The sequence below is a fragment of the Achromobacter sp. 1011791174 genome (genome assembly GCF_059760925.1).
Map to the genome: position 1 here is coordinate 1 of NZ_JCBANH010000028.1, position 57,671 is coordinate 57,671.

Sequence of the window (57,671 nt, forward strand, 5' to 3'; positions counted from 1 at the left end):
CCCCCCGCGGCCGGGACTGTCATTTGCATAGATTCCTTTCGTGTTCCAGGATGTGGGGAGGATGGCCCGCGGCCGCTCAGGCCTGCATCAGGCGCATCGGCGCCATGTCCATGCATTCATCGTTCTCCGATTCGGGCATGACGGGCACGCACAGGCTCAGGAACTTGGCCAGCATCGCGTCCAGCGAGAACAGGTGCTGCGCCCGCGTGCGGCTTTGCGCCTTCAGGGCCGGGTCGTCGCGCACGCGGTCCACGATTGAGGCCACCTTGTCGCAGGCCTCGTGCAGGTCCGGATGCTCGACATCGCCCAGCAGGTGGCCGGTCTGGTCCTCGACGAAGCACTCGCCCGCGCCGCCGGCGGGCGTGGAGACCACCGGCACGCCCAGCAGCTGGGCCTCGATCAGCACATTGGGCAGGCCTTCGTAGCGCGACAGCAGCACCTTGGCGTCCATCTGTGAATACCAGTAGCCCACATGGTTGGACAGGCCGACGAGCAGCAATCGCTCCGTCACCTGCAGCTCTTCCGCCAGCGCCACGATGTTCTCGTGCAGCCGGCCGTCGCCGACGATGACGAAGCGCGCCCGCGGGCGCTGCTTCAGGTAGAGCGCCGCGAGCTTGATCCACAGCTGCGGCCGTTTGTCCGGTTCCAGACGGAACACGCCGCCGATGGTTTCCGTGGCATCGGCCGTGTTTTCCTGGAATGCCCGCCATTTGTCCTGGTCCGTGGCGGCGGCGTCGGTGGCAAGATCCGGCACGCCGTTGTACAGCACATGGAAGCGCACGATGGGAATGCCGAGCCATTCCGAATAGGCCTCGGCCGCCTTGCGGCTGTTGCTGACGAAGTGCACGCCGGGCACCTGGGCCAGGGCCTGGTACAGCTCGGGATACTCTTCGCGGAAGCGGTCCTTGCGGATGTTCGGCGGCAGCCCTCGGAACACCAGGTGGATGGTGGGCGCGCCCGCCAGCAGCGCCGCCAGCGCGCCGAACAGGCAGGTGCCGTCCTGCCACAGGCTGACCACGTCGAACGGGTTCGTCCGCAGCACCGGCGCCAGCCGCGTCACGCCGTAGTGCACCGGCGGCGGCAGCTGTTCCAGCAGCCGGCCCAGGCGGCCCTCCGGCACGGATTGATGGGACACCGAGACCGGCGGCAGCTTGTTGATCTCCGTGACCGGGATCTGCGCCTTGACCAGCACGGGCAGGAAGAAGTCCAGGCCTTGCTTCTTGGCCGAGCCCGACGGCTCGGTGTGCTGCTTGACCAGCACTTCGACTTTTTCCGGCTTCGGCAGCAGGTCCAGGGGCACCTGCCCCGGCTGTTCCGCCAGGCGGGTCAGTTCGCCAGCCAGTCGCGTCAGCTGGCGCTCGGCGCCGCCGGGGCCAAGGCTGCCGGTCACCAGCGCGACCGAGACCGGTTTTTCCGGCCCCTGTTCGGGCAGGTGCCGGTCGCGGAAGTGCAGGATCGCGTGCTTCATCGACACGATCCGGATGTCCTTGCCGACCAGCGCCGATTCGGGCTCCAGGCGCTGATAGAAGGCGTAGTCGCTTGCCAGCGCGTCGGCCAGCTCGGCAGCCTTGCTGCCGGGCGCCAGGTGCCGCGCGACGGGCGCGATGACGTCGAACGCATCCGCCAGCAGCCCCCGCTTGCGCAGGCGCTTGGCGAATTCCACGCGCATGTTGCGGTCGGTGTGCTGCGAGATCAGCCGGCGGAACAGCGCGTCGGATTGCTCATGCGCGCGAATGTCGCTCAGCAGTTTGGCGCGGGCGAACAGCCGGGCGGGATTGTCGCTGGACTCGGGCAGATGGCGCTCGACCAGGGCCAGCGCGTCCTCGACATGCCGTTCCTTGACCAGGCGCGTCGCGCAGTAGCGCACGATCTCCAGGTCATCGGGGCATTCCCGCAACAGCGTGGTCCACTGTTCGGACAGGCCTTCGTTCAGGCCCGCGGCTTCCTGCAGCCGCAGCAGCAGGAAGCGGACCTTGGAATCGGCCATGTGATCACGCGCCAGCGCCTGCGCGCGCGCCAGGTTGTCCTGCGCGACCTGGACCCTGCCGGATGCCGCGACGATTTCCTCCAGCCGCGCCTGGACCTCGGGAAGGTCGGACTCGGCGTGCTTGCGATCGGTGGTCAGGGGCGGATTCATGCTGCCTTCCTTCGATTGGCCTTTTCGATCCACACCTGGCAGCGCTGGATGTAGTGGTCGTACTGAGCCGGATTGTCGGAACGTTCCTGGAGCGCGCGCCAGTAGGGCAGCGCTTGTTCGAAGCGGTGCAGGCGCATGGCGCCGACAGCGGCCAGGCGCAGGCCGATGGGATCATCAGGCACCAGTTGCAGAATGCGTTCGCCCAGCGCCAGGCGTTCGGTGGTGCTGGACGATTCCAGACCACGCGCCTCGGCGTACAGCACGGCCAGGATGCGCCGCTTTTCGTGATCGACTTCCGTCATCTGCGGCCAGGATTGCGCAACGCGATCCAGCAGCTTCCAGGCGGCCTTGGGATCGCCCGCCGACAGGATTTCCCGGGCGCCGCGGATCGCGCGCGGTCCCAGCCGGCCGAGCTGGCGCTCGGCCTCGTCGCGGGCGCTCTGGTCGGCGCTGGCATGGGCCAGCACCATCTGGTAGGCGTCGATGGCCTCGCCGAACCAGCCGCCGTTGAACGCCACCCGCGCGAAATGCAGCTGCGTGCTGAACGGCGCGGACTCGTTGGCGGCCGCCTGTTCCAGATGACGCATGGCGGTCTGCTTGTCGCCCAGCGCGTCGGCCGCGCGGCCGCGCATGGCGTGCAGCTCGGGGAATTCGACCTCGGTGTCGAGCGCGATGTCGGTCAGGTCGATCACCTCCTTGTGGTTGCCCGCCACCAGCGCGGCCCGCGCGCCGAGGCGCATCGCGCGCTCGAAGGCGCGTTGCGCGCGCACGCTGGACAATGCGTCCGGATTGAGCAGGCGGTGCGCGCAGATGCGCTCGGCGGCGTCGCGCAGGCGGCCTTCATCCAGGGCCCGCGCGCCTTCCTCGGCCCAGGTCGAAGACTGCGCCCGCAGCCAGGCTGGGATGTCCTCCTGCGCGCTCTCGGCCAGTTTGCAGGACACGGCCAGGGCGGCCCCGGCCATGATGCAGCCGCGCCAGGACGCTTCCTTGACCAGCTCCAGCGCCTCGGCATCCGTCAGCGCGGGCGACTCGGACGCCAGGGCGCGCAGCCCCGCGCGGTCGCCGGCGATCAGGCGGTCGCGCCACAGCATCGCGAAGCCGCGCGCATGGCGGGGGATGGCCGCGCGCACTTCATGGACCCATCGGATCGCCGCGTCCATGTCGCCGCTGGCCTGCAGCAGCGAGAGCACCGTGTCGGCGGCGACCGTGGCCACCGGATCGTCGGGCGATGCGATGCGGAACAGCTGCTTCCAGTTGCCCAGCGCCTCGTCGGCGTGGCCCAGATGGCTGGCGCAGATCGCGGCGATGCGCAGGATTTCCGGGGTTTCGATCTCGTCGCCCAACAGGCCGGCCGCCAGCGAGTAGGCCACGTCATGGCGGCCCAGCTTGAAATGGTTGCGCATCAGGATCTGCTCGGCCTTGCTGCCGGCCGCCAGCGCGCCGTCGGCGCCGTCCAGCAGCGCCAGCGAGCCTTCGTAGTCGCCCAGCTCTTCCTGGATGCGCGCGAACAGCAGCGTATGGTCGGGCAGGCCGGGATGGCGGCGCAGTACGTCGCGCAGGCGGCGCGAGGCCTCGCGCAGCTCGCCGGCGTCCCAGAGCTTCTCGATGCGCTCGGCGCTGTCGTCGGCGCCCAGCTTGGACGCGGCGGGCTGCGGCGCGGATGCGCTCATGCGCGGACGCATGAAGGTCTTGTACCAATCGGTATACAGCCGCTCGGCGAACAGCGGAGTGTAGTGCGTCAGGTCCAGGCCGCCGTCTTCCATCGCCTCGGCCTGGCCGAGCTTGTTCATCAGCGGCGTCGGGTCGTAGCAGGGCACGCCGATGCGCTGGCTGCTCGCGACCACCGCGGCGATCAGCTGTTCGCGTTGTTCGATCGGCACATTGTCGGGCGTCATGGCGTTGACGTGCGTGACGAACACCACCTTGTCCCGGCCCAGCAGCTCGACCAGCTGGCGCATTTCCTGTTCGATCTCGTCGTCCGTCAGATCGCGCTTGACGATGCGGGCCAGCAGCTCGCGGTTTTCCGGCGTCAGGCTCTTGTAGACCGCATCCTGTTCCAGCGCCGCGCGCCGCTCGGCCAGGCGGTCTGCGCTGGCCATGGACCAGAACAGCCGGGTGCGCGCGCGATCGGCGAAGAACTCGCTGAAATAGCGCGCCAGGTAGTTGGACTGTATCGGATGGCCGTCGATGGTCAGCAGCTTGCGCGAGGACAGTTCGACCATGTACAGGTCGGCCGGCTTGTGCGTGGCGCGGCGCGCCTGCTCGCCGTTGGACGGGCGGAAGATCAGGCGCTGCACGTCGGCGGGAATCTCGCCCTGGCCGAACATGTAGCGGGCCTGCTGCAATGCCTCGGTGCTGGTGTGCACGAAGCCGTAGTTTCGCCCGAGTTGCAGCTTGATCGGGTAACGACCCACGGCGTCGCGCAGTGGGGTGTGGATGCGGCAGGTGCCGATGGGAGCGATGGTGAAGGCGGTCATTCCGGCCTCTCCTGTGATGATGGGTGGCGGGCCTGGATTCAGAGCGTCCAGTACAAGAGGTCGGACTGAAGCCGGCGGCTGTCCAGCACGGATTTCAGGTCGCACACCATGCCGCCCGTCTTCACCAGGCCTGGCAGGTCTTCCCAGATGGTGTCCATGGTTTCTCGGTGCGGCACTGCCAGGATCAGCACGTCCATGTCGCGGAACTGATCGCGCGGCACGAGGCTGATGCCGTACTCGTGCTGCATCTGCTCCGCGTCGACCATCGGGTCGCACGCCACGGGCGTGATGCCGTAGTCGCCCAGCGCGCGATACAGGTCGACCACCTTGGAGTTGCGGATGTCGGGCACGTTCTCCTTGAACGTCATGCCCAGGATGCCGACCCGGGTCGACGCGTTCAGGCGGCCGTTGCGGGCCAGCGTCTGCACCACGCGCGCGGCCACATGGCTGGCCATGCCGTCGTTGATGCGGCGGCCCGACAGGATGACTTCCGGGTGATAGCCCAGTTCCTGCGCCTTGGAGGTCAGGTAGTAGGGATCGACGCCGATGCAGTGGCCGCCCACCAGGCCGGGCGTGAACTTCAGGAAGTTCCACTTGGTGCCGGCCGCGTTCAGCACGTCGGCGGTGCGGATGCCGATCAGGTCACAGATCTTGGACATCTCGTTCATCAGCGCGATGTTGATGTCGCGCTGCGTGTTTTCCAGCACCTTGGCCGCTTCGGCCACTTTGATGGAGGAGGCGCGGTGCACGCCGGCGTCGATGATCTGCTCGTAGACGCCCGCGATGTGATCCAGCGAATCCTGGTCCTGGCCGGACACGATCTTGACGATCTTCTCCAGCGGGTGCTCGCGGTCGCCCGGGTTGATGCGCTCCGGGCTGTAGCCCAGCTTGAAGTCCACGCCGCAGCGCAGGCCGGAGGCCTTTTCCAGTTCGGGGCCGCAGATGTCCTCGGTGGCGCCGGGGTGGACGGTGGATTCGAAGACCACGATGCAGCCCGGGCGCAGCACGGGGCCGATCGAACGGCAGGCTTTCACCAGCAGGGAGAAATCGGGATTGTTCTTCTCGTCGACCGGCGTCGGCACGGCCACCACGAAGAAATCGCAACCCTGCAGTTCCGTCACCTGGTCGGTGAATTGCATCGGGGAAGCCAGCAAGGCTTCGCGTTCGATCTCGCCTGTCCAGTCGTTTCCGGCTTTCAGACTGGCGATCCGCCGCTTGTCCACGTCAAAACCGATGACGTCAAAGCGCTTGGAAAATGCCACGGCCACGGGCAGGCCGACATAACCAAGGCCACACACTGCGATTCTCTTTGCCACGGGGGGACCTCTCTGTTTTCGTCGTGTCGTAGACACTAGAAACCGACGCTCAAATACCAGTCATCAATATGAAATCGATGCGCGCTGGATTTACTTTGAGGTGGATGCGATGCTGAAGATTGATTACAACTCGATACCCCGTCATACGAACGAGGCGGCGAACAGACGAATCGTAGAGGTCGCGGACAGCAATTTTCTTTCTAAATATTCTGATTGCTGTGGAAATAAATCGGAGATATCGCAATAAACCCGGGGTATCCCCAATATTGATTACATCGATTACATAGATTGCTACATTTTCCATTGGGGGAAATGTTTTCAAATATTAAAAGTCGTTTTTCTTGGTCTTTTTAATGAAGTTGAAAAGACGCGATATTCGGTCTGTGGGTATTTATTAATAAGCGGGGGAAATGTCACCGCAACAATATCGGGTTACGGATGGGCCATGGTTCATCTGTCCGCCCATGCCTGCCGTCCCGCCGCATCAGCGCGGGAACACAATCGCCACGGGCGGCTCGGCCTGTCGGCCGGGGATAGAGCATTGCACGATGCGGGTCAGGCGTTCGATCAGTTGATGGCTGACGATGGCGCTCAGCGAAGCCGGTGCGATCCCATAGCGCCGATTCGGTTGCGCCCGTTCCGGAATGCCGCGCTGCCGCAGGTGAAAAAGGCGTAGGGCGAGGACGTGTTTTTCAGGTAAATCCTCCGCGATACCTTGGTATGGGTGTCGAAGTCCCTGACCAGATCGATCAGGTGGCCGTGCCCCTGGGCGCAGATGTGCGGGATATCGGCGGCCCGCAGGGCCATGGATTGGCTCACCGGAGTCCCTGCTGCCGTGCCGATTTCGTCGGAGGATGTCCAGAGCACGTCGTATTCAGCACAGAAGAAGCCGATACGCGCCGTCGGCGCCGGGGATTTTCACCAGCTCCACGCCGTCGCCATGGCGGTTGCGGTGATCTGGGTCTTGGTATATGAAGCCGATCTGGTGCATGAGATTCTGGTTTCGGGAAGATTCGGGTGGCGGGCTGCCCCAACGCCACGGCGTCGGCGGCCTGGTCCGCGCGAATCGACCCTAGGAGCGAAATTTGCATTACCAATACCACGACGGCTTGCTGGAGCAGGCCAGCCTCGACGCGTCTGATCGCAGCGCCGTGCTGACTTTCCTGCTCTATGCGGTGTTCGACAGGCCGCGCGCCAGGGTGTCGCTGCGTTTTGAAGGCATCCACAACTTTGCCGCAGTTCAAGCGTACTTTGCAAAAGTCCTGAGCGACGCGGATCCTGAGGCGGACGATTGCCTGGACCGGTGCGACGCGCTCCACTGGGACACGAAGCGGCCCGCGTCGGCGCGGTCGCGTTATGTATTCCTGCGCCTGGCGCACTATGGCAGCTTGCGTATCCACTGCGAGGCGGTGGTGGAGGCGGCGGTGTAGCCCATGCGGGTCTGGGCGGGATCTATTCAGAAGGGATTTGAGACGTGTCTTATGGATCGTCGCTGGCGGCTGATCGTTGCTTGCGGCAAGCTGCGGGCACTTGCCCAAGAGTGCCCGTTTGGGCGTCAGTTGATGACGCGTAAATTTTTTTTCGGCTGACCTCTAAACTGATTTCCGGCAGGGGGGATAACTTGATTTATGTAGCGGCGCGAAAGGCGCGCCGCGCTTTTCAAGTCTATCCATGCTCCGCGAAATTCAATGGTTGTGGCCCGCTCCCATCTTGCATCGCAGCCTGCGCCTGAGCGGCTGGGTGGATGGACGGGCACAACGCACGTGGCCGGAATGTCCTGAGCGGCGGGCCGACAGGCCGGTGCATGGCATGCCACGGCGGACCGGACGACGGCTGAAACTTCTCGCCGGCACGACGGGCATCGCCTACGGCAAGCACGAAAGACCCTCGTGAGACGCACGCAAGCCCCGCCCTGTAGGCAGGGCGGGGCATTCGTGCGGCCAGTGTTTGCAACATTTAGATTTTCCTGTGCATCTCTTGATACGTCAGTTCTCCCATCCAGAACTTTGAAGTAGCGCGAATCCCCCTGCTTTCCGTTGCCGGTTTCGAGTCCACACATGTCTTTCCCGTCACGTCCCGTCAAGCGCTGGCATCCTGTCCAGGGATGGGCCAGCGCTCATGGCGTCGTCGGTGCCGCAAGGCGCGCGGAGGCGGCGCATGCGGCCTGATCTGGCAATCCAATTGATGAGCGACCTGTTCTGGACGGGCCTGCTGATTTGCGCGCCGGTATTGTTGTTGACCCTGACGGTGGGCGTGGTGATCAGCATCCTGCAGGTGGTGACCCAGGTGCAGGAGATGTCGCTGACGTTCATCCCGAAGATCGTCGCCGCGGTCATCGCCATGGCGCTGTTCGGGCCGTGGATGCTGCGCACCTTGATGCATTACGCGACGGCCTTGCTGCGCGACATGCCAGGGATACGGTGAGGATCTGATGCCAGACCTCCAGATCCCCCTCATCGCGACGATCGCATTGCTGTCTTTGCGCGTGGGCGCGATGCTGGCGTTCACGCCGGTGTTCTCCTTGTTTCCCATTCCGGCGACGGCGCGTGTCCTGCTGGTCGTCGCTTTGTCCGTGGCGATAGCGGGAGCGCTGCGGGCGCCCACAATGCTGGCGCCCGATACCGGCACGTTCCTCGCCCTGGCGGCGACGGAATTCTCTTTCGGCCTGCTGCTGGCCTGCGGCATCTTCTGCGCATTCGCCGCCGTGGCGTTCGCCGGCCGGGTCCTGGACATCCAGATCGGCTTCGGCATCGGCCAGATCTTCGATCCCGTCAGCCGCGCGCAAGTGCCCGTGGTGACCTCGGTCTTCATGTACTCGGGCGCGCTGATCTTCTTTCTCGTGGACGGCCATCACGCCCTGCTCAGAGGGCTGGCCCACACCCTGGACATGGTGCCGGTGGGCAGATTCTCGTTCGACGCCATGAACCTGCCGGCGATGCTGGCGGCCTGGGGCAAGCTTTATGGGCTGGGCTTCATGCTGATCGCGCCCGTGGCCGTGGCGATCCTGCTGATCGAACTCGGGCTGGGAATGTTGGCTCGCGGGCTGCCGCAGATGAACGTCTTCGTCATCGCGTTGCCCGTGAAGATCCTGGCCGGGCTCACCGCGTTGACGTTTTGGTCGCGCCACATGCCTGCCGGCTTGTCCAGGATCTTCGACCTCGTGTCGGACGTGTGGAACGGGGCGGTGCGCTGATGCAGGAATTCGACAAGAGCGAGGCCGCGACCCCCTACAAGCTGCAGCAGGCGCGTCGGCGCGGAACGGTGGCGCGCAGCCCCGATTTGACTGGCGCCGTGGCCCTGTTGACCGCGGCCTGCGCCCTGTATGCCTGGGGCTGGGAGGCGGCGCGGGCCTTGGCGATGCTGGCGCGCGCCGCGCTGGTCCAGGGCCTGTCCATGCCGTTCAGCCTGGCTTCCGTGGCGGCGCTGATCGGCCGCGTCGGCGCCGACGCGCTGCTGATCATCGCACCTTTCGCGATCGCGGTCGGCCTGGCCGCGATCGCGGCCAATGTGGCGCAGACCGGCCTGATCTGGAGCGGATTTCCCCTCAAGCCCGACCTGGCGCGCATCAATCCCGTGACCGGATTGAAGCGGCTGTTTTCCCTGCGCACGACCTACGACGCGGCCAAGAGCGTCTGCAAGGTCGCGCTGCTGGCCGGCGTGCTGTACATGACGCTCAAGGCCTTGCTGGGCTCCCTGTCCGCGCTCGGCGAGCGCACGCCGTTCGAGGCGCTGAGGCAGTTGCTCGCCATGCTCGCCACGCTGGCCCTGAAAATGGCCTTCGCGGCCTTGCTGCTCGCCTTGCTGGACATGGCTTACACGCGCTACGAGTTCAAGCGCAAGATGCGCATGAGCAAGCGCGACGTGAAGGACGAGGTCAAGAACCGGGAAGGCGATCCGCGCGTCCGTTCGCGGCTGCGGTCGCTGCGCATCGAAATGCTGCGCAAGGCGGCGTCGGTGCGGCAGATCGGCCAGGCAGACGTGCTGATCGTCAATCCCACGCACATCGCCGTGGCGCTGCAATACAAGCGCGGCGAGATGGCCGCACCCGTCATGCTGGCCAAGGGCGCGGGCCTGCTGGCGGCGCGCATGCGCGCCGAGGCCGCGCGCCGTGGCGTGACCGTGGTGCGCAATCCCGCGCTGGCGCGCGCCCTGTATTTTCAAGGGGAAATGGGGCAGGCGATTCCGCTGGACCTGTATCCGGCGGTGGCGCGAGTGATGGTGTGGCTGATCGCCCGGCGCGAGGCCCGCCATGTCGTGGGAGCCGCGCAATGAACCGCCTGGCGCAATGGCTGGCGGGCAACCGGGACATCGTCATGGTCCTGGTGGTCATGGGCGTGCTGGTCGTCCTGTTCATGCCGATTCCCCCAGGCATGCTGGATTTCCTGATCCTGGCCAATTTCAGCTTCGCCTTTCTCATCCTGCTGCTGACGTTCTACATGGCCAGGCCGGTGGAGTTTTCCACCTTTCCGTCGCTGCTGCTGATCGCGACCTTGTTCCGCCTGTCCCTGAACGTCGCCGCCACGCGGTTGATCCTGTCGGACGCCAATGCCGGCAGGGTGATCTCGGCCATCGGCGGCTACGTGGTCGGCGGCAATTATGTGATCGGCCTGATCGTGTTCCTGATCCTGATCGTGGTGCAGTTCGTGGTGGTGACCAGCGGCGCGCAGCGCGTCTCCGAGGTGGCGGCCCGTTTCACGCTGGACAGCATGCCGGGTCAGCAGATGAGCATCGACGCCGATCTGAACATGGGCTTCATCACCCAGGAACAGGCGCAGCAGCGGCGCAAGACTCTGGAAAAGGAAGCGGCCTTCTATGGCGCCATGGACGGCGCGTCGAAGTTCGTCAAGGGCGACGCCATCGCCGGCATCCTGATCATGGCCATCAATATCATCGGCGGCCTGGTGATTGGCGTGATGCAGCTGGGCATCCCGTGGGGGGAGGCCGTCAGGACATACACGCTGTTGACCATCGGCGACGGCATCGTCACGCAGGTGCCGGCGCTGGTCATCGCCGTGGCCACCGGCATCATCGTCACGCGTTCGGCGTCCGACGGCAACTTCAGCGGCGAGGTCGCGCGCCAGATCACGCTGTTTCCCAAGACGCTGTTCCTGGTGTGCGCGGGCTTGTTCGCGATGGTGGCGCTGCCGGGGATTCCGGCGCTGCCCGCGCTGGCGCTGGGAATCACGGTGTTCGGACTGGCCTGGCTGGCCAGGCGGGCCGGTCGCGATGCCGCCCCGCCGCAAGATGAACCGGAGGCCGGGCTGCCGCAGGCCGCGCAGGCGGGCGATCCCTACGAGGCGCTGACGGTGGAGCCGGTCGAGATTCAGGCCGGCGCTCAGTTGCTGCCGCATGTGATCGAGCACAGCGGCTTCCCGGATCGCATCGCCGTGTTCCGCAATCAGTATGTGCTGGAAATGGGCATGGTCATTCCCACCGTCAAGATCCGGGGCAGCGCCCGGCTGGGACCGGACGAATACGAGATCCTGATTCACGGGGTGCCGGCGGGCAAGGGCATGGCCATGGCCGGCCGCTGGCTCGCGATCCACCCCGCCGGCGTGACCAAGACCGTGCGCGGCATCGAGACGCGCGATCCTACCTATGGACTGCCGGCCGTATGGATCGAGGAGTCGGAGAAGGCCAATGCCCAGCAGGGCCGCTACACGCTGATCGACGGCATGACCGTGCTGATGACGCACCTGACCGAAGTGCTTCGGCGCGAATCCGCCACGCTGCTGACGCGCGCCGAAACCGACCGGCTGCTGGAGCGCGTGCGCAAGTCGCAGCCCGGCTTGGTGGAAGAGATCACGCCCGGCGTCCTGTCCGTGACGGAAGTGCAGAAGGTGTTGCAGGCGCTGCTGCGCGAGAAGGTGAGCATACGCAATCTGGAAGCCATTCTGGAGGTGTTGGCCGATGCGGGTCGCCATCAACGCGACGCCCCGCAGCTGGCCGAGCTGGCCCGTCAGCGGCTGGGACAGGCGATCTGCCGTTCTCTGTCCGGCGATGCCGGAACCTTGCATGTGATCACGCTGGATCCGCTGGTGGAGGCCCATATCGGCCAGTCATTGCGGGCGGCGGCCGAGTCGGGCGGCCGGCTGGCGATCGAGCCGCGCGTGGCCGATCAACTGGTCGGCGGCCTGGTGCAGCAGGCCGAGGGAATGATGAAGGCGAATCTGCTGCCGGTGCTGCTCTGTTCACCGGATCTGCGGCGGCACATGCGGATGCTCACCGAGCGCGTGCTGCCGCATCTGCGGGTGCTGTCGATGTCGGAGATACCCGGCAGCATCGATCTGAAGGCGTTCTCGGCGGTCTCGGTGCCATTGTTGCAGGACGCGACCGGGGCTTGAGCCCACGGACCGCACCACAGGAAAGAGGAAGGAGTCCAACTTGGAAATCATGAACGTGATTGCGCAGGGCATGGGAGTGGACCAGGACCGGCTGACGGCCATCGCCACGAACCTGGCCAATGTCCGCACGCCGGCCTACAAGCGCGAAATGATCAACGGCACCGGTTTCGAGGCGCAGCTCGACGCACTCGAACAGGGCGAAACGGCCCGGGCGGGCGGGCGCGCCGTCAGCCGCGCCGATATGCGTCCCGGCGCGGTGCAGTACACAGGGCGACCGTTAGATATGGCGCTGAGCGGCGAGAACGCGTTCCTGGAGCTGTCGCGCGACGGCGCCACGTTATACGGGCGGCAGGGCGCCATGCGGGTGGATAGCCAGGGCAGGTTGGTGAATGCGGGTGGCGATCTGGTCATGGGTATGGGCGGAGAGATCCGGCTCGCCTCGAACGCGCCGCGCATCGACGCGCAGGGCAATGTCTACGACCAGGGCAAATTCATCGACAGGCTCAGTCTGGCCAGTTTCGACGCGCCACAAAACCTGACGCGGCTGGGCGCCGGAGTCTACCGCGCCGGGCAGGAACGGGCGCAGCCCATGCGCGAAGGCGGCTCGTCGGTGCTGCAGGGCTATCTGGAGGGGTCCAACGTCGACCCCGCGCATGAGATGGCCGGCCTGATAGAAGTCATGCGCCATTTCGAAAGCCTGCAAAAAACCGCGCAGTTCGTCGACGACATGACGGGGCGGGCTGTGCAGAAATTGGGCGAGATCTGAGGAGCGCGGGAATGATCGATTCGTTGTACGTGGGCGCGACGGGCATGCATGCCCAGCAGACGGGCGTGGACGCCGTGGCGCAGAACCTGGCCAACATGAATACCGCTGGCTACAAGAAATCGTACGTGGTGTTCGGCGATCTGATGACGCGCGCCGCGACGGGCGGCCAGCCTGCTGGCGTGGCCGGCGCCGATGCGGCGCGGAACCTGGGGCTGGGCGTGGCGATCTCGCGCCATGCCAAGTCCTTCGTGTCTGGCGAAATCAAGCAGACCGGCAAGCCGCTGGACCTGGCGATACGCGGCGAGGGCCTGCTGGAAGTGGCGATGCCGGATGGCGGCGTCGCCTATACGCGGGGCGGCCCGTTGAAAGTGGACCAGGACGGCATGCTGACGACGCTGGCGGGCCTGCCGCTCAAGGCCATGATTTCCGTACCGGCCGACACCGAGAAGCTGACCATCGCGCCGGACGGGAAGATCACTGCGTGGCGCAATGGCGGCCGCGACGCCGACGAACTCGGCAAGCTGGACCTGGTCCGTTTCAATGCCGCCGAGGATTTGGCCGCGCTGGGCGATGGCCTTTATCAGGCCACCGAGCGTTCCGGCGAGCCGGTGCTGGGGCGGCCGGGCGAGGATGGCATGGGCCTGTACGCGCAGGGCTACTTGGAATCGTCCAACGTGCAGCTCAACGAAGAAATCATCAACCTGATGGTCGCGCAGCGCGCCTATGAGGCGAACGCGAAGATCGTCCAGGCATCCGACGACATGCTGGGTCTGGTCAACAACCTGCGACGCTAGGCGATCCCGTGAGAAAGCTCATGCTCGTAGCGGCGTTGTGTGGTGGTGGCGCTGGCGCCGCGCCCCAGGAGGACGCCGCCGAACTGTTCCTGCGCGCCTCCGTCCAGGTCCGCGCGCCCGCGTTGACGCTGGGCGACGTGGCGCGCATCGACGCGCCGGCCGATCGCCGCGACCGCCTGGCCCGCTTGCGCATAGGCGCCGTGCCCGCTTCCGGCGAGGCGCGCGAGATCACGCGCGATGAACTGGAGCGCTGGATCGCCACGGCGGACGAGGATCTGGGCGTGGTGGCCTGGAAGGGCAATGCGTCCGTGCGCGTGGCGCGCAAGACCGTTGCGCTGGATCGCGACGCGGTGCTTCGATGCGCGACCGAGGCCGCGCGTGCGGCATTGCGGCCGAGGTTCCGGGATCTGGTCATCGAAGCGGCCGGCAGTCCCTTGCCCGACCTGGTAGCGGCAGGCGCCGTCGAACTGCGCGCCCGCCCGCTAGACCCGCAGGTCGAGGTGACGCAGCGCCTGGTGGTGTGGGTCGAACTGTGGCAGGGCGGTCGCCTGTACCGGGCGATTCCGGTGGCCTTGCGGATCCAGGCGATGGCGCCGGTGCTGCGCCTGAACGCCAGCATTCCGGCCGGCGCGTCGGTATCGATGACGGATATGAGCGTGGAAGAGCGCGATGTGGCGGCGCTGTCGGGCGCTTACTGGCCGGCGCACGAACCGCTGGGCGCCGTGCGCGCGCGCCAGCCGCTGGCGGCCGGCGCGGTGTTGATGCGCTCGCAGTTGCAGGCGCTGCCGGACGTGGAGCGTGGCGATCAGGTGGCGCTGCGGGTGCGCGCCGGCTCGGTGACCATCGAAACCTCGGCCAGGGCATTGCAGGATGGCTGGACCGATCGCACCTTGCGCGTCATGCCGGCCAACGCTTCCGAGGCCGTGGTCGCGCGCGTGGTGCGTGGCGGACTGGTGGAGGTGAGCCAATGATGCCTGGCTTCGGATTCAGATTTGGCGTTGCGCCGCGTGTCGCGGCCTGCCTGGCGTTGGCGTGGATGCTGATGATCGTTGGCGGACCCGCGCGCGCGGAAAGCCTGTTCGATCCCGACCTCTATCGTTCGCTGGGCACGGACCGCAAGGCCGCGCGCATCGGCGACGTGCTCACGATCCAGGTGGTCGAGACCTCGTCGGCGAGCAGCTCGGCCGATACCTCCACCGGCCGGAAGTCCAGTTTCGACGCGGAGTTTCGCCTGTCGCGGCGGCCCACCACCTCGGGGGGCATCGACGTGGACAGCGATTTTGATGGCGGGGGCAAGACCCAGCGCTCCGGCAAGCTGTTGGCGCAGATGTCGGTCGGGGTGGTCGGCGTGGCTCCCAATGGCGACCTGTACGTCAAGGGCGACCAGCTGCTGACCGTGAACGACGAGCAGCAGAAGATCCAGGTGAAAGGCCGGGTGCGGCCGCAGGACATTTCGCCGGGCAATGTCGTGCTGTCCACCCGCCTGGCCGAGGCCGAGATCGTCTACATCGGGGAAGGCGAACTGGCGGGCCGGCAACGCCCATCCTGGTGGGCCCGCTTCCTCAACTGGCTGGGTTTCTGATGCGCGCGCTGATTCTGTCTTTCTTCATGGCCGCGATGCTTGTCGCGCCGTCGGCGACCGTCGCGGCCCGCTCCAGCGCGACCGAGGTAGTGCGCATCAAGGACCTGGGAAAGCTCAAGGGCTGGCGCGAGAACTCGTTGATCGGCTACGGCATCGTGGCGGGCCTGGCGGGCACGGGGGATTCGCCGTCCAACAAGACGACGCGGCAGGCCATGGCCAATGTCTATTCCCAGTTCGACCTGACGGTCGCGCCGGAGCAGGTCCAGAGCCGCAACGTGGCCGTGGTGATGGTCAGCGCCATGCTGCCGCCGTTCGCGCGGCCGGGCGATGCGGTCGACGTGGTGGTGACTTCGGCGGGCGACGCCCGCAGCCTGGTGGGCGGCAACCTGCTGGCCACCGCGCTCAAGGCGCCGAACGGCAAGATCTATGCCTTGGCCCAAGGTCCGCTGTCGGTGGGCGGCTATCGCTATGACATGAACGGCAACGTGGTGCAGAAGAACCATCCCACCGCCGGTTCGATTCCTGGCGGGGCCCTGGTCGAGGTCGGCGTGAATGCGCAGGTGGTGACCGCGGACGGCGCGATGACTTTCGTCCTGTCCAATCCGGACTACACCACGGCGGGCAGGGTGGCCAACGAGATCAACCGCGCGCTGGGGCGCCCGCTGGCCAAGGCGCGCGACGCCGCCGGCGTGGACATCCAGGTGCCCGAGTTCGAGCGCGACAACCTGGTCGCCTTCGTTTCGCGCATCGAGGCGCTGTCGATCACGCCGGACCAGCGCGCCAAGGTGATCCTGGACGAGCGCACGGGCACGGTGGTGTCGGGCGGCAATGTGCGCCTGTCCAAGGTCGCCATTTCGCATGGCGACCTGCGCATCTCCATCGTCACCGACAACCAGGTATCCCAGCCCATCTTCGTGCGCCAGGGCGGCGACGGCGGCATCCGCACCGAAGTCGTCTCGAATTCCAGCATCGACGTGCGCGACGGCGAGGGCAGCGCTTTCGTCATGTCGGAAGGCAGCACCGTCGCCGAGCTGGTGCAGGCCCTGACGAAGATACGGACCAGTACCCGCGACATCATTTCCATTCTGCGCGCCATCAAGACCGCCGGCGCGCTGCATGCCGACCTGATCATCCAGTAACCCTCACCGAGGCCCAGCATACCCATGATAGATCCCGTCACCCTGAGCGCCCTGGGCGCCGCGCTCGACGCCGCCAGCCTGCGGCATCGGGCGGGCGCGGCCAATATCGCCAATGCGCATACCGCGGGCTACGTCCCGCAGCGGGTCGAGTTCGAGAGCATGATGCCGGGCGCGCAGGCCGCGCTGGCGCGTGGCGGCAGGCTGGCGGCGCACGATCTCGCGTCGCCCAGGCTGGTCAGCGCGTCGCCGCGCAGCGCCGCTCCATATGGCGCCAACGCCGTGGCCATCGATCAGGAAGTGGCCGGCGTGGCCCGCAATGCGCTGCACTACCAGGCGCTGGTGAAGGCGTTGAGCGGCCAGCTCGCGCTGGTGGAAGCGGCCTTGAACGACGGACGGCGCTGACCATGGACTATCAAAACGCATTCGCCATCAGCGCCGCCGGCATGAGCGCGGAAAAGCTGCGCGTCGACGTGGCGGCCCTGAACCTGGCCAACGCCAATTCGCCGCTGTCGCCGCAAGGCGCCGGGTATCAGCCGCTGCGAGTGATGTCCAGTACGCGAGCGGTCTACGGCGTGCGCAGCTTCGGCGATCTGGTCGAGCAGGGCATGGCCGTCAATCAGGGCTTGAGCGTCGCGCCCTATCGGGCGCCTGCCCGGCGCGTGCATGAGCCGGGCCATCCGCAGGCGGACCGGGACGGCTATGTCTCCTATCCGGGCGTGGACACCCTGACCGAGATGATGACCATGATGGTGGCGAGCCGCGCCTACGAGGCCGATGTGGCCGCGTTCAACGCCGCCAAGACCATGGCGATGAAGGCGCTGGAGATCGGAGGGCGGACATGATCGCGCAAGCCGCCCAGGCGCTGCAGGCCGCCGCCGCGCAAGCGCCCGTCGCGCCGGCCATCGCGCCGCGCGACGCGTCCTTCGACGCCATGGTCGGCGCGGGATTGCGCAACGTCAACCGGGCGCTGTTGCGCACGGAGGAAGACGCGCAGCGGCTCGCGGTGGGCGAGGTGCAGGATCTGCACCACGTGATGATCCGGCTGGAAGAGGCCAAGGCTTCCTTCCAGCTTTTCTTGCAAGTACGCAACCGGCTGTTGGACGCATATCAGGAAGTCATGCGCATGCAGATCTGAACGGGATTGATCGGAAATGTTCATTACGGAGTTTTGGGCTCGCCTGGACCGGCGCAGTCGCTATCCCCTGCTCCTGGGGGCCTTGGTGATCGTCATCGCAGTCGCGGCGGCGGGCTACCTGCTCACGCGCGGCAGCTATCAGGTCCTGTTCTCGGGCGTCAAGCCGCAGGACGCCTCGACCATGCTGGCGGAACTGGACAAGCAGAAGATCCCGTATCGCCTGGATGCGGACGGCTCGACCATCCTGGTGCCGCAGGAGCTGGTCCATAAGACCCGCCTGCGCCTGTTGGGCCAGGATCTGCCGCTGCACGGCACGGTGGGATTCGAGCTGTTCAACAACGCCGATTTCGGCATGACCGAGTTTGCGCAGCGGATCAACTACCAGCGCGCCCTGCAAGGCGAGATCACCCGCACCATCCTGTCCCTGTCCAACGTCGAATCGGCGCGGGTGCTGATCGCCTTGCCCGAGCAAGGCCTGTTCCGTCGCGGCGCGGGCGTGCCGACCGCATCGATCGCGGTGACGCTGCGCGATGGGCGCAACCTCACGCCGGAGCAGGTGCTGGGCATGCAGCGGCTGGTGTCGGCGTCCATCCCGGACATCGAGTCGCGCAACGTCACCATCGTCAATCAGCATGGCGTGGCCTTGACCGCCTCGGCCGATGGCGAAGACGGCGCGGCCTCGGCCGACGCGCGACTGGCGCTCAAGCGGTCGACCGAGGAATACCTGACGCGCAAGATCGCCGGCATGCTGGACCAGACTTTCGGACCCGGCGCCGTGGTCGCCAGCGTGGACGTGCTGCTCAACATGGACAGGATCCGCATCACCACGGAAGACGTGCTGCCCTATTCACAGGCCGGCAAGGGCCAGCCCACCGGCGTGGTCGTGCGCGAGCGTCGCTCAAACCGTGAAGGGGAACCGGGCGCGGGCGTGAACAACGGGCGCCGCGCCGGCGGCGGCGCGGACAGCGAAATCGACTATCAGGCGGGCAGGAAAGTCGAGGAAATCGTATCGACGCCGGGCGTCATCATGAAGATGGGCGTCACCGCCGTGGTGCGCGGTCCGATGGATGGCGTCGCGCTGGATCGCCTGCGCACGCTGGTCGGCAACGCCGCCGGCGCCCAGGTGGAGAGAGGCGACACGGTCATTGTGTACAGCACGGAGCAGGTGGCCGCGCGCAGCGGCGTGGTGGCGCAGGACGCGGGCATGACCGTGGCGCAGGCCGCGCCGCCGGCCGCCCCGCGCACCGAGTTCGAATGGACGCCCCGCCTGGCCATCGCCCTGCTGCTGGCGATCGGCGGCGTGTTGGTCGCGCTGGCCTTGCTGGCCAGCCGGCGGCGGCCGCAGTCCGCGCGGCTGTCGGCCGAGCAGCGTGATGCGTTGTTGCAGCAGCTGCGTGGCTGGCTGGAGCCGGCGCGTCAGCCGGCCGACGCGGAGAAGTCCTGATGGACGGTTTGCGTTTGAGCGCATTGGCCCTGCATGCCGTCGCGGATCGTGATCGCGCCTGGCTGCTGTCCCGCCTGCCCGATGCGCAGCGAGGCCCGCTTGCCGAGCTGTTGACCGAGCTGCGGCGCACAGGCATTCCTGCGGATCCCGGCCTGATCACGCAATTGGTGCGTGAGCGCGAGGCCATGAATGAGGGCGCGCGGGGTGGACAGCCCAGCCCGGGCTTGTTGCAGGCTGCGGCGGAGGACGTCTGGAAGCAATTGCGGGGCGAGCCCGACGCGGTGGCGGCCCGTATCCTCCGGCGAAACCGCTGGCCGTGGCTCGATGACCTGATGGCGCTGTGCGGGCCGGGTCGGGCCAGGAACATCGAGGCGTTGATCCGCACCCTGGATCCCGCCCCGGCGCTGGAACAGGCGCTGGTGCAAGAGCTGGAGGCGCGCCTGCAGGCGCGGCAGGCGTCGCCGGGCCGCAGGTCGACCGTCAAATGGCAGTTCTTCCGTCGCGGCGGGAGCGCGCGATGAGAACGGCGCCCATCCTGCGTCAAGCGCCGATCGCGCCGGCATCCCGCTTGGTCGGCTCGACGCGAGCAGTGCCGCGCCAGGCGGCGTCCATGCAGGAAGCGGCTCCTGCGCGCCCGGATGAAGCGCGGACGGATGAGATGCCCGCCAGCCCGGCGCCGGTGGCTGCCCTGAGCGAAGCCGAGATCCAGCAGCGTGGCCTGGCCTTGGCGCAGCGCATGGTGCAGGCCGAAGCGGAGCAAGCCCGCAAGGCGGCGCGGGAAGAAGGCTTGCGGGCCGGCCGGGAAGAAGGCCTGGCCCAGGCCCGGGCGCAGGCCGAGGAAGGGCGGCAGGCGCAGCAGGCCCGGTTCCAGGACGTCATGGATGCCCTGCTTGAAGCCTTGCGGCGCGAGCAGGAGGCGACGCTGGACGCGGCGCTGGAGCTGGCGCTCGCGGCGCTGGTCCGCATTCTGGGTGTGCGTCCGGATGCGGAGCGGGTGATGGCCTTGGTGCGCCAGGCCAGCAGCCAGCTCAGGCATCCGGGGCAGGTACGCGTGAAACTGGCGCCGGCGGATCTGGCGCTGCTGAAAGAGGCGGGCATAGACCCGGCCGCGCTGGCGCCGCAGGCCGCCGAGGTCATGTGGGTGGCCGACGCCACGATCCAGGGCGGTTGCGTCTTGCAGACGGAGGCGGGCAACCTGGACGCGCGCTTGCAACGGCAGGTCGCGGCGTTGGGCGAAGCCCTGTCGCAGGCGTATCGCGCGCACGAGGCGACGCCATGACGGCCCAGGCCCTGTCCGCCTGCCTGCGGGCGATCGGGACGGCCGCGCTGTATGTGCGCGACGGCGCGGTGCGCCAGGTGTCGGGGTTGGCCGTGACGTGCTCGGGTCCGGACGCCAGCCTGGGTGAACTATGCCGCATCTCGCCGCAGGCGGGCGGCGCCGGCATCCTGGCCGAGGTCGTGGGCGTGCGGCCCGACGGTGTGGTGTTGATGCCTTATGGTCGCCTGGACGGCGTGGCGGCAGGCAGCCGGGTGACCACGGCCGGCGTCTCCGATCGCGTGCCGGTCGGCCCGGCCTTGTTGGGTCGCGTGGTGAATGCGTTTGGCGAAGCGCTGGACGATGGGCCGCCCATCGCGGCCCAGGCCATGGTTCCGTTGAAACCCGCTCCGGTCAATCCGCTCCGGCGCAAGCCGATCGATACGCCGCTGGAAACGGGAGTTCGGGCGATCGACGCCCTGTTGCCGTTGGGGCAGGGGCAGCGTGTCGGCATTTTCGCGGGCAGCGGCGTGGGCAAGAGCACCCTGCTGGGCATGCTGGCGCGAGGCGTGCGCGCGGATGTGAACGTCATCGCGCTGATTGGCGAGCGCGGTCGCGAGGTGCGTGATTTCATCGAACGTCAGCTCGGTCCGGACGCGCTGGCGCGTTCCGTGGTGGTCGTCGCCACGTCGGACGAACCCGCCCTGATGCGGGCCCGGGCGACCTATGCCGCGCTCGCGATCTCGGAATATTTTCGAGACCAGGGGCGCGATGTGTTCCTGACCATGGATTCCGTCACGCGCTATGCCATGGCGCGGCGCGAGATCGGGCTGGCGGCGGGCGAGCCGCCGACGGCGCGGGGCTATACGCCGACCGTTTTCTCGGAGATTCCCGAGCTGTGCGAGCGCTGCGGCCGGGTGGAAGCCGGCGGATCCATCAGCGCGGTGTTCACCGTGCTGGTCGAGGGGGACGATTTCAACGAACCCATCGCCGACAGCCTGAGGGCCACGCTGGACGGCCATATCGTGCTGAGCCGGGACCTGGCGCATCGCGGCCACTATCCGGCCATCGACGTGCTGCGCAGCGCCAGCCGTCTGGTGAAGGAACTGACCACGCGTCAGGAGCGGGAGCTGATGCGGCAGGCATCCGCGAGCCTGGCCTTGCTGGAAAGAAACCGCCAGATGGTCGATATCGGCGCCTATCAGTCGGGCGCCAATCCCGCCCTGGACGCGGCGTTGGCGATGGCGCCGCGATTGGACGCGTGGCTGCGTCAGGATGCCGACGCGCCGGAGTCCAGGGCCCAGGCGTACGCGGCGCTGGCGGCCATTCTTGGCCGGCAGGAGGAGGACGGGGTATGACCGCGACCTCTCGTTTCCGCTATCCGCTGGCCGCGCTGGAGTCGCTGTATGGCCATCGCCTGGAACAGGCGCGGCTGGATCTGGCGCGGGCGCAGGACCGGCTGGACGAACAGACCGCGATATGCGACCGGCTACGCCTCGCGTTGGGCCAGGGCCATGCGGATTGGGCCGCCGCGAGCGCCGGCGCGGCGGGTTTCGATCCGGCCCGTCATATCGCGGTGCGCGAAGCGCTCGCGGCCATGCGCGGGCGATGGGAACAGGCGCGTGCCCAGGCGGACGCATTGCGCGCGGAGGTCGAGCGCTGTCGCGACGCTCTGCTGCAGGCGCACCGGCGCGCCGAGATCGTGGACCGGCACAAGACGCAGGCGCGGCGCGAATTCGATGTTGACGCCGCGCGCGCGGAACAGCGCCAGGCCGACGCGGCCTGGCCCACAGGGAGAAATCGTTCATGACCATTCTCGAGTACGCGTCCGCGGGCGCGCAGAACCCGGTGTCCGCCCGGGGCGAACAAGGGCTGCCGGCATCGCTGGCGGGATGGCGCCAGGCCATGGAACAGGCCCAGGCGCGTGACTGGCTGGACGGGCGCGATCTGACGCCGGGCGACGAACGGCAGGGGAGCGCGGATCCGTACGCCGCGCGGACGTTGGTCGCGCCTGCCGGACCGGCGCGGCCCGCCGATACGGCCGGGCAGGCGGGGGAGCGGCGCGACACGCCCGCCGCGTTGCGGCCGGAGGGCGACCCCACGGTGCCGGCGAGGATCGCCGACGGCCGCGGCGATGTCGAGCTTCGGCCGACTTACGCGGGCGGACCGGGCATTACCGCAACGCCGCTGTCCACGCGGCCGGGGGCCGTGTCGCCGACTTTCGCGGAGCCGGCCACGGCCGCAGGATGGGCGGGAGCCGCGCAGACGCGCCGGCCGCGCAAGCGGTCCGTTCACGCGCAGCACGACGAGCAGGGCGTTTCGGTATGGATCCGCGACGCCGCGATGAACAGCCTTCAAGCCCGGCATCTCGCCATGGCCATCGCCGAAAGCATGCAGGGCGGGGCGCGCGATCTGGCTTCGCTCTATCTCAACGGCCGTCCGCTGCCGGGTGGCCCGGACTCTCCTTCAACCGCTACGCCGGAGTAACGCTTCATGGCCATCGATTCGACCGCCGCGGCTTCCGCCTCGACCCAGCTGGGCATGCAGGACCTGCTCAAGGTGCTGCTGGCCCAGCTCACCAACCAGAACCCGCTCAAGCCCATGGAGAACCAGGATTTCATCGGGCAGATCGCCCAGTTCTCATCGCTGGAGCAGAGCCGCCAGACCTACGCCAAGCTGGACCAGCTGGTCACGCTCCAGTCCACGCTGCAATCCGTGGGCCTGATCGGCAAGACGGTGGACGCCCAGTCGCCCACGGGCAGCATCACCGGCACCGTGACGGCGCTCAGCCTGGCATCGGGCACGCCGACGCTCAGCATCCGGACATCCAGCGGCTCTGTCGTCAATGACGTGAGCCTCGGTTCGGTATCGGCCATACGCTGAGGGAGCGCGTCATGCTGGATAGCATCTGGTTGAGTCTTTCAGGCATGAACGGATTCTCCAAGGGACTGAAGACCATCAGCAACAACGTGGCGAACATGAACACGCCCGGCTTCAAGAAATCGCAGGTCCTGTTTGAAGAGCAGTTCAACGCCTACGCGCCTTACAGCAAGGGCTGGAGCGGCCCCGGCGCGGGCGGCGGCGCCGGCGTGGACACGTATGCGACGCGCACGGATTTCAGCCCCGGCGAAGCCCGGCAGACCGGCAGCGGCCTGGACATGGCGCTGGACGGCGCCGGCTACTTCATGTTGCGCATGCCCGATGGCGAAGTGCGCTACACGCGCGCGGCCCAGTTCGACTTTGGCGATGATGGCGTGCTGCGAAACAAGAGCGACCGCGCGACGGTCCTGGGCACGGGGCGCAACGGTGAGGGCCCGTTGGGCGAGATCTCCACGGCGGGGCTGACCACGTCCCCGGCCAATTCCACGTCGCGCATCCGCTTCAATGGCTACCTGTCGTCGACCGGTACGGACCATCAGCTCAACGCCGTCAAGGTCTACGACCGCAGCGGCGCGGAGCATCTGCTGAAGGTGTCTTTCGTCAACACAGGCGCGACCAGGCCGGGCACCTGGAAAGTGACGATCGAAGACGGGCCGAACAAGCTGGGGGAGGGCACGCTGGCCTTCAAGGACGGCCGGATCGATCCGGCCGCGTCCCGGATCTCCATCATCTACAGCCTGCCCGCGCTGGAGGCGCAGCCGATCGAGCTGGATTTCAGCGAGGGCGTGACGGCGTTCGCGTCCGGCACCACGTCCACGCTGACAGTCTCGAACCAGGATGGCTACGCGGCAGGCACGGCGACCGGCATTACCTTTGATGGTTCCGGAGTGTTGTCCGTCAGTTATTCAAATGGCCAATCCCGGCAGGGCAGCCGCATCGCGCTCGCGCGTTTCGGTTCGGATGACGCCTTGTCTCCGATGGGCGCCAGCCAGTTCGTGCTCAGGGACGAGGCCGCGCGCATGCTGGGCAACCCGCGCCTGCCCGGATTCGGACGCCTGCTGACGGGGCGCGTCGAAGGTTCCAACGTGGACCTGTCGCAGGAGTTCAGCGATCTGGTCGTGATGCAGCGCGGCTATCAGGCTTCGTCGCAGGCCGTGTCCACGGCCAATGATCTGATCCAGTCCCTGTTCGATCTGAAGGGGCGGCGCTGATGACGGCCTGGAGCATCGGATGGTGGACCGGCCAGGAGAGCGGGCGCGTGGCCGACACGTTGCGGGAATCGTTGCGGGACTGGTGCGAGCAATGGGGGGCCGAGTTCGCGGCCCTGCGCGTCGAAGCGGAGGCCTTCGACATACCTCCCTCGACGGATCCCGTCTGGCTGGCGCTCTCAGATGGCGCCGACCAGGGCGGCGTATGGATGGCGCATTCCGATGTTGCGACCCGCGCGCTGGGAGCGGCTTTGTGCGGCGACGCCGAGGGCGATGTCGTCGCGCGTTCCGGCGGGGCGATGCTGGCCGGCGCTGGCCGGCGCGCGGCATTGGCGCTGGCCGAGGCGTTGCGCCAGGCGCAGGCGTGGCATGCCATCGACAGCGCGCCTGGCGCGTTGCCCGAGGGCGTTGCGCGAGGCGGCTTGATGATGTCCGTGCGATTGGGCCAGGCCAGGTTGCCGCTGGCGCTGAGCGCCGGGGCGGCGCAACGGCTGGCCGGGCGTGTTCGGGGAAAGGGCGCGCCGCTGGCGCCGTTGCAGCAGGCCATCGGCCAGCGTGCCGTCAGGCTGAACGTGACGCTGCGGCCTGTGCGGCTGGAGATCGGCGGCCTGTGTTCGCTGTCCATCGGCGATGTGGTTGCCCTGGACCATGGATTGGAGGAGCCCGCGATGCTGCGGGCGCAGGACGCCACGGCGGTCGCCGAGGTGCATTTGGCAAAAATCGGGCCCCACAAGGCCATCCGACTGGACCGCACGGCGCTATGAGCGCCGTCTGGTCCGATTATTAGAAGAAGTGCCTAGGAGTACGGACTTGACTCATCCCCATACGGACATTGCCGGCGCAATGGCCCAAGCGGTCGATTTTCCCGAAGGCGCGGACGCCCAGGCGGAGCAAACCGCGCTGGCGATCCGCAACCTAAACCCCATTCATAGCGTGAAGGCGACGCTGTCGGTGCGCGTCGGCGAGGTCGAACTGACCGTTGGCGACCTGATCAATGCCAAGAGCGCGCAGGTCTTCGCGCTGGACCGGCGGGTCGACCAGCCGGTGGACCTGTTGCTGGAGGGCAGCGTGGTCGCGCGCGGAGAGCTGGTCGCGGTGGGCGATCATTTCGGCATCCGCGTGACCGAATTGCCGCTGGACTTGCGTTCGCTCGCATGAATGCCGATACGCCCCTGGCCTGGGGGCAGGATCGGGCCGTGAGCACCGCGTTGCAGTCTTGGTCTTGGGCGCTGGCCGTGGTGCTGGCCCTGCTCGCCTGCGCCGCGGTTTTCTGGTGGCGCAGGCGCGCGGGGTCGCAAGGCGGCCGCCGGCGGGTGGATGCGCCGGTGAGACGACTGGGCGGGGCACGGCTCAGCCCGCGCGTGGCGCTTGAGGTCGTCGAGTTTGGCGGCCAGCGCATCCTGCTGTCTGTCAGCGAGTCCGGCGCCCGCGAGATCGCGCGCGCGCCGGCCGATGCGGGCGCGCCGGGGAGCGGGCGATGAAGCGCGTCTCCCTTGGCCGGATCGTGGCGACGCTGGGCCTGCTCGTCTGGTTGGCGCCGTGGCAGGCGATGGCGGCGGGCGCTGCCGGCGCCTCGTCGGGCATGGGTGATCTGGCGGGCGTCGACGCGCCCGCGACCGCCAGCGCGTTGCGCATCGCCATCGGCCTGACCGCGCTCAGCCTGTTGCCGGCGCTGCTGGTATGCACGACGGCGTTCCTGCGCATCATCATCGTGCTGTCCATGTTGAGGCATGGCTTCGGCATGCAGGAAACGCCGCCCAACGCCGCGCTGCTGGGCCTGGCCCTGTTCCTGACGCTGTTCGTGATGTCGCCGGTCATGAATGAACTGAATCGGGATGCGCTGCAGCCGTTCATGCAAGGCAGCATCTCCGTCGAAGAGGCCTACGAGCGCGGCGCCCGGCCCTTGCGGGCGTTCATGGCCAGGCATACGCGCGAGGAAGACCTTGCGTTGATGCTGGAACTGTCGGGCGCGCCCAAACCGGCCACGCTCGATGAGGTCGGCAACGTCCAGCTGATCCCCGCGTTCATGCTGTCGGAGCTGCGCGTCGCGTTCCAGATCGGCTTCGTCATTTTCCTGCCGTTCCTGCTGATCGACCTGATCGTGTCGAGCGTGCTGATGGGCCTGGGCATGATGATGATGCCGCCTGTCACGGTCTCGCTGCCGATCAAGATCCTCTTGTTCGTGCTGATAGACGGCTGGGGACTGGTCCTGCGCTCCACCATCGGTTCCTTCCATTGAGTCCGGCCATGATGATCGCAGCTGTGCAAGAGCCAGAATGGCCCGTGCTTCCCGAAGAGGACATGCTCTGGCTCGCCTACCGGAAACAACCGACACAGGCGTTGCGGGACCGCCTGGTGTCGCGTTATCTGCCTTATGCGCGCGCGATCGCGGCGCGCATGTATTCCCGGCGTGGCGGCCAGGATTTCGAATTCGACGACTATATGCAGTATGCCTCGCTCGGCCTGATGGAATGCGTCGACCGCTATCAACCAGGCCTGGGCGCATCGTTCAAGACCTATGCCACCACCCGCATGACGGGTTCCATTCTCAATGGCCTGGAGAAGCTCACCGAGCGCCAGCAGCAGCTGTCTATCCAGCGGCGCATGACCGCCACCGGCGAGCGCGTTGCCTCACTGGCCGAGGACGATGCGCCGGATGGCGCCGAGGAGTCGACTGAGGCGCTGTTCCGAAGGCTGGCGGCCGCCGGCGTGGGCGTGGCGCTGGGCGTGCTGCTGGAAGGGTCCGGCCTGATCGAATGGGAGAGCACCGAGGCCACGCGCGGCCTGGGCGCCTATGAGCAGGTGGAGCTAAGGCAGTTGCGCGACCGCGTGCTGGCGCTGGTCGCCGCGTTGCCCGAGCGGGAGCGCCACATCGTGCGTTCGCACTACATGCAGGACGTGCCGTTCCAGGACATCGCGGCGGAGATGGGCCTGACCAAGGGCCGCATTTCCCAACTGCACAAGCGCGCCCTGGACATGCTGAGACAGGAACTCGGCAAGCTCAGGCAGTCCGCCGCCGATTTCTGAAGCCGTGATTGGCGCTACGCTCTTCCCAGAATGATTTCCGCAGCCAAGGAACTCTGAACATGTCGACTTCTTCCGAACGCCTGGATCGCTATGACGCCTATTTGCGCCAGGACCCCGGCAACGCGCCGCTCGCGATGCAGGCGTTCGAGCTGGCGCTGGATCTGGGCTATCTGGAGCGGGCCCAGGCCTATCTGGACCAGGCCAGGGCCGTGGAGGGAGACGCGGCCTATTTGTCGCACCGACAGGCGGCCCTGCTGGCGGCCCAAGGCCGTTGGCCCGAGGCGCTGGCGGCTCAGCGGTCGTTGTGCCAGCGTTTTCCGGATGACGCGGATTTGCAGGCGACCCTGGCCACGCTGTTGCATTGCGCCGGGGAACACGACGCCGCCGAGACGATCTGGTCCGAATTGCAGGCTGGCGGCCGTCTGCCGCCGCACGCCTGGGCCTATCGGTTGCGCACCCTGCATTTCCAGCGACGATTGACCGAGGCATTGGCGTGGGCCGGCGCGCAGCCGCTGGAAAGCCAGCCCGAAGCCGCCGGCGTGCTGAGCCTGATGGCCGTGGACGCGGGCGACTTCGCGGCCGCGCGGCACTGGGTGACGGTTGCGCTGGCGGGCGCGTCAGACAGTGTGGAGGCCTTGACGGCGCGCGGCGCGCTGGCGCTGGCAGCCAAGGATCCGGTGAGCGCGCTGACCGATTTCAATGCCGTGCTGCAGCGCCGGCCGGCCGAAGGGCGCGTGTGGTCGTCGGCGGGTATCGCCCAGCTCCTGCTGCGACAGCCGCAGGCAGCCGTCGATGCCTTTCAGCGCGCCACGGCGCTCATGCCCGCGCATATCGGCAGTTGGCACGGATTGGGCTGGGCGCAGTTGTTGAGGGGCGACCTGGCCGCTGCGTCGACCGCGTTCGAGCACGCGCTGGCGCTGGACCGCAACTTTGGCGAAAGCCATGGCGGCGTCGCCATCACGCATGCGCTGGCTGGCCGGGCGGAACAGGCCGATCACCACATCGAACTGGCGCTGCGGCTGGACCCGTCCTCGCTGTCGGTCCGTTATGCGCAGGCCGCGCGCAGCGGCGCGTTGCAGCGTCCCGAAGCGTTCCAGCGTCTGGCCGAGCGCGCGCTGCGCGGCGCGCAAGCCCCGGACGGCCGTTCGCTGCTGGACTGGATGTCGAACTAGACGCGCCGCGCGCCGGGCTCAGCCCGGCTGGGCTTCCCGTGGCATCGCCAGCAGCAGGCGGGCCGCTTTCTGGCTGGCGGCCAGCAGATCCGGTTGCGCCTGCATCCGTTGCTGGACGATGTCCACCAGCTGATGAAACTTCGGATCGTTGATCAGGCCCGCGCCCAGTTCGGACAGCAGGGCCGCCTCCAGGAAATAGCGGAACGCCTTGCGTTCGCGCTCGGGGTCGTCGCGGTCCAGCGCCGATACCCGCGTCAGCAACGCCGTGAAGACCGGCGGCTCCGCCGTCCTGGTGGGTTTGCCCGCGTTGGATGCCCTGCCGGCCAGTCCCGTCTTGCCTGTTCTGCCGCCCGCGAGCGTGCGCTGCTGGATGAGCTGGGCCAGGCGCCCAATGCCGTCGATCATGAGGGGTCTACAGGTTCTGCTTGTAGGACGCCAGCACGAATTGGGCGGCGGCTTCGTTCTGCGGGACGGCGGAATCGGTTGAGGCGTCGCCGCGCTGCGTCCGGATGTGCGCGGCCAGCATGCCCATGTCCTGGTTCAAGGGGGCGTTCTCGTCATTGCGCGACATGCCTTGTTCGATGAGGAGCAGCGCATCGTCGAAGCTGTCCATGGCCAGCGCGGCGAAGGCGCGCTTGAAGCACACCAGGTAGTGCGATTCCCCCAGCGTTTCGAGCGGAGCCCAGGTCTGGAACGCGGTTTGCGGCCGCGCGCTGGTGAATTGCAGCAGGCCCAGCTGGAATCTGGCGGTACTCAAATCCGGATCGAGAGCCAGGGCGCGAATGAACGCCGCCTCCGCGGCGTCGACCTCGCCCGCGTGCATGAGCTGGGCGGCCAGCAGGGCATGCGGCGTGCCGGATCCAGGATGATCGGTACAGGCTTGTTGCAGGATGCGCAGCGCAGCCTCGCTGTCGCCGTCTTCCAGCGCCTGGACATAGTGATCGAGATAAAGCGGGCGGTCTGTGGGTGTACTCATGGCGAAAGGGCGATGGGGCCAGGCAGCTGATGGCGGTCGGCGCGGACAGCGGCGTGTCGCCAACCTGTGCTCCCACGGCCGGGAGACGAAGCGCGGAGCTGAGTGTGGCGGGTCTTGCGCGCTTCTATCGGCGGGCCGCGGCGGTCGCCGGCTTCAGCCACGTGCGGATCACGTCCCAAGGGTACCACCGTGCTTCTTGGCGAGTCTGTCTGATAAAGCGGGCGCGTCATCGCGTTCAAACAGCGGACTTCGCGGCGGCGCCTGCGGCAGGTTGCGGCGCGGCGGCGAAAGTCAGGCTCATGGGTGCTCCGGAATCGAGTACGGCTCGGCCATCGGCTCGCCGTGAGGATTGGACCCGCCAAGTGCGGACCTGTTCGAACTTGTCCTAATGGGGAAGGTTCGGTTTAGGGCCGCCATCCCCGGCATCTGAATCCGTTGCCCGTTTGACTCGCGGCAAGCGACGGCCGCTAAACCGTCGGGACCTCGAAGGGAAAAGTTGAGCACGGATAGTACGCCCTCGATATCTCGGGGCGCTGCGCAAAAACACTCTGAGGGTTGCCTGAACATGGTCGCGATCGTAAGTGGAAACACGCTGGGGCTTAATCTGAGTTCGCTGGCGACGCTGGGCGATAGAGGCGTATTCGGCGATGCCGCCTTGGGCAGAAGCTCGGAGCAGGTGTATGTCAACATCGCGACGGGCAATCTGGTGTTTCGCAACGTGGACGACCAACTGGCCGGACATGGATCGATATACGGCTCCGTGCGCACGTACAACAGCCAGGGCAAGTTGGGTCACGAGGATGCCTGGGCGGTGGGGGCTTCGCTCAAGCGACTGCGCATCAACGGTCCGGTCAACAATCCCTCGGGGTCGATCACGCGCATCGACGAGGATGGTTCGGAGCAGGGATTCGGCTACGGCTACAGTCAGCTTCCCTCGGGATATCTGTCGTTCACCGGGACGGGGGCCTATGACACGATCCAATATGACGCCCAAAAGAACCAGTATGTATGGAAGGACGGCGCGACGGGCCTGATCGAGCGCTATGAGGGCAGCGGTTCGTTGCGCTTGCTGAGTTCGACGGACACGAGCGGCAACACGCGCAGCTACGCCTATGGCGCCAACGGCAAGCTTTCCAGCGTGACCGATGCGAGCGGCGGCATCACGTTCTACGACTACGCCGGGCTGAATCTCACGCAGGTGCGCACCGCCACCGTGGAAAACGGCGTGCAGGTGATTCAGACGCGGGTGCGCTATGGCTACGACAGCCTCGGCCGTCTGTCGGCGGTGTCGGTGGACCTGACGCCCCAGGACAACTCCATTGCCGATGGCAAGGTGTTTCAGACCTTCTATACCTACGACGGCGATAGCGACCGCCTGGCATCGGTATCGCAGACGGACGGCACCCAACTGTCGTTCCTGTACGTCAAGGATGGTAGTACCTACAAGGTGTCGCACGTGACAGATGCCCTGGGACGGGTGACCCGATACCAGTACAGCGGGCTGCGCACGTCGGTGATCGACCCGTTGGGCAATCTCACTGCCTATGAAAGCGATGGGAACGGCAATCTGAAGTCGGTGACGACGCCGGCGGTTGACGGCGTCAGTCAGACCACCCTGTACACGATATCCGGCAATGGCAGGACGACACGTATCGTTCATCCTGGCGGCTACACCGTCAATATGGGCTACGACGCCAGCGGAAACCAGGTCAGCTGGCAGGACTCGGTCGGCAATGTCATGTCGCGAGTTTTCGACAGCAATAACCGGCTCCTGATCGAGAACGCGTACACGATTCCGATGACCCAGGCGGGCGGCGCGGCGCGGGGAGAATTGATCACGCGCAACGTCTATGATGCCGCGGGCCGGCTGCGATTCCAGCTCAATCCCGCCGGAAATGTCACCGAGCACCGCTACAACGCCTATGGCGAGCGGGTTGCGACATTGACCTATGCCGGCAGCCCGTATCCGCTGCGCACGCTGGCGGCCACGGACGTGCCGACGGAAGCCGTGATGCAGGCCTGGGCCGCAGCGGCGGACATGAATCAGGTATCGCGGGTGGACTCGGTGTACGACTACCGGGGCCAGCTGCAGCAGACCATCGCCTATCAGGCCGTCAGCGCCAGCGGCGACGGCATACTTGACGGCACGCAAGTCCTGACGCGCTATGTCTACGACCAGTCGGGGCGGCTGCTGACTACTGTGTCGCCCAATGGCGGCGCGACCAGCTATGTCTATGATGGGCTGGGACGGGTGCTGTCGGTGCAGGACGCGCAGGGCAATACCGCGCTGACGCAGTATGACGACGCGGGTAACCGCGTCACGCTGACGCAGGCCAATGGCCTGAGCTTGGTGTCGGTCTATGACAAGGCCGGCCAGAAGATCAGCCAGTTCAACCAGGGACCGGCCGGGCAGAGCCTGGGCGAGACGCGCTACGCCTATGATGCGGCGGGTCGGTTGGTGATGACCACGGACCCGTCGGGCGGACGGCAGTTCATTCTGTACGACGCAGCGGGCCGGAAAGCTGGTGAGGTGGATGCCGGCGGCGCGTTGGTTGAATACGTCTACAACCCCGCCGGCCTGCTCTGGCAGACCCGAACCTATGCCAACAAGGTGAATCTGTCGTATCTGGCGGACGCTCAGGGCAAGCCGCTGACCCCTAAAGTTGGCAACGTGGCGCCCAGCGGCGCCATCGCCACGGCCTGGAACCTGTATGACGCATCGAATCGCTTAGTCAAGCGGATCGACGCGACCAATGCCATCACCGAGTTTCGCTACGACGGCTTGGGCAGGCTGGTCGAGGAAATCGGTTATGCGCAGCGCATGACGGCCTGGAATGTCGCCAAGCCCTTGCGGCCTCAGGATGCGACGGTGGCGATTTCGAACGCCGACCGTCACTCGTATACCTTCTATACCGATGACGGCAAGGTGCGAGGTCGTCTGGACGCCGAAGGCGCACTTACCGAGTACGTGTACGACGCCGCCGGGCGCGAGGTGCGCAAGATTGCCTATGCCAATCGCGTGACGGGCATCCTATCCAACCCGAGCTTCGCCTCTGTCAAGCCGGCGGAGTCATTTCAAGACATCGTCGAATACAAGTTCTACAACGGCCTGGGCCGTCTGACCGGCACGCTGGACGGCGAAGGCTACCTGACCGAATTCATCTACGACGCGAGCGGAAACCTGACGACCAAGGTGCGCTATGCCACGTCGCTGACCGGAGCCAATACCGGCTCGACCATGCCGGTGAAGTACTCGCCCGATATTGCCAAGATGCGGCCAGCGACCAGCGCGCAGGACCAGGTCTGGACCTACACCTATACGCGGCTGGACAAGGTCTCGTCGGAACGGAATGCCGAAGGCGCGCTCACGCTGTACGTCTATGACGAGATGGGCCGCATGACGTCGATGGTCCGGGCCGCCGGAATCTCGACCTCGCGCGGCGTGCTGTCGCGCTACGACCTGCAAGGCCGCTTGATCGGCGAGCTGTCCGGCGAGGGCGCGGCCAGGATAGACGGCAACCAGACGCAGGCGCAGATCGATGATATCTGGCGGGCCTATGGCACCTCGTACACCTATGACGCGGTGGGACGGCGCACCTCGATGGTGGACGGCGCGGGTCAGCGCACGCTGTACTACTTCGACGCCAACGGCCGGGTCACGCACACCATCAACGCCCTGGGCTATGTGCAGGAGAACGTATACGACAACCTGGGCCAGCTGGTCGAGACGGTGCGCTATGGCGCGCCCATCAATACGCAGGGCCTGAACGGCGGCCCGGTCAATGATGCGCTCAAGCTCGCGCTGGCCGCCGCCAGCAATGCCAATGTGGACATTCGCGCGACCTATACGTACACGATCGATGGGCGCATGCAGAGTGAAACCGACGGCGCGGGCGGCCTGATACAGCGCAGCTATGACGCTTTCGGCAACGAGATCCAGCGCATTACCCGGATCGATGGCTCAAAGAGCCGCACCGATACGCGGGAGTATGACCGGACGGGGCGGCTGACCTTGCTGAAGGAGGACGTGGGCGGGTACGGCCGCAAGACCACCAGTATCTATGACGTATTCGGCCGACTGATCTCATCGCGCGACGGAACCGGAAACACGACCAATTTCGAGTACGACAGACGTGGCCGGCAAGTACTGACCTACGACTCGGTGATCAACAAGAAGACCGCCTACGACGCTTTCGACAACGTGCTCTGGCGCATCGACGAATTGGGCCGCCGTACCACCTACGCCTACGATGCGCAGAACCGCAGCGTGACCATGACGACGCCGGACGGCGTCTCGGTGACGACCATCCACAACGCCTTTGGGCAGACGGTGGAGTTGCGCGACGGCAACGGCAACGTGACGCGTCATGCGTACAACGCGGACGGCAGCCTGGTGCGGACCGAAGACGGCGGCATGACGGTCGCCAACCGTTACGACAATCTGCAGCGTCTGATCGAGACCGTGGACGCGCGTGGGGTCAAGACCAGCTATACCTATGATGCCCTGGGTCGGCGCCTGAGCCGCCTGGTGGATCCCGACGGGCAGAAGTTGCTGACGGAGTACCGCTACGACGCGTTCGGCCGCCAGTATCAGACCATCGAGCCGGGCGGACGCCAGACCCTGGTGACGTTCGACAAGGCCGGCCGCGTGCTGTCCACGACAGAGGATGCGACCGGCCTGAAGCTGGTGACCCGATATACCTACAACGAGTCTGGTCAGCAACTGACGGTTACCGCGCCCAACGGCGTGGTAACCCGGTATGGCTACGACAACCTCGGTCGGCGTGATACCGAGACGCTGGATCCGGCGGGATTGGCGTTGGTCACGCGCTATGTGTATGACCTGAATGACAGGCCCCTGGCCAAGGTGGCGCCGGACGGCACGCGCACCTATCAGACCTACGACGACAGAGGCCGGCCGACGATGACGGTCAACGGGGCGGGCTATGTGGTCCAGACCCGCTATGACGCCGCCGGCCAGGTGATCGGGACGGTGGCCTACGCCACGCCCGTGGATCTGAAGGGGGCGCTCACCGTCAGCGATTTCGAGCTGCGCGGCCTGCTCAAGCCAAATCCCGCCGACGTCTCGGAATACCGCTATTACACCGCCGGCGGTCGCCTGGCGATGACGGTCAGCGGCACGGGCGACGTGGTCAGCTATGCCTATGACGGCAACGGCAACGTGACCGAGCGTATCGCCTACGCCACCCGCCTGCCCGCCGCCAGCATAGGCGCCGCGCAGATGCCGGCCCCGCCGCAGCCCAACCCCGTCTACGACCAGCGCCAGCGCACGGTCTATGACGCGCTGGACCGCGCGGTCTTCCAGGTGGATGCCCTGGGCGGCGTGGTGCGCCAGCGCTACGACGGCAACGGCAACGTGATCGAGCGCGTGGCCTACGCGGCCCGCATCCCGGCCGGCACGGCGATGACGGAGGCGGCGATTACCGCCGCGCTGGCGCCGCTGGCCGATCCCGCGCGCGACCAGCTCGCCGTCAACGTCCATGACGCCGCGGGCCGGCTCATTTATGTCATGGACGGCACCGGCGCCGTCACCAGGAACACCTATGACGCGTCCGGCAACCTGCTGACACAGATCCGCTACGCCACGCGCCTGGCGCCGGGCAGCAATCCGGCCAGCGTGCCGGTGGCGGCGGGCGACATCACGGTCTCGCGCGTGTACGACAGCGCCAATCGTCTGGTCGCCGCCGTGGACGGCAACGGCAACATCACGCGTTATGTGCTGGATGCGGCAGGCAGGATCATCCTGCAGGTCAATCCCGACGGCGCGGTGAGCGAGAGCCGCTATGACGCCGCCGGCCGCCTGACGGCGTCCATCGGTTACGCCACGCGGGTGGCGACGGCGGGGCTGGGATCGCCGGCCAGCGAGGCGCAGGTGCGGGCGCTGTTGTCGCCGCAGCCGTCGGACCAGGCCGAGTACCGTTACTACGGCGCCGACTCGCGGCTGGCTATGACGGTGGACGCGCTGGGTTCGGTGGTGACCTACAAGTACGACGCTGCCGGCAATCTGAGCGAACGCATCGCCTATGCCAACCGCCTGGCGGCCGCCAGCGTGGGCGCGGCCAAGATGCCGGCCGCGCCGGCGGTGGATATCGCTTATGACCAGCGCCAGCGCGCGGTCTACGACGCGTTTGGACATGCCATTCTGCAGGTGGATGGCACCGGCGCCGTGGTGCGCCAGCGCTACGACGCCAATGGCAAGGTAGTGGAACGGATCGCCTACGCCGCGCGCGTGCCGGCCAACGTGGCGCTGACGGCGGCGGCCATCGACGCGGCGCTGGCGGGCGTGGCCGACGCCGCGCGCGATCAGCGCAGCCTGAATGCCTACGACGGCATCGGCCGCCTGACTCACGTCATGAACGGCCTGGGCGCGGTGACCGAGAACATCTATGACGCCGCCGGCAACCTGCTGCGGCAGATCCAGTACGCCACGCCCGTGGCGGCTGGCGGCGATCCGCGCTCGGTGCAGGGCAGCCTGAAGGACCGCGCCACCGACTGGGTCTACGACGGCGCGCATCGCCAGATCGCCAGTGTGGATCCCACGGGCGCGGTCACGCGCAAGGTGCTGGACGCCAATGGCAACGCCGTGCAGGTGATCCGCTACGCGACCCGGCTGGGCGCCACGGTGCCGCGCGAGGGCGGCGCCATCCTGGCGGCCCTGGTGTCCAATGCCCAGGACCGGGTCACCACCACCGCCTTCGACGCGGCCAACCGGGCCGTGCTGGTGGTCGATGCCCTGATGGGCGTGGTGCGCAATACCTATGACGCCGTCGGCAATCTGCTGGAAACCTACCAGTACGCCAGGCCGATGCCGGGCGACGCGCTGGCCGGCGCCGCGCCGGGCCAGTTGAGCCTGGCGGCGCTGACGGCGCGCCTGCCGGGTGTCGACGCGCAGGACCGCAGCAGCCGCAGCGTCTATGGCGCGGCGGGTCTGCCCGTATACAAGATCGACGCGGCGGGTTTTGTCACGCAGCTGAGCTACGACACGCGCGGGAATGTGGTGAGCAGCCGCCGCTACGCCAACGGCGTGCTGCTGGGCGGCACGCCGTCCGCCGCCGACGTGGCCGCCGCCTTGTCCGCCGACAACGCGCGCGACCGGGTCGACAGCTATGTGTTCGACGCGGCCGGCCGTCTCCTGGGCGTCACCGATACGCTGGGCAAGTCCGAGTCCTATGCGTATGACGGGGTGGGCAACAAGACCCGCTTTGTCAACAAGGCGGGCGAAGCCTGGTCCTATGAGTACGACGCCGCCGGCCGCCTGCTGGTCGAGCGCACGCCGCAGATCGGTTCGCTGGAGACGGGCTGGACCGCCGACGGCAACATGACTGTCGGCGCCAATCGCTCCGTCTCGCTGGTGACCCGCAACGTCTATGACGCCCTGGGCAATCTGTTGTCGCGCACCGAGGCGGACGGCCAGCCCGAGGCCCGCACCACGCGCTATGTCTACGACGCGGCGGGCCGCCAGGTGCGGACCATCTTCCCGCCGGTCAGCCTGTACGACGCGGCCGCCGACAACCTGCTGGTCAACGGCGCCAGCGGCGTCGCCGCGCGCAAGGAGACCGCGCCCATCTCGCTGACGTCGGACGTGCTGTTCGACGCGTTCGGCAATGCGGTGGCGGGCCGGGACGTGGCGGGATCGATCAGTTACAAGGTCTATGACAAGACCGGGGCGCTGAAGTACGAGGTCGATGCCGAAGGCTATGTCACCGAGTACGATCGCAACGCCATGGGCGACGTCACGCTGCGCCTGCGCTACGCGGTCAAGACGGGCTTGACGGCCAATGGCTACAAAGGCATCTCGGCGGAAGCCGTGGCCGCCGCCGTCAACGCGGCCGGCCTGGATCATGGCGGCGATCGCGGCGAAGTGACCGCCTACGACAAGCTGGGCCGCGCCGTGGAGGTGAGCCAGTCGCAGATCTACGCCTACGATTCGTCGGCGGCGGCCGGGGCGCAGTACTTCACCAGCAACAAGCTGGTGCGCACCGAATACGATGCTTTCGGGCAGGCGGTGGCCATCCGAGAATTGGTCAATCCCGTCTCGCAGGTCTGGGCGAACACGACCCAGCACTACGATCGCGTCGGCAACATGGTCGCGCGGGTCGATGCCCTGGGTTATGTCACGGTCTCGTCCTATGACGGGATGGGCAACAAGACCTCGGTGCGCGATTACGCCACGGCCACCACTGTCTGGAACGCGCAGGGCTACGCGCTGCCGGTGGCGAACGCCAACGACCGCCTGGTGACCTATGCCTTCGACGCCCTGGGCAGGAAGCTGTCCGAGACCCGCGTTAACGTGGAGTACAGCAGCCAGTCCAACGGCACCTCGCAGCGCGGCGACCTGAAGACGACCTATGGCTACGACGTGCTGGGCAACCAGACGCGCGTGACGGACGCCAAGGGCGGCACGTCCTATACCTATTACGACGCCCTGGGCCGGGTGAAGGCGGTGACCGAGGCGGCGCGCCTGAACGCGTCCGGCGCATCGTACGCGCCGTTGACCGTGTTCCATCGCGACGCGGTCGGCAATATCGTCAGAACCATCCAGTACGCCAACGGCACGCCGCAAGCCTCAGAGGCGGGCTACACCGAAACCTCCAGCGGCGACAACCGCTACACCCTCGCCGCCTACGACAGCCGCGGCAACAAGATCCAGACCATAGACGCCAATGGCGCGCGCACCAACTATTCCTACAACGCCGCCGGCCAGCTGGCCAAGCAATGGCGCGGCGTCACGGGCAACGACGGCAGCGTCAAGACCTGGTTCCAGGCCTTCCAGTACGACAAGCTGGGGCATCAGACGCGGGTGATCGATCCCGCGTCCACGGCCGTGCTCAAGAGCGGGGTCCAGACCAGTTGGTCGTCGGCGACCAAGGAATTCAATTTCTGGCAGAAGTACGTCGTTTCCGGTACCAATACGATCAACCTCAACTGGTCTTCGCTGATCGATGCCAGCGCGGGCCTGGTGCGGGTCCAGGTGTACTACACCACCCTCAACACGCAGTACAGCGAGACGGTCGCCAATGAGGGCGGCGAGGCTGGAGAAGGCGGTGTTTCCACGGGCGGCACCACGATCACCTATGGCTCGCCCGGCGTGGCGACCAGCCGCACCATGGATTTCGGCGCGGCGTCGGCCGCATCGGGCGTGTCGATCAGCTGGAGCGAACGCAAGGTGGCCGTGGGCGGCATTGCCCAACTGAGCTACATCCGCGTGTGGCAGCAGGACGCGGCCGGCAACTGGGTCAGCAAGTGGGAAGGCAGCAACGCCCAGGCCAACGGTTCCGGCATTGTCGACGTGTCGCAGCAGGAAGCCGGCTGGTCGGACACCGTCACCGAGTACAACGCCTTTGGCGAGATGGTGCGCCGTGGCGTCAACGGCGGCCGCCAGGAGTATTTCCAGTACGACAACGCCGGCAATCTGGTGCGCACCAACGCCAAGGACGGCAAGGACCAGGTCACGCTCTACAACCTGCAGGGCAAGGCCACCGCCAGCATGACCAGCGCCGGCGCGGGCGGCGGCAATGTCGACCTCGCGGCCATCGGCTCCATCCAGCAGGCGTCGGCCATGGGCAACCTGCGGCGCGAGGACACGGTCTACAACCTGCTTGGCAACGCGCTCAAGACCATGGCGCCCGCGCGCACGGTGTACGAGGGCGGGGTCACGGTCAATCGCGACTACACCTACGCCACCATCGCCTCGTCCGCCACGCTCTATTACATTCCCAAACCCGGCGGCGGTGAGAATGGCGGCGAGGGCGGCGAAGGCGGCACGGATCCCAACGATCCCGGTACGCCCGCCTGGCGCGGCACCAATACCGTGCAGCTCGGCTGGACCAGCCTGGCAGGCCTGGGCGACGGCGACGTGCGCGTCGTCATGACTTACCAGAGCGCCGGCGGCACGCGCCGGACCCTCACGCAGAACTACCAGGCCGGTGCGGCGCAGACTGGCGTGACGTTCAGCTGGGACGGCGCCGCCATGAACACGACCGATGGCGGCGTCACCCGGGTGGTCGCCATGACGGTCTACAAAAAGGACACCAGCGGTACCTGGCAGACCGTCATCAACCAGCAGGGCACCTTCGGCAACACGGGCAACTTTATCGACATCGCCGCGCCGGTCGATCCGGGCGTCAAGGTCAGGCTGGAAATCCGCGTTCCCAACGGCGGCTGGAGCGAAGTGGGGCTGGTGAACTACGGCAATACCTTGCGCTATGACGCGGAAGGGCTGGCCGTGGGCAACTACGAGTACCGGGTCTCGCAGATCGCCCGCGATGGCATGACCAAGGTCACAGGGTCCGGCACGCTGGCACTGGCGGCGCCCAGCCTGTCCTCGATCAGCAGCGCGATGGGCTTCGGCGCTGTCGGCCACGACGTGTTCAGCTGGCCCTCGTTCGGCGCGGGCGTCGACGCGCAGTTCCGCTACCGCTCGCCGGGCGGCGCCTGGGTCCAGCTGCCGGTATCCGCGCGCAGCTCGGGTCATGATGGCGTGGACTGGATCGGCATGGGCGCCGGCCAGTTCGAGTATGAGTTGTTGCTGATCGACCGCAGTTCGGGCGCCGCCTATGCGCATGCCACGGGCTTCATCAACAAGGAGGCCGCGGTGCCGCCGCGCTGGGTGCCGCCGGTCGGCATTCCGCCAATCGCGGAGGGCCTGACGCTGGACACGGGCAGCACCGGCATTTCCTGGACCACGACCGATCGCAACAACCTGAGCGGCACGGCCGTGCTCCGGTACCGGCTGCAAGGCACGCAGGCCTGGTCGACCGTGGGCTTGAACCAGAGCCCGACCGCCACGCCGTTCGGGCCCGTGGGCACGCCCGGCACCGGCGAGGGCGGCGAAGGCGGCGAGGGCGGTTCAACGTCCGTCATGACCTATTGGGTCCGCCTGGGCACGCTGCCCGCTGGCAACTACGAGTTCGACCTGCTGTTCACGCCCACCGGCGCGTCCGAGCCCAGCAAGCACCGCATCGGCGTGATCTCGCAAGGCGCCACCACGCCGGGCTATTACTACACCCGCAGCTATACGGTGTCCGTGCCCTACCAGGTCTGGGTGCCGCCGACCGGCAACGGCGGTGAAGGCGGCGAGGGCGGCGAAGGCGGCACGCCCGGCTATTGGAAGACCGAATATCGCCAGGAGACCCGCTATGAGCAGGTCTGGGTGAACGCCGTCACGCCGCGTCCCGGCATGTCGCACACCACCGCCACCTATGTGGCGGGCTACACCATCCCGGGCCGGCCAACCAGCTATTCCCTCAGCAGCACCACCGGCAGCAATCCGCGACCCATCAGCACCAACGTGTCCGGCATCCTGGGCGTGGTGGCGTCGTGGGGCGCGTCCGGCCCGAACGGCGGCGCCGTCACCAGCCGCCCGTCGGTAGAGCGGACCTACGACCGCTGGGGCAATGTGCTGACGGTCTCCGATCCGCGCTCGCCCTATTGGATCACCCGCTATACCTATAACGCGGCCAACCAGATCACTTCGGAGATCCGACCCAGCGCCGATGGCGCGGCGGGCGCCGGACCCGCCACCTACCTGTACTACGACGCGCAGGGCAACAACGTCGCCACGCGCGACGGCAACGGCAACCTGACCGGCATGGAGTACGACGCCGGCGGCAAGCGCATCGTCGAGCGGCACGCCGACGGCGGCGTCTACCGTTACGGCTACAACGGCTTCGGCGACAAGATCAGCTGGACCGATGCGTTGGGCAACGTCACGTCCTACACCTATGACTGGATGGGCCGCCTGACGCTGACGTCGCACGCCGCGCTGACGCGCTACGGCATGCAGGACGCGCTGACGATGGTCGCCACCGGCCAGAAGACCGTCATCGAGAGCGTGCGCTACGACGAGCTGGGCAACAAGCTTAGCTCCACCAACGGCGCGGGCGACACGGTCTACTTCCGCTACGACCTGCGCGGCAACGTCACCGGCGTGCGCAAACCGGGCATGTCCACCGAGCTGCGCACCGCCTACGACGCACGCGGCAACAAGACCTTCGAGGCGGACGCCAACGGCAACGCCTCGACCTGGGCCTACGACTACTTCGGCAAGCTGGTCGGCCACACCGACATCGGCGGCGCCAAGTACTACTACGCCTATGACAATGCCCGCCAGCTGCTGCAGCAGACCAACACGCGCGGCCAGAACCTGAACTACACCTACGACGCCGCGGGCCAGGTCACACGCATCTACGATGCCGCGCTGGGCAAGATCACGGACTTCTCGTACGACCATGCCGGCAACAAGGTGCGCGAGCGCACCGAGCAGGGCGGCCGGGTCTACCAGAACAACATCATGGCCTACGACGCGCTGGGCCGCCTGCGCGAAGTATCGGACGGCTACCTGCGCCAGAACATCGACTACGACGCCAACGGCAACCGCAAGCGCGTCCAGACCCAGTACACCGACGCGTCCGACACCTGGCGCAACCGCGACTACTGGTACGGCTACGACGCCATGAACCGCCAGACTACGGTGGAGGCCGTCAACGCCAACCTGGACCTGAGCGCGGGCCAGGGCCACCGGCTGACCTACGACGCCAACGGCAACCGCCTGAGCGACACGTACTGGGACAAGGTCGTCTACGGCGACGGCAGCACGGCGGCCGGCTTCACCACCGAGACCTATACCTACGACATCCTGAACCGGCTGGTCACGCAGCGGCGCGACGGCAACCTGCTGGACTACCGCTACTACGACGGCGCCGACCGCGTGGTCTGGAGCGGCATCGACGGCTCGCTGGGCAAGGCGTTCTTCGATCGCTCGGGCCTGGCCAACGAGCAGCGCCGCAACATGTACGACGGCGCCGGCCGGCTGTACAACACGCGCTTCGTCAAGATGACGAACGCGGGTCTGTCGAGCAGCCACAACGTGACCTACAGCGGCTACGACCAGGCTGGTAACGTGACGCAGTACCGCATGGACATGTACGAGGGCACGGCGTACACGAATTACTACAACTACACGCACGCGCGCTACGAAGGCTACCGCGAGGCCACGCTGTCGGGCACCAGCACGGAGCTGGATCCTGGCCAGACCACGTATCAGTACGACGTCAACGGCAACCTGGTGGGGGTGGTCGACACCAAGGACGGCAGCAAGAACCAGACGCTGGTGAACGACGCCAGCGGCAAGATCCTGCAACGGGTGCAGGACGGCAAGACCACGCGTTCCCTGATCGTCAACGGCGAGCTGCTGGGCACGACCGGCCCGACGGTGGGCGCGGACGACTTCTCGCCGTCCTTCCGTCCCATCGACGGCGGCAACCCGCAGGCCAGCCCGGGCTCGTACCGGATCCAGCCGGGCGACACGCTGCAGACCATCGCACAGCAGGCCTACGGCGACAGCCGCCTGTGGTTCCTGGTGGCCGAGGCCAATGGTCTTGCCAGCGACCGCGACCTGCGGGTCGGGGCGACGGTGACGATCCCGAACCGGGTGTCGGGCAATCATAACGATTACAAGACCTTCAAGCCGTATGACCCGGGCAAGCTGATCGGGGATACGCAGCCGACGATGCCGGTGCCGGAGGCGGATGGCGGAGGGGGCTGCGGCGGGTTTGGCAGTTTGATCCTGGCGGTGGTTGCGGTGGTGGCGACGGTGTTTACGGCGGGGGCGTTGGCTCCTGCTGCCTTAGCAACCTCTGCTGCTGCGGCGGCAGGAACGACGACTGCGCTGGGGGCGACCCTGGCTGCAGGTTCTTCCGTCTTGTTGGGCGGAGCGGGATTCGCTGCCAGCGTAGGCATCGGTCTGGCGGCTGGCGCCGTAGGCAGCATCGTCAGCCAGGGCGTAGGCATGGCCATGGGCATGCAGAGCAAATTCAGCTGGAGCGGCGTCGCCTTGGGCGGTCTGACGACGGCGGTGTCTGCCGGCGTGGCAAACAGCTTCGGAGGCGCTGCGGCAATTCAGGGAACCTTAGGCCAGAAGATGCTGGAAGTCGCCGGACGCGCGGTGGTGAGTTCGACCATCAGTCAAGGGATCTCCATGGCGGTCGGCCTGCAGTCCAAGTTCAGTTGGAGCGGCGTGGCGGCGGCTGGTGTTGGGGCGGCGGTTGGTTATGGCATCAGCGATACGGCATTTCGGGGGTGGAATGGTCCGGGTAGTCAGCTGGTACGAAGTGCTGTCGCCGGGACGGGAGCGGGAGTAGTGGCTACCGTCTTGTCTGGAGGCAAGGCGAACTATGTGCAGATCGCCACGGATGCGTTCGGCAATGCGCTAGGGAACTCAGTAGTCACGGCATTGGAGCAGAGTGGAAGGGGATTGACGACATTACAGGCGAAGAACAGTGGTTTTGATAGCGATGGAGCGTACAACCAGATTGTTGAGGCATTCTCCGCACCAAGACCTATGTATGCAGCAAATGGGTTCCCTGTACTGCTCGCTGCCAATGAACCCGCGTTGTCCGGCCGGCTTGGCGCAACTACGGATGTGAGCGGAGGTCGGGACGATGGTGGATATCCCTATGAGCGTACATATCAGAACAGTGATGGTGTCGTACGCGTTGAAGCAAGTCGTACGCCGTTCGATGACATCGCTGAGTCATATAACAGAGATGGCTCTCTCGAGTTGTCCTTGTCCCCCGAGTTCGCGCTGAATAATGATCAGCGTAGTGCGCTTGCGAATGGGTATGGGCCGCTCACGCAAGCAGCGGCCGCCGGTACTCGAAGTGCTGCGTTTGGAGCCTTCGAACCCAGCTTCAAGAGTGTTAGTAGCCCCACCATTCAAGGGTTTTTTGATAACTCTTTTGGCAACAGACTCATAGATGAAGCTGGGCGTAAGGAATACATCAGGACAACAGGAGAGAACTCAGTTGATGTATTGAAGAGAGTTTCTGAAGGTGTTGTTTCCGTAAGAGAAGGCGCCTACGAAGCGGTGGCATTCAGAGATGGAGAAACCCTGAGAATACGGCAGACGTCTACATCCCCAGAAATGCTGCGAAATATTTCTGTCACGCGCCCCGATAAAACAACAGAGGTGGTGATCGAGCGCAACTCGAGCACTGAAGCCCTGCATAGGTACGTGGATCAGAAATTGTTTCCATATACGCAGGAAAAGTTAATTTCAAAAGGATTAGATGCACAGGTTGATGATGTTTATAGGGAAATAATAGAATCGAGCGGTCGTCCAAACGCAGTCGCAACTCAGAAGGCATTTGATCGTGTGAAAATAGCCGGCATAGTTCGCAGTGTTGGCACTACTGTTGGCCGCGTAGCCACAGTAGTCGGGGTCGCATCGGATACGGTCAGTTTCGGGTCCGAGGTTCGTGATAGCGTTAGAACCGGAAATTTTGATAATACCTACCGGGAAGGCGGTAGAATTGCCGCTGGCTGGACTGCGGCTTGGCGGGTGGGAAGAGTTGGGGCAACTGTTGGCGCTGCGCTAGGCGGTGCGTTCGGCACAGCAGTGCCTGTCGTGGGGAATGTGCTTGGTGTTGCTATTGGCGGTGTTGTAGGTGGATTAATCGGAGGGGCTTCCGGTTATTGGGCAGGCAGCCGATTGTCAATAGAGTTGTACGATTGGATCAAAAAATAGGAACTAATAATGTCCTCAAAATATGATGCTTGCGCGGAATTGCTCCAGTTTCCCTTAATTGGGGACTCTGTGAGATTCACTTGCGTCATTGATCCGTCCAGGAAGGTTAGGGTTTTTGATCAACAATTCCCTTCACCAGATGTCGCTTTTGGGAGGGTTCAAACAAATGGTGTTGGTGATTTCTGCCGGTGGATGCTTACGGATGTGGCGTTAATCATCAGGTTTCTTGACGGTACTTATTGGGCAAAAGAGCGACCGGAGGGGTTGTTTTCGGGGGGGAGCGCCTACAATCGGATATTTTCTTTTCAGGCTGGCTCCGCTGACATAATCGTCGTGTGTATGCCCCCGACCGTTTTTGTCTTGCGAGTATCAAACGGCGTTGTTGAGGAAGAGTCATTATCAATCAGTGCGCATTTGTATTGCGGATTCGGATCTTCTGACGCAGAGTATTTTCTATTTGGACAGAGTCTGCGTTCTGATCTTGGCGAGAGTGGCCAGCCGCTAATAGTGTCAGCGAAGGCTGACCGGTTCATGGTGCAAGATGCAACACTTGATGTTGGAGCAAGCATTGAGGGGATCATGGCGGCGCTTGCATGTAATCACAGCGCAACGTTGATTTGCTCCGAGAGTCCGCCCCCATTAACTATGTACGATTTTGAGTGGGACCCTAGTCCCGGGGCTACCGATCACGAGAACTTCTGGGTTGTGCCGTGGCCCAAGACGGGGGCGGTGAAACCAACTCGGATAGAAGGGGTTCGATACCTTGGGGCAGGGGGTGTCAAAGGTAATCAGGTTTCATACTTTCAGGATCAGAAGAACCGACATGGCTCTGATGTGGCTTCCATGATTTGTATTTCAGCGGACGGCGTTCCACGATATCTGAATGTGCAAGGGCTGCACCGAGATTCAACCATTTGGAAAGTTCAGTACGACCCTCTGTTTGGCTGGTTGGGTGTTGCGAGCGAATTTTCGGGAACACGTGACTCGCATCTAATGTTGAGTAAGGATGGGGTGGAGTGGGCATCCCGAAGGATTGATCTGTGAGGGGCTTGGTAATATCAATCTACTTTACTGTCCTTGATCAGGGGGAGTCAGCGATTTAGCTCGTGGCATACATGGAGCTCTGGCGGTCTTCTGGTAACAATCCGTTTAGGGGTGGGGCTGGTCGCAACGTCACACTAGGATGTCGAATAATAGGAATGGGCTGGGTGTTTAGTTGTCGATACGAATGTACTGAGATGGTATTCACCTGACACCGGTCCCCAAACCGGTGGTTGCTCAAGCAGTCTCGACCAACACATCTAGCGGAGTCGGCTGCTCAGCACGCGCTTCGTCAAGATGACCCGCGCGGGGCTGTCGAGCAGCCACAACGTGAACTACAGCGGCTACGACCAAACGGAATACATAAGTCGTCAATCGCCTCACCACGCGGCTGCCGCATCCACCGGCAAACCGAAACGGCGAGAACCACCGCCCTAAACCACCATCCCCCCACCTGGAAAAGTTGCTTGAGCCGGTAAATGGCCGGTCTCTACACACAGGGTTGGCCCTTCAGGCCAGCCCAGGTACCGACATCGGAGCAACCATGAGCCAGACCCCCGTCACCACGCCGCAGCCCGGCACCCCCCAGAACGATCCCAAGCGTTTCACCTGGAGCGTGTCCAGCCAGCAGCGCCGCAGCCAGCCCCTGCCTGTCCCGGCGGGCAGCGGCGGGAAGTAAAACGCAAGGAAGAAGCGCACGAAAGCCGGCTGGCGGGCCCCTCCCGCCCCGGCGATACGCCATGCAACTGGATCTTCCTCACGTGTTGATGCCCGGAAGCCTGCTGCATGGTTCCTCCCTGCAATGCCGGCAGGCCTCGCGCACGTTGTCGCTGCGCGCGCCGCAAGCCGTGCTGCGCAGCCTGCGCGACTTTGACGGTGGTTTGACGCCCCGGCAGTGGCTGAATGCCTGCGCCGAGCGCGGGTGGGACGCGCAGGCGGCAACCGGGCTGATGACCACGCTGATTGCCGAGGGGGTGCTGGTCAGCGCCGCCGATATGCCCAGGCAACTCTGGTCGCATGTCTTGAATCCCAGATCAATGGGAACTGCCCCTGAGCCTGCCCGGATCGTGGCCTTGATGGACGAGGCTCAGGCGCGCCTGAAAGCGGCTCCAGGCTGCCATGCCATCACGCTTGAAAGCGATCCGCGCGCCGACGGGCTGCACAAGCTCTTGCGTCTGCGGGCCTCTCGCCGCCATTTCGGAGAAATGGCGCTTGCGCCGCAGATCCTGACCGCGGTCTTGTGGGCGGCGGCCGGCGTGGTTGATGATGAAGATCGCTTGCGCACCGTCACGCCGTCGGCCGGCGCGCTCTATCCGCTACGTCACTACTACTTGAACCTGCGCGCCACCGGCACGCTGTCGCCTGGCGCCTATGCGCTGTCGGCAAGCGGCGAAGGGCGCTTGCACTACTCCTTGATCAATGAGGATCTGACCACGCTTGAAGCAGCGTTCTCCTCTCCGGATCTGCTGACCGATGCGCAAGGAGTGTTGGTGATCGCCGCCGATTTCGCGGCGAGCGCGAACAAGTACGGACCCCGCGCGTTGTCGTATGTGCCGCTGGAAGCCGGGCATGCCGCGCAGAACGCGCTGCTTGCGGCGGCGGCATGCGATTGCCATGCCGTTGAGATCGGCGGATTCATGGAACGGGAGCTGGCGACGTTGTTGGGATGCGCGGACGCCATCGTTCCCATCACGACGGTGATACTCGGGACCGTCGCGGCGCCTCCGGCGGTGGCGGCCGCCAGCGAGTTTGAATGGGTGGACATCAGGGACGCCGACGGTGAACGCCCGTTCTTTCTGTGCCGCGCCCGCGACAATGCCGCCCATCCATGGTCCTGGGGCCGCGATCCCGACCCCGCGCGCGCGCGCCTGAAAGCGACCATGGAAAGCCATGAGCGCGCGGCCTTATGCCGGCCGCTAGGGCTGACCGCCGCGCGTCATGGGGATCTGCCAGGCGCCATTGATCCCCGCGACATCCTCCGCTACGGCGCGGCGCAGTATCAGCGCGCCGACTTTCCATACCGCCCTTTCGACTCGACGGCGGAATACTGGTGGAAGGCTGCCCGCAATGTGCTGGATGGCGCGCCGTGCTTCATGCTGGCCGACCTGGTCTATCTGCAGGCCGGCTTGTCGGATCTGGACCGGAAGCTGCCCTATACCGATGCCAATACATCCGGCGCCGCCTCGCATGCATCCATGGACTCCGCGCTTGAGAACGCGGTGCTGGAACTCATCGAGCGCGACGCGTTCATGCGCCTGTGGTTGGGCGGCGACGCCATCGCCGTCATCGAAGACGCGCTGCCCGCTTCGTTGCAGGCCCGGCTGCGCCGCCTGCGCGATGCGGGCATCAAGGTGACGCTGCGTGATATCGGGCACGCCTACTGCCCGGTGGCGTTCTGCCATGGCCAATCGGAATCCCGGCATTTCACGCGCGTGTCCAGCTGCGCGAGCTATGACTTCGTGACCGCCATGGATCATGCCCTGATGGAGCTGGAAGCGCAGATTTACATCACGCTGCACAATCCAGCGCCTGCCGCCTTCCGGCCCGGACAGGCGCGCGCAGCGGAAGACCATGCGGCGCTCTATGAACAGAAGGCCTATTTTCGACGGGCCGACCACCTGGTCGCCGCGCCGGCTGCCGCCCCGGCCGAACGGCGCCTGTCCAGGGACTGGGCAGGCCTGGTCCAACGCCTGCGCGAAGACGGCCAGCAGCTGATTGCCGTCGATTTGAGCGACGGCGCGCCATTGCGCACGCCCACCGTCAAGGCGCTTATTCCCGGATTGGTCCCCATCAAGTTCGGCGCGGGTAACGAACCCGCCGGGCATCCGGTCTATCAACGCATGCGCCAGCTTTACGCGGGACGGGGGCGCAGCCCCGGTTTTCCGCATCCCTTCAATTGATAGGTAAGGACCATGTCATCGTTCCTGGTTAAAGAGGCGCCCGACGCGCTCACACTCGTTCAGCATCTGAAGACCCAAACTGCATTTCAGCAGGCCAGCGATGCGTTGAGCAGCCAGACTTCATCGCAGTTGCTGGCGATTCCGCTGCCGGCGGGGCTATATGAAGGCTTGCAGGATGCCGCCTATCAGGCGATAGAGGCCCATGGCCTGCACGGGTGGCTGTCGGCGGAAGGGCGTCATCACGACCACAACTATCAATCTCTTTCGCTGGTCTACAACCCCGACATGCATGAGCCGGGGATGGACGATGTGCATCAGTCCACGCTGGGTACGTCCCTGAACCCGATCAATGAGTTCTTCTACAACTCGGTGCAACGGCATCAAGGCCTGAAGAATACGTACTTCGATTCCTACGGATTTCGCGTGAGAACGCCGGCGGCCAGGCTGGGCGAGCTGGGCAGGTTCCTGGATCAATGCGGCCTGACCCTGATTCGTTCCCGCCTGTCCGTGCTGATCGGCGAGCGCGGCATCACCTCGGATTTCATGGATGGCTGGCATCGCGACGAACCCGTGTTCGAGAACCTGCGCCTGAACATTCCCCTGACCTCGGACCCCGCCTATCGCCTGCAGATCGAGCATGAAAAGGACAGGCCACAGGAAGACTCGGACACGATGACCGAGCATTTCCTCGAGCCTGGCTATGCCTATACCTTCAATACCAACATCCCCCACCGGGTGTACGTGAAAGAACCCAGCAGCCAGCCCAGGATCCATTTGGTGCTGGGCTTTGCGCCCTGGTTCGACCACGACCCCGGGGAAGATCGTTGGCGCGTCAATGCGCACTTCGGCAAGACCCATCCCTTCGATCTGCTGCGCAACGGACAACTGCATTCCGCCTTGAGGGCCCAAGCATGAAGAAGAACATCGTCCTGCTCTCGTCTCACAGCCGCGAAAGCGCCGCCAAGGAGAAGCAATACCGGGCGGCGGCCGACGCGCTGGGCCTGGCGGTCGCCGACTATCCCGATGCCGGCACCCTGGGTGTATTCGCCTGCAGCGACTTCCGCAGCGTGGATGCCGCCAATCTGGCGGCTCTGCATCAGGTAGCGGGTCCCGAGGTGCTTGCCACGACGATCGCCACGCAGAAGTCCCTGGCCTATCGATTTCTCGCGCAACGCGGCTTCTCCACGCTATGGGCGCACGCGCCGTTGCGCGTGGAGGACCTGATGCTTGATCTACCCTATGCCATCATCGTCAAGCCGGACAAGGGCAGCGGGTCATTCGCCGAGCATCCCTGGGCGTATCAACGCTATGACAGCCTGCGCCATTTCCATGATTGGCTGGCGGAACGCCAATTGCTGGAGGCGTTCCTGGCCTATCAGAACGATCCCAATTCCTGGTATGGACGCTATCTGACCATGGAGTACATCGGCGATAGCGACATCTATACCGCCGCGGCGGTCGCCGGCCCGGATGGCGTCGCCGTCTATGAGGGCGGGCGCTTGCGCTTCACCCGCGACACCCTGCAATGCGAATGGATGCTGCTGGGCGAGCGCCACGCGAACCACGACCAGATCACGCAGATGATCCAGGCGCTGTATGACGTGGGCTTGCGCCAGTCCGTCATATACATCCAATGCGTGGAAAAGGATGGGCAGCTTTGCGCCATCGACATCAATCTGCGACCGGGGACCATGCCGGACCGCGCGTTCCACGGCCTGGGTCTGCCGTACTACCAGGCTGCGCTCGCATACATGCTGGGAATGACGGCCTCGCTGGACTTCAGCTGGAACGCTCCCTATGTCGGCATCCGGCGGGTGGTGCTGCCGCTGGAGCATGGGCGTCGCAAGGCCAGTTTCGGCGAGGGATGCATCTCCCTGATTGGCGAGCTTGCCTACGATTCTGGCCGTCCGTTCGATCTTGGCCATGCTTGGCCCATGTTCGCAGTCAGTGGAGGCGACGCCCTGCACTGCGCGCAACTGGCGGAATCGTTGGTCGGAAACATGCGGCTGTCGCCGCTGGCCGAGATTTGAGGCCCACCTGAAGAAGGTCAGGCCGTATGTTCGGCCTCGGCCTTCAACCCGTCTTCAGGCGCTTCGGCTGCCGGCGTCTCTTCCGTGAACACGGACGCCAGCATATGCGGATACACATTGGGGTGAATCATGGGATGGCTGTTCATTTCCAACAGCCAGACCCGATCATCGTCGTCAATGACGGCGTCAAGCGTGAATACGGAGTGACGGCGGATGGCATCCGGAATGCCTCGATACAGCAGCGGGCCGGCAAAGCAGAACTGCGCCTTGACTGCCGCGGTCGTCTGCTGCCAGACATCGCGGTTCTTGAGCGTGACGCGGTCGTGCGGTGTCATGTAGCGAAAATCGAGCATGACGTTCACGCCCTCGGGCACAACTTCGTCCGGGTGATAGCCTTGCCATGCCAGGATCTGGACCGAATCATCCAGGTCCATCGTCAGATCGAAATTGCCACGGGGCTGGGTGGCGATCTCGCGCAGCGTCCGGCGGCCATCGCCGGTGATCTGCGGAGGTGTCAGTACTTCAAGCGCGACGGGCTCGCCATTCCAGAACCACGCTTTCGCGCTGCGGCCGCGAATGAACTGCTCGCAGAAATTCCCTGCCTGCAGCGGATCGTCGCTGTTCAATGGCGCCAGCGGTCCGAACGGCCCTCGGATGCCCACGCCGAATGATCCTATGGCGGGCTTGACGATGTAGTCGGGCGCCAATGGAGGGCCTTCGGTCCAGCTGGCCGTCACCCGCAGGCCATTGGCCAGCGCATACTCCTTGAACAAGGTCTTGTCCGTCGACAAGGGCCAGGACTTGACCGGATATGGCATCCACCCGATGAAATCGCCATCGCCGGCGAAGTCGCGCTGATAGATCGTCTGGCCGTTGTGCTCCCGGACGAACCGGGGCACCAGCACGATCTGGCGGCCGGCGAAACGAATGGTCATTTCGAACGTCTCGGGCGCGATCAGCATCTCCGCGTCATGAGCAAGCGCCCATTCACGGATGGGATGCAGATGCTTGATCGGGCGAAACAGGTAATACATGAATGCCGCTGAGGAAGGCCAAGGGTAGCGCTGAGGAATGCTATGCGGGCCGTTCGTACTTGACGCTGCCTGCGATGACCCGCCGCGTCACATCATCGGTATTGGGCGTGGTGTAGTGCATCAGGTAACGCGGGAACATGATCAGATCGCCTTCGCTGGGCTGGATGATCTTCACCAGGGCGTGGCGGGGAACCACGAAACCGCCTCGCCCGACTGTGCCCCGGGGGTCCATCAGCACGAGCTGGCCGCTGCCGTCCTTCGGCATAGTCAGGTAATAGACAAAGGCCAGATCCGAGCCTTCGTGATAGTGTGCATGCACGGCGTCCTTGGCCTGGCCCGACCGTTGGACCACGAACCACATGGTGTGATGGCGTTTGGCCTGATGGATCTGCTCGCCGTAGACTTCCTGGGCGTAGCTGTCGCATTCCGTCAACAACAGTTCCCGGATGGCTTTAAGCTGCGGATCGCGCGTGCGCTTGAAAACACCCGTGTCGTAGCGGGTGTACAGGGTTTCCAGCGTCGCGGACCGGCTTTCGTCGTTCAGCAGGCGGCTCTGGTTTTGTTCGGAATAGGCTTGCAAGGCCGTGTGCAGATCCGTCCCGACCTGGCCGCTCTCGCGCAGGTTGTAGTGCATGATCGGAGTGGGCCACAGCCATTGGATTTCACGGGACATGGATCAATAGGGCAGATTGAACGGCGCGCGTATCGCGCCACGACATCCTTAAGTTATCTGCGCCGGGCGGTTTCAGTTTAGGGGCGGTTGGGCATTCTGTTAGGCCTTGGGCCTCCGGCGCGATTCGGCAAGGATCCAAATACTTGCTATCTTTCCTTCCGGCAGGCAAACAGCATGCTTGTGGCTGTCGCCGCCACAGCGGTTTTCCCAAGTAATGGTCAAGGCCCTTCCAGGACAGCATCTCCATGAGCGCATCCCCCGACAAGATCGACTTCACCCAACCCCAGCCCTTCCTGCATCCGTTCCCCGATCCGGCCGATGTCTTCGCCGCCGACCCCGCCCAGGCCGCGAAGCTGCTGCATCCGCTGGTCTCCATCGACCTGTCCGCCGTCGACCCCGCCTGGTCCGGCCGCATCCACCTGCTGAGCCCGGTCGAACCCTACGACGATTATTTCGCCGATGGCGCCGAGGCCTATCACTCCTACTACACGCGCAGGAACTGGATCGGCTTCAGGCTGGGCGAGGACAGCCGCTATGAGCTGCTGGGCGACTGGCGCTGCTTTCAGGCGATGAGCGAGGACAAGACGCGCAGCCAGGATCCCGAGCTGCTCGAACACTACGGCAAGCAGCAGCAGTCGTTCGACGAGGTCAAGGCGGCCTATGCCGAGCGCGGCCTGCTGATGAACGTGGACCTGGGCAAGCGCGAGGGCGAGGCGCAGATGCTCAAGTACCGGCTGGCGTTCCTGGAAGACTGGAAGGAATCGCAGGGCGCGGGCAACTGGGCCGATCCCGACCTGTTTCCGCTGGAGTTCGTCGACAACCCGGAGATGGATTGGGAAGATGCGTTTCCGCTGACCGAGGATGGCCGGCCGTTCCGCTTCGTGGCGGCGGTGCCGGGCTGGAACTACCGGGATGGCGGGGCCGACCAGATCCTGCTGTTCTATGATCCGCAGACCCGCGTGGCCCTGCTGACGTTCGAATGGAGTTGAAGCGGGCCGGCGCGCGGCGCAAGCGCGCGGCCAAGGAGAAAAGAATGCATGTGAAACGCCGCGTCATCGGCGCGATTCTGCTGGGCGCGGCCCTGGGGCCGGCGCAGGCGCTGCAATACTGGCCGGCGCAGGAGCAGGATGACGCGCCGCCGAGCTACGACGTCCATGGCCATACGCTGGCCGTGGACGAGCAAGGCCTGGTCTACGTGGACCGCCAGGATCGCCCGGTGCTGCGCCCGTTCATCTACGACAATGGTCCGGACTTTTTCCAGGACGGGCTGGCGCGTCACGTGGAGAACGGCAAGATGGGGTTCCACGATGAAGCCCTGAAGGTGGTGATTCCCGCCCGCTATGATTTTGCCTTTCCGTTCCGGGACGGCAGGGCCAAGGTGGGGATGGACTGCGTCCAGTACCCGGCCGGGGAACACTCCAGCGTGCAGTGCAAGTCCTGGGAGAGCATAGACAAGGCGGGGCGGCAGGTAGAGGAGACGCAGGCGCAGAAGCTCTCCGACTGAGTCCCGGCAGGCAGTCGGCATGCGCGCCGCGCGCTGATCAAACTCTGGAAGGGATAGGCCGGGCGGCGGGGGGCGTCCGCATTTTGCCGCAGTCGTCTATCGTGCCACACTCCGGCATCGGACTTTCCTGTCTGGCAAAATGGCCAGCCAATCAGCCCTATTGTCCTGGGACGATATGAAGATACAAGGAAAGACCGCTGCCCAGATCGTGGACTGCGTGCGCGCGCTGGTGCAGTCGCAGCAGTTGTTGCCGGGCCAGGCGCTGCCGCCGGTGCGCGAGCTGGCGGCGGAACTCGACATCAACCGCAATACCGTGGCGGCGGCGTACAAGCGGCTGGCGGCCGCCGGCATCGCGTTGACGCAGGGGCGGCTGGGCACGGTGATCCGCGATCCCTACGGCGCGGGCGAGCAGGAAGGCGCCTTGCCCGATACGCCGCTGACCGATCTGGCCAGCGGCAATCCCCGGCGGGAATGGCTGCCGGACATGGCGCGGGCGTTCGCCGCCCGACCGTACCGGCCCCGGCTCTACGGCGAGCCGACGGTCAATCCGGGCCTGGAGACCTACGGGCGCGGCTGGCTGGCGCCGGATTGTCCGGGGCTGTTCGACATCAACGTGACGCACGGGGCGGTGGACGCGATCGAGCGCTTGCTGGTCTCGCACCTGGTGCCGGGCGACAAGGTGGCGGTCGAGAATCCCTGCTTTCTCAGCAGCATCAATACGCTGCGCTCGGCCGGGATGGCGGCGATCGGCGTGGCGATGGACGACGAGGGCATGTTGCCCCGGGCGCTGGAAGCCGCGCTGGAAAAGGGCGCGAGGGCGGTGCTGATCACGCCGCGCGCGCACAACCCCACGGGATGCAGCCTGAGCGAGAAGCGCGCGCGGGCGCTGGCGAGGGTGCTGGCGCGCCATCCGCAGGTCCTGGCCATCGTGGATGATCATTTCGCGCTGCTGTCCAACGCAGCCTATCATTCGGCGCTGCCCACGGGCGCGCCGCGCTGGGCGCTGGTGCGCTCGTTGACCAAGGCGCTGGGGCCGGACATCCGCGTGGCGCTGGTGGCCAGCGACGCGGCCACGTCGCGGCAGCTGCGCTTGCGGCTGGCCTCGGGCACCAGCTGGGTCAGCCATGTCTTGCAGGACATGGTCGAGGCGGCGCTGGGCCAGACCGAGGTGGCGCAATTGATGGCGCGGGCGCGCGAGGACTACGTGCGCCGCCGCGCCGCCCTGGAAGACGCGCTGCGCGCGCAGGGCCTGCCGCATGCGGCGCAGGGCGATGGACTCAATCTGTGGATTCCGCTGCCGGCGGACGATCAGGCCGTGGCGCTGGCCATGGCGCGGCGAGGCTGGCTGCTGCGCCATGGCGAGGCCTTCTGCGTGCAGGATCCCGTACCCGGGCTGCGCGTGACTCTTTCCGATATCGAGCCGGAACAGTGCGCGCAGCTGGCGCGGGACCTGCGCCAGAGCATCGCCTGAGCAGGGAATCGCATGGAGCAGCGTCACGCGCTGCCACGGGATCCCGCGTCACGCCGCCGCGATCGCCTCTTCCAGCATCTCCAGCCGGTCCTGGCCCCAGAACAGCTCGCCGGCATAGACATACGACGGCGAGCCGAACGCGCCGGCGGCCACCGCCTCGTCGGTGTACTGGCGGTAGCGCCGCTCGACGTCCGGCGCGGCCGCCGCGCGCAGCAGGGCGTCGGCGTCCAGCCCCTGCGCGGCCGCGATCTCGCGCAGCGTGGGTTCAGACGATATATCGCGGTCCTCGCACCACTCGGCATGAAGGATGGCCTTGTACAGCGCCGCCACCGGCAGCCCCTGCAGGTCCGCCGCGATCACGAGGCGCGAGGCCTGGTCGGCGTTCGGGCACATATGGGCGGGGTGCGGGTTGACGGGGATGCCCAGCTTGCGGCACCAGCGGCGCAGCTCGGCGACGCGGTAGTCCTGCCGTTCCCGCGAGCGCTGGCCCAGCAGCACGCCGCCGGTGCGCGCGTAGACGTCGGGCAGGTCGACGGGCTTGTAGCGGATGGCCACGTTCTGGCGCCGCGCCAGCGCCTCCAGGCGGTCGGCGCCCAGGTAGGCCCAGTCGGAATTCAGCCAGAAGTAGTAGTCGAGGTGCGACGGTTTCATGGGCGGGCCTCCAGGCGGGCGCCGGCCGGCAGCGCGAAGCGCGTGGGCCGGTGCATGAAGAACGCGCTGGCGATGGCGACCAGGCCCAGCGCGCTCAGGTACCAGACAATGTAGCGCGGGTCGCCGCCGCCGTAGGCCAGCAGCGACGTGGCGACCAGCGGCGCCAGTCCGCCGCCGATGGCGCCCGACACCTGCACCGCCAGCGAGATGCCGCTGTAGCGCACCTCGGGCGGGAACTGGGCCGAGAACAGGCCGCCTTGCGGGCCGTACAGCGCGGCGTAGACCAGGCCCACCGCCACGGCGACCGCCGTCGTGACGGTGGCGGGATCGCGCGTCTGCAGCATCGAGAAGAACATGGGCGCGAACAGCAGGATGCCCGCCGCGCCGGCCATGAAGATCCACTTGAAACCGATGCGGTCGCCCAGCACGCCGCACAGCGGCATGGTGAACAGCGCCAGCGTCGCGCCCCAGACGGTGGCGTCCAGCATGGTGGCGCGCGGGATGCCCAGCGTGCCGGTGGCGTAGGCCAGCGAGAAGGTGACCACGGTGTAGAACCAGGTCACTTCGGCCAGCCGGCCGCCGACCACGATCAGCACTTCGCGCGGATAGCGGCGCAGCACCACCAGCGCCGGCACCTCGACCTTGTCGCCCTGTTCGCGCATGCGCTCGAAGTCGGGCGATTCGGCGACCTTGGCGCGGATGAACCAGCCCACCAGCAGCAGCACCACGCTGGCCAGGAACGGAATGCGCCAGCCCCAGGACAGCATGTCTGCCTCGGGCAGCGCGGCGACCGCGCCCATGGCCAGCGAAGACAGGATCAGGCCCGGCGCCACGCCGGTCTGCGGCAGGCTGCCGAAGAAGCCCTTCTTGCCTTCGGGCGCGTGCTCGACGGCCATCAGGATGGCGCCGCCCCATTCGCCGCCGACCGCCACGCCCTGCAGGAAGCGCATCAGCACCAGCAGCACGGCGGCCCAGTAGCCGATGCTGTCGTAGGAGGGGATCAGGCCGATCAGGATGGTGGGGATGCCCATCATGAAGAGCGTGATGAGCAGCATGGACTTGCGTCCGACCTCGTCGCCGAAGTGGCCGAACACCACGCCGCCCAGCGGGCGGGCGAAGAAGCCGACGGAATAGGTGGCGAAGGCGGCCAGGGTGCCGCTGATGGGAT

The 57,671-nt window shown here is 66.0% G+C and carries 46 protein-coding genes (1 of these 46 running past the window's edge); 36 read left to right on the top strand and 10 right to left on the bottom strand.

What is annotated here, in order from left to right:
• Positions 1-76: 76 nt before the first annotated feature.
• The 4 genes from AC6LJ5_RS12400 to AC6LJ5_RS12415 all read right to left on the bottom strand — a co-directional run bounded on the left by AC6LJ5_RS12400 (position 77) and on the right by AC6LJ5_RS12415 (position 6,797).
• Positions 77-2,137, bottom strand: a complete 2,061-nt coding sequence (locus AC6LJ5_RS12400; protein WP_103271180.1) for a glycosyltransferase — start codon at positions 2,135-2,137, stop codon at positions 77-79.
• Entirely contained in the window at positions 2,134-4,614 is a 2,481-nt protein-coding gene (locus tag AC6LJ5_RS12405) for a hypothetical protein (RefSeq protein WP_498140614.1), read from the bottom strand. Before AC6LJ5_RS12405 ends, AC6LJ5_RS12400 begins: the two co-directional genes overlap by 4 nt.
• A 38-nt stretch (positions 4,615-4,652) precedes the next feature.
• Positions 4,653-5,912, bottom strand: a complete 1,260-nt coding sequence (locus AC6LJ5_RS12410) for a nucleotide sugar dehydrogenase (RefSeq protein ID WP_498140615.1) — start codon at positions 5,910-5,912, stop codon at positions 4,653-4,655.
• A gap of 609 nt (positions 5,913-6,521) precedes the next feature.
• Positions 6,522-6,797, bottom strand: a complete 276-nt coding sequence (locus AC6LJ5_RS12415) for a hypothetical protein (protein ID WP_498140616.1) — start codon at positions 6,795-6,797, stop codon at positions 6,522-6,524.
• A gap of 218 nt (positions 6,798-7,015) precedes the next feature.
• Between AC6LJ5_RS12415 and AC6LJ5_RS12420 the strand changes: the two genes are divergently transcribed.
• The 27 genes from AC6LJ5_RS12420 (at position 7,016) to AC6LJ5_RS12550 (ending at position 28,676) form a co-directional block, all read left to right on the top strand.
• Positions 7,016-7,360 (top strand): hypothetical protein, encoded by a 345-nt coding sequence (locus AC6LJ5_RS12420; RefSeq protein WP_498140617.1) that lies wholly within the window; start codon positions 7,016-7,018, stop codon positions 7,358-7,360.
• 727 nt (positions 7,361-8,087) lie between these two features.
• Complete coding sequence (gene fliQ, locus AC6LJ5_RS12425) at positions 8,088-8,354, top strand: flagellar biosynthesis protein FliQ (RefSeq protein ID WP_498140618.1); 267 nt, start codon at positions 8,088-8,090, stop codon at positions 8,352-8,354.
• Between the two features lie 7 nt (positions 8,355-8,361).
• Positions 8,362-9,123: a flagellar biosynthetic protein FliR gene (locus tag AC6LJ5_RS12430; RefSeq protein ID WP_498140619.1), complete on the top strand. Its 762-nt coding sequence runs from the start codon at positions 8,362-8,364 to the stop codon at positions 9,121-9,123.
• Positions 9,123-10,202, top strand: coding sequence for an EscU/YscU/HrcU family type III secretion system export apparatus switch protein (locus AC6LJ5_RS12435; RefSeq protein WP_498140620.1), 1,080 nt, complete (start codon positions 9,123-9,125; stop codon positions 10,200-10,202). The genes AC6LJ5_RS12430 and AC6LJ5_RS12435 overlap by 1 nt, the downstream gene beginning before the upstream one ends.
• Positions 10,199-12,274, top strand: a complete 2,076-nt coding sequence (locus tag AC6LJ5_RS12440) for a flagellar biosynthesis protein FlhA (protein WP_498140621.1) — start codon at positions 10,199-10,201, stop codon at positions 12,272-12,274. Before AC6LJ5_RS12435 ends, AC6LJ5_RS12440 begins: the two co-directional genes overlap by 4 nt.
• A 49-nt stretch (positions 12,275-12,323) precedes the next feature.
• Positions 12,324-13,040 carry a flagellar hook-basal body protein gene (locus tag AC6LJ5_RS12445; RefSeq protein ID WP_392408861.1) on the top strand — a complete coding sequence of 239 codons (717 nt, stop codon included), beginning with the start codon at positions 12,324-12,326 and terminating at the stop codon, positions 13,038-13,040.
• A gap of 11 nt (positions 13,041-13,051) precedes the next feature.
• Entirely contained in the window at positions 13,052-13,834 is a 783-nt protein-coding gene (gene flgG / locus AC6LJ5_RS12450) for a flagellar basal-body rod protein FlgG (protein ID WP_392408763.1), read from the top strand.
• A gap of 8 nt (positions 13,835-13,842) precedes the next feature.
• On the top strand, positions 13,843-14,805 hold the full coding sequence (gene flgA / locus AC6LJ5_RS12455; RefSeq protein WP_392408762.1) for a flagellar basal body P-ring formation chaperone FlgA: 963 nt from the start codon (positions 13,843-13,845) through the stop codon (positions 14,803-14,805).
• A 65-nt stretch (positions 14,806-14,870) separates the two neighbouring features.
• Positions 14,871-15,416, top strand: coding sequence for a flagellar basal body L-ring protein FlgH (locus AC6LJ5_RS12460; protein WP_392408761.1), 546 nt, complete (start codon positions 14,871-14,873; stop codon positions 15,414-15,416).
• Complete coding sequence (locus tag AC6LJ5_RS12465; protein ID WP_392408760.1) at positions 15,416-16,555, top strand: flagellar basal body P-ring protein FlgI; 1,140 nt, start codon at positions 15,416-15,418, stop codon at positions 16,553-16,555. The genes AC6LJ5_RS12460 and AC6LJ5_RS12465 overlap by 1 nt, the downstream gene beginning before the upstream one ends.
• A gap of 24 nt (positions 16,556-16,579) precedes the next feature.
• Positions 16,580-16,957: a flagellar basal body rod protein FlgB gene (locus AC6LJ5_RS12470; RefSeq protein WP_498140622.1), complete on the top strand. Its 378-nt coding sequence runs from the start codon at positions 16,580-16,582 to the stop codon at positions 16,955-16,957.
• 2 nt (positions 16,958-16,959) lie between these two features.
• On the top strand, positions 16,960-17,397 hold the full coding sequence (gene flgC / locus AC6LJ5_RS12475; protein WP_392408758.1) for a flagellar basal body rod protein FlgC: 438 nt from the start codon (positions 16,960-16,962) through the stop codon (positions 17,395-17,397).
• Positions 17,394-17,690 carry a flagellar hook-basal body complex protein FliE gene (fliE, locus tag AC6LJ5_RS12480; protein WP_212312003.1) on the top strand — a complete coding sequence of 99 codons (297 nt, stop codon included), beginning with the start codon at positions 17,394-17,396 and terminating at the stop codon, positions 17,688-17,690. Before flgC ends, fliE begins: the two co-directional genes overlap by 4 nt.
• A gap of 16 nt (positions 17,691-17,706) precedes the next feature.
• Positions 17,707-19,134 carry a flagellar basal-body MS-ring/collar protein FliF gene (gene fliF / locus AC6LJ5_RS12485; RefSeq protein ID WP_392408757.1) on the top strand — a complete coding sequence of 476 codons (1,428 nt, stop codon included), beginning with the start codon at positions 17,707-17,709 and terminating at the stop codon, positions 19,132-19,134.
• On the top strand, positions 19,134-19,655 hold the full coding sequence (locus AC6LJ5_RS12490) for a hypothetical protein (protein WP_392408756.1): 522 nt from the start codon (positions 19,134-19,136) through the stop codon (positions 19,653-19,655). The genes fliF and AC6LJ5_RS12490 overlap by 1 nt, the downstream gene beginning before the upstream one ends.
• A 137-nt stretch (positions 19,656-19,792) precedes the next feature.
• Positions 19,793-20,413 carry a FliH/SctL family protein gene (locus AC6LJ5_RS12495; protein WP_498140623.1) on the top strand — a complete coding sequence of 207 codons (621 nt, stop codon included), beginning with the start codon at positions 19,793-19,795 and terminating at the stop codon, positions 20,411-20,413.
• Positions 20,410-21,747 (top strand): FliI/YscN family ATPase, encoded by a 1,338-nt coding sequence (locus AC6LJ5_RS12500; RefSeq protein WP_498140624.1) that lies wholly within the window; start codon positions 20,410-20,412, stop codon positions 21,745-21,747. The genes AC6LJ5_RS12495 and AC6LJ5_RS12500 overlap by 4 nt, the downstream gene beginning before the upstream one ends.
• Entirely contained in the window at positions 21,744-22,199 is a 456-nt protein-coding gene (locus AC6LJ5_RS12505) for a flagellar FliJ family protein (protein ID WP_498140625.1), read from the top strand. Before AC6LJ5_RS12500 ends, AC6LJ5_RS12505 begins: the two co-directional genes overlap by 4 nt.
• On the top strand, positions 22,196-22,876 hold the full coding sequence (locus AC6LJ5_RS12510; RefSeq protein WP_498140626.1) for a hypothetical protein: 681 nt from the start codon (positions 22,196-22,198) through the stop codon (positions 22,874-22,876). Before AC6LJ5_RS12505 ends, AC6LJ5_RS12510 begins: the two co-directional genes overlap by 4 nt.
• Positions 22,877-22,882: 6 nt before the next feature.
• Positions 22,883-23,272 (top strand): flagellar hook assembly protein FlgD, encoded by a 390-nt coding sequence (locus AC6LJ5_RS12515; protein WP_212311995.1) that lies wholly within the window; start codon positions 22,883-22,885, stop codon positions 23,270-23,272.
• A gap of 11 nt (positions 23,273-23,283) precedes the next feature.
• The gene (locus tag AC6LJ5_RS12520) at positions 23,284-24,480 is read left to right on the top strand and encodes a flagellar hook protein FlgE (protein ID WP_392408751.1); all 1,197 of its coding nucleotides are present in this window, start codon (positions 23,284-23,286) and stop codon (positions 24,478-24,480) included.
• Positions 24,480-25,241 (top strand): FliM/FliN family flagellar motor C-terminal domain-containing protein, encoded by a 762-nt coding sequence (locus AC6LJ5_RS12525; protein ID WP_498140627.1) that lies wholly within the window; start codon positions 24,480-24,482, stop codon positions 25,239-25,241. The genes AC6LJ5_RS12520 and AC6LJ5_RS12525 overlap by 1 nt, the downstream gene beginning before the upstream one ends.
• A 46-nt stretch (positions 25,242-25,287) precedes the next feature.
• Positions 25,288-25,635: a FliM/FliN family flagellar motor switch protein gene (locus AC6LJ5_RS12530; RefSeq protein WP_392408749.1), complete on the top strand. Its 348-nt coding sequence runs from the start codon at positions 25,288-25,290 to the stop codon at positions 25,633-25,635.
• A 38-nt stretch (positions 25,636-25,673) separates the two neighbouring features.
• Entirely contained in the window at positions 25,674-25,958 is a 285-nt protein-coding gene (locus AC6LJ5_RS12535; protein ID WP_392408748.1) for a flagellar biosynthetic protein FliO, read from the top strand.
• Positions 25,955-26,716 carry a flagellar type III secretion system pore protein FliP gene (gene fliP / locus AC6LJ5_RS12540; protein WP_392408747.1) on the top strand — a complete coding sequence of 254 codons (762 nt, stop codon included), beginning with the start codon at positions 25,955-25,957 and terminating at the stop codon, positions 26,714-26,716. The genes AC6LJ5_RS12535 and fliP overlap by 4 nt, the downstream gene beginning before the upstream one ends.
• Before the next feature lie 8 nt (positions 26,717-26,724).
• Positions 26,725-27,504, top strand: coding sequence for a sigma-70 family RNA polymerase sigma factor (locus tag AC6LJ5_RS12545; protein WP_392408746.1), 780 nt, complete (start codon positions 26,725-26,727; stop codon positions 27,502-27,504).
• A 59-nt stretch (positions 27,505-27,563) separates the two neighbouring features.
• On the top strand, positions 27,564-28,676 hold the full coding sequence (locus tag AC6LJ5_RS12550) for a tetratricopeptide repeat protein (RefSeq protein WP_498140628.1): 1,113 nt from the start codon (positions 27,564-27,566) through the stop codon (positions 28,674-28,676).
• Positions 28,677-28,694: 18 nt separating this feature from the next.
• On the opposite strand, the gene AC6LJ5_RS12555 is transcribed toward AC6LJ5_RS12550, so the two are convergent.
• On the bottom strand, positions 28,695-29,081 hold the full coding sequence (locus tag AC6LJ5_RS12555; protein ID WP_498140629.1) for a hypothetical protein: 387 nt from the start codon (positions 29,079-29,081) through the stop codon (positions 28,695-28,697).
• A 7-nt stretch (positions 29,082-29,088) separates the two neighbouring features.
• Positions 29,089-29,652: a tetratricopeptide repeat protein gene (locus AC6LJ5_RS12560; protein WP_498140630.1), complete on the bottom strand. Its 564-nt coding sequence runs from the start codon at positions 29,650-29,652 to the stop codon at positions 29,089-29,091.
• 565 nt (positions 29,653-30,217) lie between these two features.
• Between AC6LJ5_RS12560 and AC6LJ5_RS12565 the strand changes: the two genes are divergently transcribed.
• The 6 genes from AC6LJ5_RS12565 to AC6LJ5_RS12590 all read left to right on the top strand — a co-directional run bounded on the left by AC6LJ5_RS12565 (position 30,218) and on the right by AC6LJ5_RS12590 (position 51,170).
• A complete protein-coding gene (locus AC6LJ5_RS12565) occupies positions 30,218-45,199 on the top strand; it encodes a LysM peptidoglycan-binding domain-containing protein (protein WP_498140631.1) in 14,982 nt (4,993 codons plus the stop codon).
• A 9-nt stretch (positions 45,200-45,208) separates the two neighbouring features.
• Complete coding sequence (locus AC6LJ5_RS12570) at positions 45,209-46,243, top strand: hypothetical protein (RefSeq protein WP_498140632.1); 1,035 nt, start codon at positions 45,209-45,211, stop codon at positions 46,241-46,243.
• A gap of 541 nt (positions 46,244-46,784) precedes the next feature.
• Entirely contained in the window at positions 46,785-46,919 is a 135-nt protein-coding gene (locus AC6LJ5_RS12575) for a hypothetical protein (protein WP_392413693.1), read from the top strand.
• Positions 46,920-46,980: 61 nt separating this feature from the next.
• On the top strand, positions 46,981-49,140 hold the full coding sequence (locus AC6LJ5_RS12580; RefSeq protein WP_498140633.1) for a YcaO-like family protein: 2,160 nt from the start codon (positions 46,981-46,983) through the stop codon (positions 49,138-49,140).
• 12 nt (positions 49,141-49,152) lie between these two features.
• On the top strand, positions 49,153-50,055 hold the full coding sequence (locus AC6LJ5_RS12585; RefSeq protein WP_498140634.1) for a hypothetical protein: 903 nt from the start codon (positions 49,153-49,155) through the stop codon (positions 50,053-50,055).
• Positions 50,052-51,170, top strand: a complete 1,119-nt coding sequence (locus AC6LJ5_RS12590; RefSeq protein ID WP_498140635.1) for an ATP-grasp domain-containing protein — start codon at positions 50,052-50,054, stop codon at positions 51,168-51,170. Before AC6LJ5_RS12585 ends, AC6LJ5_RS12590 begins: the two co-directional genes overlap by 4 nt.
• 17 nt (positions 51,171-51,187) lie before the next feature.
• On the opposite strand, the gene AC6LJ5_RS12595 is transcribed toward AC6LJ5_RS12590, so the two are convergent.
• Entirely contained in the window at positions 51,188-52,204 is a 1,017-nt protein-coding gene (locus tag AC6LJ5_RS12595; protein WP_498140636.1) for a hypothetical protein, read from the bottom strand.
• A gap of 40 nt (positions 52,205-52,244) precedes the next feature.
• Positions 52,245-52,838: a putative 2OG-Fe(II) oxygenase gene (locus tag AC6LJ5_RS12600; protein WP_498140637.1), complete on the bottom strand. Its 594-nt coding sequence runs from the start codon at positions 52,836-52,838 to the stop codon at positions 52,245-52,247.
• Positions 52,839-53,122: 284 nt separating this feature from the next.
• On the opposite strand from AC6LJ5_RS12600, the gene AC6LJ5_RS12605 reads away from it, so the two are divergent.
• The 3 genes from AC6LJ5_RS12605 to ptsJ all read left to right on the top strand — a co-directional run bounded on the left by AC6LJ5_RS12605 (position 53,123) and on the right by ptsJ (position 55,852).
• Positions 53,123-53,866 (top strand): hypothetical protein, encoded by a 744-nt coding sequence (locus AC6LJ5_RS12605; protein WP_498140638.1) that lies wholly within the window; start codon positions 53,123-53,125, stop codon positions 53,864-53,866.
• Between the two features lie 44 nt (positions 53,867-53,910).
• Positions 53,911-54,381 carry a WG repeat-containing protein gene (locus AC6LJ5_RS12610; protein ID WP_498140639.1) on the top strand — a complete coding sequence of 157 codons (471 nt, stop codon included), beginning with the start codon at positions 53,911-53,913 and terminating at the stop codon, positions 54,379-54,381.
• A gap of 175 nt (positions 54,382-54,556) precedes the next feature.
• Positions 54,557-55,852, top strand: coding sequence for a MocR-like B6 salvage transcription factor PtsJ (gene ptsJ, locus AC6LJ5_RS12615; protein ID WP_392410671.1), 1,296 nt, complete (start codon positions 54,557-54,559; stop codon positions 55,850-55,852).
• 48 nt (positions 55,853-55,900) lie between these two features.
• On the opposite strand, the gene AC6LJ5_RS12620 is transcribed toward ptsJ, so the two are convergent.
• Both AC6LJ5_RS12620 and AC6LJ5_RS12625 read right to left on the bottom strand, forming a co-directional pair.
• Complete coding sequence (locus AC6LJ5_RS12620; protein WP_498140640.1) at positions 55,901-56,503, bottom strand: 2-hydroxychromene-2-carboxylate isomerase; 603 nt, start codon at positions 56,501-56,503, stop codon at positions 55,901-55,903.
• Positions 56,500-57,671, bottom strand: the 3' portion of a protein-coding gene (locus AC6LJ5_RS12625) for an MFS transporter (RefSeq protein ID WP_498140641.1). 157 nt of this gene lie beyond the right edge of the window; 1,172 of the gene's 1,329 nt are visible here — the last part of the coding sequence; the start codon falls outside the window, past its right edge; the stop codon is at positions 56,500-56,502. The genes AC6LJ5_RS12620 and AC6LJ5_RS12625 overlap by 4 nt, the downstream gene beginning before the upstream one ends.

What these genes read in the sequence shown, in the direction of transcription:
- AC6LJ5_RS12400 (WP_103271180.1), bottom strand. Translation starts at nt 2,137, where the DNA reads ATGAATCCGCCCCTGACCACCGATCGCAAGCACGCCGAGTCCGACCTT.
- AC6LJ5_RS12405 (WP_498140614.1), bottom strand. Translation starts at nt 4,614, where the DNA reads ATGACCGCCTTCACCATCGCTCCCATCGGCACCTGCCGCATCCACACC.
- fliQ (WP_498140618.1), top strand. Translation starts at nt 8,088, where the DNA reads ATGCGGCCTGATCTGGCAATCCAATTGATGAGCGACCTGTTCTGGACG.
- AC6LJ5_RS12430 (WP_498140619.1), top strand. Translation starts at nt 8,362, where the DNA reads ATGCCAGACCTCCAGATCCCCCTCATCGCGACGATCGCATTGCTGTCT.
- AC6LJ5_RS12435 (WP_498140620.1), top strand. Translation starts at nt 9,123, where the DNA reads ATGCAGGAATTCGACAAGAGCGAGGCCGCGACCCCCTACAAGCTGCAG.
- AC6LJ5_RS12440 (WP_498140621.1), top strand. Translation starts at nt 10,199, where the DNA reads ATGAACCGCCTGGCGCAATGGCTGGCGGGCAACCGGGACATCGTCATG.
- AC6LJ5_RS12445 (WP_392408861.1), top strand. Translation starts at nt 12,324, where the DNA reads ATGAACGTGATTGCGCAGGGCATGGGAGTGGACCAGGACCGGCTGACG.
- flgG (WP_392408763.1), top strand. Translation starts at nt 13,052, where the DNA reads ATGATCGATTCGTTGTACGTGGGCGCGACGGGCATGCATGCCCAGCAG.
- AC6LJ5_RS12460 (WP_392408761.1), top strand. Translation starts at nt 14,871, where the DNA reads ATGCTGATGATCGTTGGCGGACCCGCGCGCGCGGAAAGCCTGTTCGAT.
- AC6LJ5_RS12465 (WP_392408760.1), top strand. Translation starts at nt 15,416, where the DNA reads ATGCGCGCGCTGATTCTGTCTTTCTTCATGGCCGCGATGCTTGTCGCG.
- AC6LJ5_RS12470 (WP_498140622.1), top strand. Translation starts at nt 16,580, where the DNA reads ATGATAGATCCCGTCACCCTGAGCGCCCTGGGCGCCGCGCTCGACGCC.
- flgC (WP_392408758.1), top strand. Translation starts at nt 16,960, where the DNA reads ATGGACTATCAAAACGCATTCGCCATCAGCGCCGCCGGCATGAGCGCG.
- fliE (WP_212312003.1), top strand. Translation starts at nt 17,394, where the DNA reads ATGATCGCGCAAGCCGCCCAGGCGCTGCAGGCCGCCGCCGCGCAAGCG.
- fliF (WP_392408757.1), top strand. Translation starts at nt 17,707, where the DNA reads ATGTTCATTACGGAGTTTTGGGCTCGCCTGGACCGGCGCAGTCGCTAT.
- AC6LJ5_RS12490 (WP_392408756.1), top strand. Translation starts at nt 19,134, where the DNA reads ATGGACGGTTTGCGTTTGAGCGCATTGGCCCTGCATGCCGTCGCGGAT.
- AC6LJ5_RS12495 (WP_498140623.1), top strand. Translation starts at nt 19,793, where the DNA reads ATGCCCGCCAGCCCGGCGCCGGTGGCTGCCCTGAGCGAAGCCGAGATC.
- AC6LJ5_RS12500 (WP_498140624.1), top strand. Translation starts at nt 20,410, where the DNA reads ATGACGGCCCAGGCCCTGTCCGCCTGCCTGCGGGCGATCGGGACGGCC.
- AC6LJ5_RS12505 (WP_498140625.1), top strand. Translation starts at nt 21,744, where the DNA reads ATGACCGCGACCTCTCGTTTCCGCTATCCGCTGGCCGCGCTGGAGTCG.
- AC6LJ5_RS12510 (WP_498140626.1), top strand. Translation starts at nt 22,196, where the DNA reads ATGACCATTCTCGAGTACGCGTCCGCGGGCGCGCAGAACCCGGTGTCC.
- AC6LJ5_RS12515 (WP_212311995.1), top strand. Translation starts at nt 22,883, where the DNA reads ATGGCCATCGATTCGACCGCCGCGGCTTCCGCCTCGACCCAGCTGGGC.
- AC6LJ5_RS12520 (WP_392408751.1), top strand. Translation starts at nt 23,284, where the DNA reads ATGCTGGATAGCATCTGGTTGAGTCTTTCAGGCATGAACGGATTCTCC.
- AC6LJ5_RS12525 (WP_498140627.1), top strand. Translation starts at nt 24,480, where the DNA reads ATGACGGCCTGGAGCATCGGATGGTGGACCGGCCAGGAGAGCGGGCGC.
- fliP (WP_392408747.1), top strand. Translation starts at nt 25,955, where the DNA reads ATGAAGCGCGTCTCCCTTGGCCGGATCGTGGCGACGCTGGGCCTGCTC.
- AC6LJ5_RS12545 (WP_392408746.1), top strand. Translation starts at nt 26,725, where the DNA reads ATGATGATCGCAGCTGTGCAAGAGCCAGAATGGCCCGTGCTTCCCGAA.
- AC6LJ5_RS12550 (WP_498140628.1), top strand. Translation starts at nt 27,564, where the DNA reads ATGTCGACTTCTTCCGAACGCCTGGATCGCTATGACGCCTATTTGCGC.
- AC6LJ5_RS12555 (WP_498140629.1), bottom strand. Translation starts at nt 29,081, where the DNA reads ATGATCGACGGCATTGGGCGCCTGGCCCAGCTCATCCAGCAGCGCACG.
- AC6LJ5_RS12560 (WP_498140630.1), bottom strand. Translation starts at nt 29,652, where the DNA reads ATGAGTACACCCACAGACCGCCCGCTTTATCTCGATCACTATGTCCAG.
- AC6LJ5_RS12565 (WP_498140631.1), top strand. Translation starts at nt 30,218, where the DNA reads ATGGTCGCGATCGTAAGTGGAAACACGCTGGGGCTTAATCTGAGTTCG.
- AC6LJ5_RS12570 (WP_498140632.1), top strand. Translation starts at nt 45,209, where the DNA reads ATGTCCTCAAAATATGATGCTTGCGCGGAATTGCTCCAGTTTCCCTTA.
- AC6LJ5_RS12575 (WP_392413693.1), top strand. Translation starts at nt 46,785, where the DNA reads ATGAGCCAGACCCCCGTCACCACGCCGCAGCCCGGCACCCCCCAGAAC.
- AC6LJ5_RS12580 (WP_498140633.1), top strand. Translation starts at nt 46,981, where the DNA reads ATGCAACTGGATCTTCCTCACGTGTTGATGCCCGGAAGCCTGCTGCAT.
- AC6LJ5_RS12585 (WP_498140634.1), top strand. Translation starts at nt 49,153, where the DNA reads ATGTCATCGTTCCTGGTTAAAGAGGCGCCCGACGCGCTCACACTCGTT.
- AC6LJ5_RS12590 (WP_498140635.1), top strand. Translation starts at nt 50,052, where the DNA reads ATGAAGAAGAACATCGTCCTGCTCTCGTCTCACAGCCGCGAAAGCGCC.
- AC6LJ5_RS12595 (WP_498140636.1), bottom strand. Translation starts at nt 52,204, where the DNA reads ATGTATTACCTGTTTCGCCCGATCAAGCATCTGCATCCCATCCGTGAA.
- AC6LJ5_RS12600 (WP_498140637.1), bottom strand. Translation starts at nt 52,838, where the DNA reads ATGCACTACAACCTGCGCGAGAGCGGCCAGGTCGGGACGGATCTGCAC.
- AC6LJ5_RS12605 (WP_498140638.1), top strand. Translation starts at nt 53,123, where the DNA reads ATGAGCGCATCCCCCGACAAGATCGACTTCACCCAACCCCAGCCCTTC.
- AC6LJ5_RS12610 (WP_498140639.1), top strand. Translation starts at nt 53,911, where the DNA reads ATGCATGTGAAACGCCGCGTCATCGGCGCGATTCTGCTGGGCGCGGCC.
- ptsJ (WP_392410671.1), top strand. Translation starts at nt 54,557, where the DNA reads ATGAAGATACAAGGAAAGACCGCTGCCCAGATCGTGGACTGCGTGCGC.
- AC6LJ5_RS12620 (WP_498140640.1), bottom strand. Translation starts at nt 56,503, where the DNA reads ATGAAACCGTCGCACCTCGACTACTACTTCTGGCTGAATTCCGACTGG.